The sequence below is a fragment of the Pseudomonas fungipugnans genome (assembly GCF_029955235.1).
In the GTDB taxonomy this organism is placed as follows: domain Bacteria; phylum Pseudomonadota; class Gammaproteobacteria; order Pseudomonadales; family Pseudomonadaceae; genus Aquipseudomonas; species Aquipseudomonas fungipugnans.
This window is the reverse complement of sequence record NZ_JARBWL010000001.1, coordinates 1,495,192-1,552,862: the sequence shown is the minus strand read 5'-3', so window position 1 is coordinate 1,552,862 and position 57,671 is coordinate 1,495,192. Positions and strand designations below refer to the sequence as shown.

Genomic DNA, 57,671 nt, shown 5'->3' with positions numbered 1-57,671 from the left:
CTGCTCGACTGGTGGCGTGCGCAACCGCTGGACGTCAGCTTCCTGGCCACGCCGGTGGCCGAGTACGCGTTCAGCCAGAACCTCGAACATCCGACGCTGCGCACCCTGCTGATCGGTGGCGACCGTTTGCGCCAGTTCAGCCGAAACCAGAGCTTTGATGTCATCAACAACTACGGCCCGACCGAAGCCACCGTGGTCGCGACGTCGGCGCGCATGGATGCCGAGCAGCCATTGCACATCGGTCAACCCATCGCCAATGCCAGGGTCTACCTGCTCGATGAACAACAACGGCCGGTGCCGATCGGTGTGGCCGGCGAGTTGTACGTCGGTGGCGCCGGGGTGGCCCGGGGTTACTTGAATCGGCCGCAATTGACTGCCGAACGCTTCCTCGACGACCCGTTCGGCAGCGCCCCGCAGGCGCGCATGTACCGCACCGGCGACCTGGCGCGCTGGATGGCGAACGGCACGATCGAGTACCTGGGACGCAACGACGACCAGGTGAAAATCCGTGGCATGCGCATCGAACTGGGGGAAATCGAAACCCGTCTCAGCCAGCTCCCGGGCATCCAGGAAGCGGTAGTGCTGGCCCGTGAAGACCAACCGGGGCAGACGCGGCTGGTGGCGTATTTCACCGAACAGGATGAAGTCCAGGCGCTGGAAGTGGGTGACTTGCGTGCCCGGTTGCTGACGCAATTACCCGAATACATGGTGCCGGCGGCGTTCGTCAAACTGCCGGCGTTGCCGCTGACGGCCAACGGCAAGCTGGATCGCAAGGCACTGCCTGAACCGGACTTGGATGCCGTGTTCACGCGTGAGTATGAAGCGCCGCAGGGTGAGATCGAAACCGCGCTGGCGCAGGTCTGGACCGAGGTGTTGCACGTCGAGCGGGTTGGGCGCCGGGATCACTTCTTTGAACTCGGCGGGCATTCGCTGCTGGCCATGCGCATGGTGTCGCGGGTGCGCATGCAGCTTGGGGTCGAGCTGGTCTTGAGCGATCTGTTCGCCAACCCGGAGCTGGCCGCCGTGGCCCAAGTGCTGGCCAGGTCTGGCCGCAGCACGGTGCCGCCGATCGTGGCGGCAGCGCGTGATGGCGGGCTGCCGCTGTCGTTTTCCCAGCAGCGCTTGTGGTTCCTGGCGCAGATGGGCGCCGCCAACAGCGCCTATAACATTCCGGCCGGCCTGACGTTGCGCGGGGCTTTGAACGTCGAGGCCTTGCAACGGGCGCTGGCGCGGATCGTCGAGCGTCACGAGACGTTGCGCAGCCGTTTTGTCCAGCTCAATGCCGAGCCTCAGGTGCTGGTGGCTGCCGATTCGACATTCAGCCTGCTGGTTGAGGATTTGCGCGATGAGTCCCAGGCGCAGGCCGTATTGCAGTCGCGCATTGACCACGCAGCCGCGCAGCCGTTTGATCTGGAGCACGGCCCGTTGATTCGCGGGCGGCTGCTGGTCATGGCCAACGATGAGCACGTACTGCTGCTGACGATGCACCACATCGTCTCCGACGGCTGGTCGATGGGCGTGCTGACCCAGGAACTGATGGCGCTGTATCAGGCCTTCAGCCGCGGCCAGCCTGACCCGCTGCCGGCGCTGAGCGTGCAGTACGGCGACTTTGCGTTGTGGCAGCGCCGCTGGCTGAGCGGCGACGTGCTGCAACGCCAGACCGAGTACTGGCAGCAAGCCCTGGCCGGCGCCCCGGCCTTGTTGACGTTGCCCACCGACCGGCCACGACCGGGGGAACAGGATTATGCAGGCAGCAGCGTCGAAGTGCGCCTGGACGAACACCTGAGCGCGGCGCTCAAGGCGCTCGGCCAGCGCCACGGCACCACGCTCTACATGACGCTGATGGCGGCCTGGGCCATGGTCTTGAGTCGCCTGGCCGGGCAGGACGAGGTGGTCATCGGCTCGCCGGCGGCCAACCGGCAGCGCAGCGAAGTCGAAGGCTTGATCGGCCTGTTCGTCAACACCCTCGCGGTGCGCCTTGATGTCTCAGGCGCGCTGAGTGTCGAGGCGCTGCTGGCGCGGGCGAAGGGCCAGATACTGGCCGCGCAGGCTCATCAGGATCTGCCGTTCGAGCAGGTGGTGGAAATCACCCGTCCGGTGCGCAGCCTGTCCTACAGCCCGTTATTCCAGACCTCGCTGGCGTGGCAGAACCTCGAAGGTCCGGCACTGGAGCTGGCAGACATTCAGGTGCAAGGGCTGGCGCAGGCGAGTCATTTTGCCAAGTTCGACCTGACCTTGAACCTGGGAGAAATGCAGGGCCGTATCGGCGGCTCGCTGGGGTATGCAACCGCGTTGTTCGATGAAGCGACCGTGCGGCGTATGGTCGGCTATTTCACGCGCGTGCTGCAGGCCATGGTCGCCAACGATCAGGCCGTGCCGGCGCAGGTGGATTTGCTCGACGATGCCGAGCGCGAACATCTGCTGTACGACTTCAACGACACGGACGCCGATTACCCGCGCGAGCAAACGGTTCACGGCGTGTTCGAGGCCCGGGCGCTGCTGCGTCCGGATGCCGTGGCGGTGGTGCAGGGCGAGGAGTCGCTCAGCTACCAACAGCTCAATAGCCGCGCCAACCGGCTGGCGCATCACCTGATCGGCCTGGGGGTCAAACCCGGCGACAGCGTGGCGATCCTGCTGGAGCGTTCGGTGGCGCTGGTGGTCAGCCAACTGGCGATCAGCAAGTGCGCGGCCGTCTACGTGCCGCTGGATATTCATGCGCCTGCCGAGCGGCAACGCTTCATGGTCGAGGACAGTCAGGCCGTGGTGCTGCTGACCCACGACAGCGCGGCCATCGACTACCCGGCACGCCGGGTTGACCCGGATAACCTGCCGCTTGACGAGCTCGCGCTGCACAACCCGGACCTGGCGCAGTCCTCCGAGACGGTGGCGTACATCATGTACACCTCGGGCTCCACCGGCACCCCCAAAGGCGTGCGGGTGCCGCACCGGGCGATCACGCGGTTGGTGATCAACAACGGTTACGCCGACTTCAACTCGCAGGACCGCGTGGCGTTTGCCTCGAACCCGGCGTTCGACGCCAGCACCATGGACGTCTGGGGCGCGTTGCTCAACGGCGCCCAGGTGCTGGTGATCGACCACGACACCTTGCTCGAACCGGCCCATTTCGGTCAGGCCCTGAGCGATTCGGGGGCGACGATCCTGTTCGTCACCACGGCGTTGTTCAACCAGTACGTGCAGCTGATTCCCGAGGCCCTCAAAGGCTTGCGGATTCTGCTGTGTGGCGGCGAGCGGGCCGACCCGGCCGCGTTCCGCCGGCTGCTGGCGCTGGCGCCGGATTTGCGCCTGGTGCATTGCTACGGCCCGACCGAAACCACCACCTACGCCACCACCCATGAGGTCAAGTCATTGCCGGCGGACGCGGACAGCGTGCCGATTGGCGGCCCGATCTCCAACACCCGTATCTACGTGCTGGACGAGCGCCAGCAACCCGTGCCCAGCGGGGTGACGGGGGAAATCTGCATCGGCGGCGAAGGCGTTGCCAAGGGTTATCTGAACCGGCCGGAGCTGACCGCAGAAAAGTTTGTGGCCGACCCGTTCAGCGAGCGTCCCGAGGCCCTGATGTACCGCACCGGCGACCTCGGCCGCTGGTCGGCGCAGGGGCTGCTGGAGTGCATCGGGCGCAATGACGATCAGGTGAAGATCCGTGGTTTCCGCATCGAACTGGGGGAAATCGAGATGCGCCTGGCGACTTGTCCGGGTGTCAACGAAGTGGTGGTGCTGGCCCGCGAAGACGTGCCGGGGGACAAGCGCCTGGTGGCTTATTACACCGCGCACGATCAGGCGCTGGACATCGCCCAACTGCGGGCTCACCTGCAAGGGCAACTGCCCGACTACATGGTGCCGTCGGCCTACGTGCAGTTGGCCTCCCTGCCGCTGACCGGCAACGGCAAGCTTGATCGTAAAGCGCTACCCGCGCCCGATCACACGGCGCTGCTGAGCCGGGCTTACGAAGCTCCGAGCACTGAGCTTGAGCAGACATTGGCCCGGTTGTGGGCCGAGGTGCTGACGCTTGAGCGAGTGGGTCGTCACGACAACTTCTTCGAGCTGGGCGGCCACTCGCTGTTGGCGGTCCGTCTGGTCAACCTGATACAGCAGGCCGGCCTGTCGGTTTCGCTGGCCGAGTTGTTCCAGCATGCCAGTATCGAATCGCTCGCTACCTTGCTCAGTCAACGTACATCGGCTGCGCCGGCCGAGCAGGAGGTGATGACGGTGCGCGTCGGTGATCGCCAGCCTGCGTTGTTCCTGGTGCATGAGTTCAGCGGTCAGGACGTCTATTTTCCCGCGTTGGGTCGGCACATCTCGGGTGATTTCCCGATTTACGGTTTGCCGGGGCGCGCACTGGGGCCCAACCCGTTGCAGACCATGGAATGCCTGGCCGCACGTCTGGTGACGATCATCCGTGGCGTACAGCCCCATGGCCCTTATCGGCTGGCGGGCTGGTCGTTTGGCGGTGTGCTGGCCTACGAGATCGCGTTGCAACTGCTGGGAGCTGACGAGGAGGTCGACTTCCTCGGGCTGATCGACACCTATGTGCCACGCCTGGCGGATCAGGGCAAGGCGCGCTGGTCCGACGGCCACGTGTGCAAACGCCAGATGCTCCTGGTCTGTACCGAGTACTGGAAGGCCCAGGGCACTGCCGGTACCGAGGCGCTGGCGCAGTTGCAGGCATTGGAGCATGACCTTGAACAGCTGGATTTCCAGCCCTTGTTGCGCGTCTGTCGTGATCGACAGTTGTTGTCCCCGGCCATGGCGGCGGCGACTGATACCGACCTGCAATATTACCTTGAGCGTGAGGTGGGCCACGGTCATGCGATGGCCCATTACAGCCTGGCGCCGATGCCGTTGCCGCTGCATCTGTTCGTGGCTCAGGACCGTCCGGCCGCGTTTTCACACCTGAGCAAGTCATTGGGCTGGAGTGACGTCATCCCGGCGGCCCGACTCCATCAGATCCCGGTGCCGGGCGGTCACCAGAGCATGATGAAGGCGCCGCATATCGAGGCACTGGGACTGGCGCTGGGGCTGGCCATCGAGTCCTCGGCAGAACGACTGGCCAAGCCGCCGAAGGTCCACCAGCCGTTGCTGGCCTTGCAGAACGGCCATTCGGGGCATGCGCCGATCTTTTGTCTGCCGGGGGCCGGAGACAGTGTGACCGGCTTTATCGGACTGACCGAAGCCCTGGCACCGGAGTGGCCGATCCTGGGGCTGCAACCCCGTGGGCTGGACGGTGAAACGGTGCCGCATGTGCAGGTCGAAAGCGCGGCCCGGCACTATCTTCAGGCGCTTGAACAGGCGTATCCGCAGGGGCCGGTGCACCTGATCGGGCATTCCTTTGGTGGCTGGGTGGCGTTCGAAATGGCGGTGTGCCTGCAGGCTCGCGGGCGCCAGGTGTTGTCCCTGACCCTGATCGACAGCGAGTCTCCCGGTGGCAATACCGTGGTCGGCAAGCCATACACCACGACGGCGGCGTTGCAGCGCCTGATCGAGGCCATGCAACTGGCCAGCGGCAAGTCCCTGGGGATCGATGCCGCGCAGTTTGCCGCCGAGGACGACGCCACGCAGTTGTTGCAATTGCACGCCGGGATGGTGCGGGTCGGCTTGCTGCCGCCGCGCTCGGCGGTGCAGTCGATTGCCGGTCTGACACGGACTTTCGCCACGGCCCTGCGCACGCTCTATCAGCCGCGCCAGCCCTACAGCGGCCTGGCGCGGCTGGTGCTGGCCGAAGACCCGACGCTTGACAGCGCCGGCAACCAGCGCGAGCAGGCGGCGATGGTCGAAGGCTGGCGCCGGCATGTCAGCACGCTGGATGTCTGGCAGGGACCGGGCAACCATTTCACCTTGCTTAAACCGCCCCACGTGCTGAGTCTGGCCGCGTGGTGGCATGACGGGTTGTCGCTGTCGGTCGGGGAGGTCGTGTCATGAATCGCGCTTGATGCCGATCGCATGAAAACCAGATCCGGCCAGTGCTGGTCGGGTCTGCCCTCAACGCCTTTTGTGGTCATTTATGGAAAAGTCGAAGTTTCGCAAAATCGGTATGGGCCTGGGACTGGCGGCGGTGGCCGGGTTGATTTTCTACACCGTACAGGCACCGGCCGAGGCGCCGCAGTACCTGAGCGCCCGCGTCGAGCGGGCGGACATTGAAAACGCGGTGCTGGCCACCGGTTTACTCGAAGGCATCAAGCAGGTCGATGTCGGTGCCCAGGTGTCGGGGCAAATGAAGTCGCTCAAGGTCAAGCTTGGCGACAAGGTGAAAAAGGGCCAGTGGCTGGCTGAAATCGACCCTCTGGTGTTGCAGAACACCTTGCGTCAGGCTCAGGTTGACGAGGAAAACCTGCAAGCACAACGCCGCGCCACCCTGGCGCAGCTCAAACAGACGCAATCGGTCTTCGAGCGTTATCGCGACCTGCAATCGGACGCGTCGATCTCCCAGCAGGATTTCGAAACCGCCGAGTCCAACTACGACGTGCAGCGCGCCAACCTGCTGTCCCTTGATGCGCAGATCAAGAGTGCGCACATCCAGATCGATACCGCCAAGGTCAACCTGGCCTATACCCGTATCGTTGCGCCCATCGACGGCGACGTGGTGGGCATCGTCACCCAGGAAGGCCAGACCGTGATCGCCCAGCAACTGGCGCCGGTGCTGCTGAAACTGGCGGACCTGGACACCATGACCGTCAAGGCCCAGGTGTCGGAGGCCGACGTGATTCACATCACACCGGGGCAGGACGTGTATTTCACCATCCTGGGGGAAGACAAACGCTATTACGGCAAGCTGCGTGGAACCGAGCCGGCACCGCAGAACTTCCTTGAAACCCAGACCGCCGGCACGCCGAAGCAGAACACGGCGGTGTTCTATAACGCCTTGTTCGATGTGCCGAACCCCGACCATCGCCTGCGTATTTCCATGACCGCGCAGGTGCGCATCGTGCTCGACACAGCAAAGAATGTGTTGGTCGTGCCGGTGGCGGCGTTGGGGCCGCGCAACAGTGACGGCAGTTTTCCCGTGCGGGTGCTCAATGCCAAGGGCCAGGCGCAAGTGCGCAACGTGAAGACCGGGATCAACAACAACGTCAAGGTGCAGATCGACGACGGCCTGGCCGAAGGCGACAAGGTGGTGATCGGCGATCCGGTTTCCGCCGTGGCGGGGTCTTGACCATGACTGAGCCGTTACTGGAACTCCAGGGCATCACCCGCAGTTTCATGGCCGGGGAGCGCGAGTTTCTTGCACTCAAGGACATCAACCTGACGATCAACGCCGGGGAAATGGTGGCGATCATCGGCGCCTCCGGCTCCGGCAAGTCGACCCTGATGAACATCCTCGGCTGCCTCGACTACGCCAGCGCCGGCAGCTACAAGATCAATGGTCGGCAGACCCGCGACCTGGACGATCAGGCCCTGGCCGAACTGCGCCGCGACTACTTCGGCTTCATCTTCCAGCGTTATCACTTGCTGGCGCACCTGAGCGCCATGCACAACGTCGAGATGCCGGCGATCTACGCCGGCACCCCCGAGGTCAAGCGTCACAGTCGCGCCACGGAACTGCTGGCGCGGTTGGGTTTGTCCGGGCACCTGAGCCATCGGCCGAACCAGCTTTCCGGTGGCCAGCAGCAGCGCGTGAGTATCGCCCGGGCCTTGATGAATGGCGGCGAAGTGATCCTCGCCGACGAACCCACCGGCGCCCTCGACACCGCCAGCGGCAAGGAAGTGATGCGCATCCTGCTGGAGCTGCACGCCGCCGGGCACACGGTGATCCTGGTGACCCACGACCCGAAAGTCGCGGCCAACGCCGAGCGGATCATCGAGGTCAGCGATGGTCAGATCATCAGCGACCGGCACAATGAACGCGCCGGCCCCGATCTGCCGACCGAGGCACCCGTGGCGCTCAAGCCTGCCGGCGCACGGCGTCTGGTGGCCAGCCTGGGGTTGTTCAAGGAAGCGTTCAACATGGCCTGGGTGGCGCTGATTTCCCATCGCATGCGCACGTTGCTGACCATGCTCGGCATCGTGATCGGCATCACCTCGGTGGTGTCGATTTCGGCGATCGGCGAGGGCGCCAAACGCTATGTGCTCAAGGACATTTCGGCGATTGCCAGCAACACCATCGATGTGTTTTCCGGCGCCAGTTTCGGCGACAGCCGCGCCGGGGCCATCGAAACCCTGGTGCCGGCGGATGTGCAGGCCCTGAGCCAGTTGTACTACGTCGACAGCGCCACCCCGATGGTCGGGCGCAGCCTGCTGCTGCGTTATCGCAACATCGACCTCAATGCCCAGGTCAATGGCGTCAGCGATCAGTACTTTCAGGTCAAGGGCGTGAAGATGGCGGCGGGCATTACCTTCAGCGAGAGCGATGCCCGGCGCCAGGCCCAGGTGGTGGTGATCGATCACAACACGCGCAATCGCCTGTTCGGGCCGGGAGAAGAGCCGCTGGGGCAGGTGATCCTGATCGGCAATCTGCCGTGCACGGTGATCGGCGTGGCGGCGGAGAACAAAAACCTGTTTGCCTCCGGCAAGACCCTGAACGTCTGGGTGCCCTACGAAACCGCCGCCGGGCGTGTGTTGGGGCAACGGTTCCTGGACAGCATCACGGTGCGGATCAAGGACGGCCAGCCGAGCAAAGTGGTGGAGGAACACGTCATCCAACTGTTGCTGCAGCGTCACGGCACCAAGGATTTTTTCACCAGCAACCTCGACAGCGTGATGCAGACGGTGCAGAAAACCAGCCGTTCACTGGCGCTGCTGCTGTCGCTGATCGCGGTGATTTCGTTGCTGGTGGGCGGTATCGGGGTGATGAACATCATGCTGGTGTCGGTCACCGAGCGCACCCGCGAGATCGGGATTCGTATGGCCGTCGGTGCGCGCCAGTCGGACATTCGTCAGCAGTTTCTGGTGGAAGCGGTGATGGTCTGCCTGATTGGCGGGATGATCGGGATTTCGCTGTCCTTTGCCATCGGTTATCTGTTTTCGCTGTTCGTCAAAGAATGGGAAATGGTCTTTTCCATGGCTTCGATCGTCACCGCATTCGCCTGCTCGACCCTGATCGGCATCGTCTTCGGGTTTGTGCCGGCGCGCAATGCGGCACGGCTGGATCCGATCGAGGCGTTGGCGCGGGATTGAGCCCAATGCCAGTCAATTAAACGCAATCCCTTTGGGAGCGAGCTTGCTCGCGATAGCAATAGTACATTCAGCATCTGTGTTGACTGAGTGACCGCTATCGCGAGCAAGCTCGCTCCCACATGGGCTCGTGGTGCTCAGGGCCTAGCTGTCATCGGCACAATACATCCAACGCTTCAACGAGTGCCGTCCGCTGATGCCCATCTTGATTGCGGCGCGCTTGAGGTAGCTCTCGATGGTGCTGGGCTTGAGCTGTAACTGCTCCGCCAGCTCCGGTGCCGTGCGACCGGCCAGCAGGCCGACACACACTTCCAGTTCGCGATTCGACAGGCTCAACTTCGATTGCGACAGTCGCTCGCCAAAGCGCTGCCTCAGCACGTCCAGGCCTTCCATCGCGCTCGCGTCGTCGTCCCTTGCAGCACTGCGCGGCTGGATGGCGTTGATGTGCTTTTCCACCATCGGCAGCAGCAGCGGCGAAAAATCTTCGAGGATCAGCCGTTCCTGAGCGGAAAAACTGCAGGATTCGTCGGAGCGTGACACCGAGAGCACGTAGCGGTAGTCGTCCTTGTGGCGGGTCAGGTGCAACTGTGTGCCGACCTCGACACAGCGTGTGTCGTCTGCGGAGCTGTAGGTCCGGGGGGCGGGGTGGTCCGCGCAATCCACCCGTAGCTGGGTGATGTGCGTGGCGTCCACTGCCAGGCGGGTGAGGATCAGATCGTGCAACATCCGCGGGAAATGGCGACTGCCTGTGCTGGCGATCACCTTGCCGATGTGCGGGAACAGTATCTGTGTGTTCATCATTTCATCCATGAGTGCCAAGTGTTGAACAGGTGTCCTATAGTGACGAATCTGATGTGACATTCTGCAACGCCGACGAATCTTTATTGCCGCCGACGCCGCCTCGTATCCTAGTACAGGGCCGCGCCGGGTGGAGAATTCTTGTCGATTTTTCTGCCGCAATGAAAAAATTGAATCTGTAAAATCAACGGGTTATACAGATTGTCGGGCGGCAGAAGTTGCCGACAATTCCAGGGACTTGAGACCGTAATAATTAACGGGGCAGCGCAGCACAATCGCAACGGATTTACTTGTATGGATGTCGCATCGATACGATATATCGCCGCCACTGTGTGCGTGACGTTAAAGATAGCTTGAAGTGTTTTACTGCATAGAAAATAACTATGGCCTAAACGGTGAATTTCAATTTTGAGCGGCGGGCGGGCCTATCTAGACTGTGCGCCGGGGGCATCGGCCAGTCATAACTTTCAAGTAAAAGGCCATTGAAGTAATGCGCGGCTATGAACGTTTCATGTTTCCGGTGTTTCTATCTTTGCGCCGGTCTGCAAGTCCAGTCAGCACTGATTGACAGCGGCTGTGCAGATTTGCCCAAATACGCGGCACGTTTAAAAAGTTGAATCGAAAGTCGGGCCCTTGGGGGGCAAACGGCGGAGTAAATGTTGGGCCGTAGTAGGTGTAAAGACTCTAAAAATAAAATCATGGTGTGACAGGCATACGCTCAGTTTCGGATGCCCGTTGTTCTTCCGAAACTCACGGGTCACGGAAGTGCGGCGTCCGGTATTCCTCAAACCCAATGGAAGTGATACTCATCGTGAGGGAACAAGATGACCGGGGGTTTTTCGAACAATCACACTTCACAACTGGAACATGAAGTTCTGGATATTGTGGGGACCTTGCAAGCGTTTATCAGAAAGGCCGCGCCACTCAATGTCGACATGGTACTGGAAGGGGAGACCGGTACTGGCAAAGACACACTGGCGCGGCGCATTCACCAGTTGTCCTGCCGCGAGGGCCCCCTGGTTGCGCTCAACTGCGCAGCCGTTCCGGAGCAGTTGGCCGAAAGTGAATTGTTCGGCGTCATGGCCGGCGCCTACACCGGTGCTTCCAAATCCCGGGCCGGTTACATCGAGGCGTCCAATCACGGCACGCTGTACCTGGACGAAATCGACAGCATGCCCTTGCTGCTCCAGGCCAAACTGCTGCGGGTGCTGGAGATGCGCGGTATCGAGCGGCTGGGCTCGACACGTTTCGTGCCCCTGGATCTGCGCGTCATCGTGGCCACCCAGACCCCGCTGGAAAAACTGGTGGAAGAGGGCAAGTTTCGCCGCGACCTGTTCTTTCGCCTGAACGTGATCAAGATCCAGTTGCCCACCCTGCGTTCAGGCCTGCAACATATCCAGCCGCTGTTCCAGCGCTTCGTCCAGGAAGCCGCCGAACGTCATCGCCAGCCGATTCCCGAGCCCGACCCCCACCTGCTCAAACAGCTGCTCAGCCATCGCTGGTCGGGTAATATCCGCGAGCTCAAGTGCGCCGCCGAACGTTTCGTGCTCGGCATGCCGGCTTTGCAATCCGGTAGCGACGAGCCGGACTGCGAACGTACCGCCTCGCTTAAAACCTACCTGCGCCTGTTCGAAAAAGCCCTGATCCAGGATTGCCTGTCGCGCCATTCCAAGTGCATTGACGCGGTGATCAGTGAACTCGGCATCCCGCGCCGCACCCTGTATCACCGCATGAAAAGCCTGAGCATCGACTCCCCCGAGCTTTGACGGCGCACGCGCCAGCGCATCCCCGCAGGACAGGCTGTACCGATTTGTCATGAACCATGGAACCGCTTCCGGGAATCGACCACTCATTGTTCGAACATCAATCGGGTGTTCAAACAACTTTCGATTATCAGGAGTAATAACTATGGCCGGTACCGCATCCCTTGGCGCTTCGATGGCTGCCATGACGCAGATGGATTCCACTGCTGCAGCAACCACCACCATGAACGCCCAGGCCCAGTCCAACAAGATGATGACCGACACCGTCAACGGTATCGCCAGCGCCTATCAGGACTCTGCCACCAAAGCGCAGAACGCCGCCCAGCAAACCGGCAAGGCGATCAACTACTAAGTGGTCCCCGGCCCTCTCGGTCTTGATCGGGAGGGCCAGGACTTGTGCAGTCAATCAGGAGTGCATGTATGTTTTCTTCTTCGATAAGCCTGCCCCCGGGCGGTTCGTTCCAGGGCAATTTCAACGCGTCCAACATGCCGGATTTCAAGGGCGGTTCCGACAACACCAGCGGGCAGATCGCCTCCTTGCTGGGGGAGGCCCTGTTCGAAAAAAACGGCAGCGGCGCCAACATCCGCGATGCGAAAAATCCGTTGCTCGGGATGATCGCCGACTACATGGACAAGAATCCGGACAAGTTCGGCAAGCCCGATGATGCCACTGGCAAAGTCCGTAGCTGGCGCGATGAATTGAGTGAGGACAACTACCTCAACAGCGATGAAAAACAGTCCTTCACCAAAGGCCTGGAAGGGCTGATCAAGGACATCCTTGGCGGCGGTGCCCAGGGCGGTAACGGCGTTGGCGGCAACAACGGCGGCGGTTGGAACAAGCCAACCGGCGGCACTGGCGGCACCGGCGGTTCGGGCGGCGTGCAAGACCTGCTGTCGTCGTTGCTGGGCAATCTGGGCGAAGAAAAACTCGACAACCTGCTCAAGCCGACCGGCAACCCGGTGCGTGATGCGCGTGGCGAAATGGAGTTTTCCAACGACGACAAGGACGTGCTCAAGGAAGTCGCGCGCTTCATGGACATGCACCCTGAAGAGTTCGGCAAGCCGGACGGCAAATCCAAGGACTGGATGGGCGAATTGTCCGAGGGCGACCAGTTCATGTCCCGTGGCGAGAGCAAGCAGTTCCAGAAAGCCATCGACATGATCAAGGGTGAAGTCAAAGGCAGTGCCCAGGGCAATTCACTGGGTGGCCTGTTTCCCGACGCCGAGCAGAATTTCCGGAACGGCGGCGCCGGCAACACCCTCAAGACCGATGCCAGCATTGCTGCCGGCAACGTGCTGTCGGTGCTGACGCAACAAAGCACCACCAGCTATCGCGGCTGAATGTAAACCTTCGTCCTGGCAGGAGAGCTTGAATGGCGATTACAGGGATAACAGCTAACCACTCGGGTCTGGCCGGTTCCGAAGCGGCGCCGGGCAGGCCGCCTGCCGAGGCGGACATCGCCTGGTTCAATGTGCAGATGCAGCAAGTGGCCGCACGCGCACCACACAGCGAGCCACAGAACTCGCCGATGACCCAGGCCACGAGCGCCTTGCAAAAGGATGCCGACAAGGCCACTCGGGATCTGCAACGGGCGGCCCGGTCCACCGATCCGCAGCAGGCATTGCAGGCCAACCGTTCGTTGTCTTCGTTTTATCTGGAAAGCCTGCTTGGCGCCAAACTGGTGAGCAAGGCGGCCCAGAGCGTGGAAAAACTCACCAGTCTTCAATAAGGCACAACCATGCATCCCAAGGTACTCGGGCCGATTTTGATGGCCTTGATGATCCTGCTGTTGGCGGGCTGTGGCGAGCGCATGGAACTGCATCGCAACTTGTCCGAGCAGGACGCCAACGAGGTGCTGGCGGAACTGGCCAGCAAACACATCGATGCGCAAAAGCGCCTGGACAAGAATGGCGTGGCGGTGCTGGTGGCCAGCGACGATATTTCCCGTGCGGTGCGTGCGCTGGAAGCGGTGGGGCTGCCCCGTCGCTCGCGTTCGAGCCTGGGCGAGGTGTTTCGCAAGGAAGGGGTTATTTCCTCGCCGCTGGAAGAGCGCGCGCGTTACCTGTATGCCTTGTCCCAGGAGCTGGAGCAGACGTTGTCGCAAATTGACGGCGTGGTCGTCGCCCGGGTGCATGTGGTACTGCCCGAACGCATTGCCCCCGGTGAACCGGTGCTGCCGGCCTCGGCAGCGGTGTTCATCAAGCACCGCGCCGAGCTGGATCCCGACAGCGTGTTGCCGCGCATCCGGCGCATGGTCGCCAGCAGCATTCCGGGGATCAGCGGCGCTGACGACAAGAAACTCGCGGTGATTTTCGTGCCCGCCCAGGGTTATCAGGAGACCGTGGAAAACATCAGCATCGGGCCCTTCAGCCTGACCCCCGAACGCTTGCAGTTCTGGCAGTGGTTCGCGGCGTTGTGTGCGCTGGCGTTGCTGATGTTGCTCGGCGGTCTGGTGGCGATCAATCCGGCCTGGCGTCGGCGGTTGACCGGTGCGGCCTCGGGCGCCCGGCGCACGCCCTCTGATCCGGCATGAGCCTGATCAATGTCAGCCAGGCGCAAGCATTGGCGTGGGTGCGCTGGTGGGTCGAGGGCGCCCGCGGTGCCGACCGCGACTGGCGCCTGGGTGAAGAGGGCGTGACACCTGAATTGCTGGCGTGGCTGCGGCGCCATCCCGGTGCCTGGCTCGACCGGCATCTGCACATGACCTCGACGTTGCCACCCGCGCCCAACGCGCATTTGCTGCCGTTGCTCGGTGCTGATTCCGGGCAATGGTCGCGGGTGCTGAGCCTGGTGGTGACGGTGTGTGCCGGCAGCGAAGCGCTTCACCCCGGCGCACTCGACCGCGCCGATCTGATCTGGTGCCGGCGCCTTGGCCGCGCCTTGCAACCGGGCCATTGGTTGCCGGTGCAATGGCCGCAGGGCACCCCCCACATCCAGGGCTTGCGCCTCCTGCGCGCCTGGGTCGGTGAGCCAGTATGGCAGCGTTTGCGCCTGCGCTTTGCCAGGCCCGCCATCGAAGAGGCTGAACGCCTGGCGTTCGACGACCTGCCGGCGGCGCGCCTCGCGGCCTTGTGGCAGGCGGTGGTCTGGTACGCCTCAACTCTTTCTTCGCACAAGGATGACGACCATGTTGACCCGCCGCAGCCTGACGCTTGATCGTTCGCTGGTGCTGACTGACGGGCCGCTGCTGCGTCGCGAGATCTTCGCCGACAGCCTGCTCGCCGGGCAGTTGCTGACGGCTGCGCGGGCTGAGGCCGACGCGCTGCTGGCCGATGCCCGTGAGCACGCCGCGTTACTGCGTGAAAATGCCCGCCAGCAAGCTCGGGCCGAGGTCTGGCGCCAGGCCGACGAACTGCTTGCACAGTGGCAGCGCCAGCGTGAACAGATGTGGGCGAGCATTGTCGTCACCGCTGAGGCGTTGGTGGGCGATGTTCTGCAGCGGTTGCTGGGCGAGCAGACCGAGGCGGCGCGAATCAGCGCCGTGGTACGGCAACTGGCGGCTGCCCAGCCTGAAGATGAAGAAGCGGTGCTGTATTGCCATCCCGACTGGCTCGAAACCGCCACTCAGGTGCTGCAGCAAACTGAAGCGCGGTGGAGCGTGCGGATCGATCCACGACTGGCCGGCGAAACACTGTGCCTGCGCACGGAACAGGGAGATTTCAGCCTGGGCTGGGCGGCACTCGGCGAGGCGTTCAAATAAGCACCTGAACAACCCAAATCCCCCAGGGGATCCAGGTAAATTCAAAGATGTGCAATCCATGGAACCAACTCCTGCCAACTACCACTCAGTGGGCAGTTCTCGGACCTGGAGTTTTACCATGCTGTCTTCTGATGCACTGCGCCGCCGTCTGGACAACAACTTCGAACACGCCCAGAAAGATCTGGATTCCGCCGCCCTGAACATGGATGCGTTCTCGCCGGACGATTGGCACGCCTTCAACTCGGCGATCCGTCAGTCCTCGACCGCCAGTTGGGCGGCGAACCAGGAAATCGTGGTCAAGCACAACCTGGCAAAGGCCATCCTCAATGAAATCCGCTGAGTTGGCGCTGACCGCGCAGCGCTGGCTAGACAGCGGCGACGGCGAGCTGAAATTGTTGATCGATCGCGCCCCGGTGCGTTTGCAGCGACGTCCCGCCGGGGTGCTGTGTATCGCCATGCTGAGCGTGGCCTGGAAAGGCGATGACGCGGGGCTCGAGGCCGCCTTGCGCCTGTCCGCCCCCAGCCTTGGGCGATTCAGCGGCGCGCTGGCCCTCGATCCGGTAGAGCGGCGGTTGTGCCTGATGCGCTACCTCAAGTTCGAGGACGTGGCCTCGATCATCAGCGCCCTCGAAGCCCTGGCCAATCAACGTGATGTGTGGGAAGCGATGCTTGAACGCAGCACCGCGCCGTCGCGGCCCGCCTACCGTCCTGCCGCACTGGGAAGACCTTATGTTTAAGCGACTTTGCGCGTTGTCGTTACTCGCGCTGCTGTGCTCGCCCGCGCAGGCGGCGGTGCCCGAAGAGTGGCGCCAGTCGGCGTACGCCTATGAGGCGACGCAAACCCCGCTGGACACCGTGCTCAAGGATTTCGCCAATGCCTATGGCGTCGGCCTGAGCATCAGCGGCGTCAGCGGCGTGGTCGACGCCAAGCTGCGTGCGGCCAATGCCCAGGAATTTCTCGATCGCCTGGCGCTGGAACATCAGTTCCAGTGGTTCGTCTACAACGGCAAGTTGTACGTCAGCCCGCAATCGGCGCAGATCTCGCAGCGCCTTGAAGTGTCGGCCGACGCGGCCCCGGACCTGAAGCAGGCGCTCACCGATATCGGCCTGCTGGACAAGCGTTTCGGCTGGGGTGAATTGCCTGATGAAGGCGTGGTGCTGGTCAGCGGGCCGGCGCGCTATATCGAGTTGATTCGCGGCTTCAGCAAGGAAAAGATCAAGCCCGACGAGAAGCAGCAGGTGATGACATTCGCGTTGCGTTACGCCGCCGTGGCCGACCGGCAGATCCACTACCGTGACCAGACCATGAACGTCCCCGGCGTGGCCGGCATTCTCGAAAGCCTGCTCGACAGCCAGCGCCCGTCGTTGCCATCGGCGCAAGACCCGAAGGCCAATATCCAGGCCCTGCAAGGCATGGGCGACGCCGCCCGGAACAAGATCCTGACCCTGGCCACCGAGCGGGTCAGCGGTCGCCCCGAGATCAAGGCCAAGGGCGCCGGGCAACGCCGGGTGGCCGCCGATGTGCGCAACAACGCGGTGCTGATCTACGACAACCCGGACAAGCGCGCGCAGTACCAGCAACTGATCGAACAGCTGGATTTGCCGAGCAATCTGGTGGAAATCGACGCGATCATTCTGGACATCGACCGCAACCAGCTGTCGAGCCTGGAGTCGCGCTGGTCGGCGAAGGCTGGCAGTGTCGGCTTCGGCAGCTCGTTGCTGAGCGGTGGCTCCTCGACCTTGTTCATCCGCGACTTCGACCGGTTTTTCGCCGACATCCAGGCGCTCGAAGGGCAGGGCGTGGCCTCGGTCATCGCCCGGCCATCGGTCCTGACCCTGGAAAACCAGCCGGCGGTGATCGACTTCAGCCGCACCCAATACATCACCGCCACCGGCGAGCGCGTCGCCAACATCATGCCGGTGACCGCCGGCACCAGCCTGCAAGTGATTCCCCGGACCATCCCCGGCGCGCAACACAATCGCTTCCAGTTGATCGTCGACATCGAAGACGGGCAACTGGAGCAGGCCCGCGATCAGCAGACCCCGACCGTCAAGCGCGGCACGGTCAGCACCCAGGCAGTGATCAGCGAAAACCGTTCGCTGGTGATCGGCGGGTTCCATGTCGACGAGCGTGGTGACCGCGACGACAAGGTCCCGGTGTTGGGGCATTTGCCACTGATTGGCCCGATGTTTTCATCGACCCGGCGCGAGGTGTCGCGGCGCGAACGGCTGTTTATCCTGACCCCGCGATTGATCGGCGATCAGGTCGATCCGGCGCGCTACGTCGCCAGCGAAAACCGCAGCCAGCTGGACCAGGCCCTGGCCTCGGGAAAACAGCCCGGCCAGGCGGCCGACTTGCGTGCACAGATCGCCTCGACCTTCGCTGACCTCGTGCGCGGCCGCATTCCCGGTGATATCAAACGGGCATCATCTGGTGTGGCCTTGCGCGACCTGTGTAAAGTGACCAGCTCGTTCACGCTGGATCGTGAGCGGGTGCAGTGGTTTAGCGGGACACAGTTCTCGGTGGCCGTCGGCGTGGTCAAAAACGTCAGCGACAAGCCGCAGCGCTTCGATCCCGCGATGTGTGCCGGGCAACAGACATTGGCGGTAGCCGTTGCCCCCGAGTTTCAATTGCAACCTGGTGAATCAACTGAGATTTTCGTGGCACTGCGGCCGGCGGCGATGGCGTCACTGCCTACCGTGCCTGCGCGAGTTTCGATGTTGCCCCCGCGTTAGCGGGGTCTATAAGAAAAGACTCAATAATGTGGCCTGCATTGAAGGGCTGCCCCGCCTATTACTGTCAACACGGTGACAGGGCAAGCGTGTTTAGAGTCCTACAAAGGAAGGTGAAAAGATGAAGTTGTGCCATGCCGTTATTGTGATGATCAGTCTGTTTTTTTTAAGTGCGTGTACGACAGGATCGGCAACTTCCTGCGCCGCGCAAGATTGTCAGCAACTTGACGCCAACAATGCCCGTTTGAAGGTGTGGTGGTCTGCCGCACTGCGTGACGGCGGCGGCGAATACAGTACGGTATCCCTCAATGACTGAACCGATTTTGCAAAGTGCGGATCAGCAGGATTTCATTACGCGGATCGTTGAGAAGCGTCCGAGCAGTTGGCAATGGGCGCCTGGCATCGAGTTCGTTTGCCGCCAGGAAAGCCTGGGCTGGGCGCTGGCACTGAGCATCGAACGTCAGGCGCAACGGCCCGAGCTGTTTTCCGAAACCCTTAAACGGCGTTTCGAAAATGTCGAGTTGTACGAGGGCTACTATATCTGTCTCGACAGTCAACAAACTTTCGTGGTCTGGCATGAGCTGACTAACGATTATCACAATGCGCAACTTCAGTCGTTAGTTGGCCAGCTCTTGTCGTTGGCAGGATTGAAGCATTGACCGCCGGAATATTTATTCCATAAGGAACTCTTCGCCATTATTTTTCCACTCAAGTTGCGAGCCGGCAGTGGCCGGAGGATTTCAATTCGAGGACAAGTAAATGGCGAACTCCAAACCGAACATTCAGGGTTTCATTGCTCATTTGGGTCACCAACTGGGCACTTCCCTGACCCTCCAGGGTGGTGTGTGCGCGTTGTACGACAACGCGAATCTGCAAGCCGCCGTCATCGAATTACCGGAACACGGCGACAACGTGATTTTGCACTGTCGCCTGGGTGCCTTGCAGCCCGGCCCGGATAACGTGCAGCAGCTGCTGAACATGAATTTCGACGTGGCGGCCCTGCGCGGTTGTTGGCTGGCGCTGGACCAGGGTGATGTGCGTTTGTGCACCCAGCACACCCTGGCGCGGCTTGATGAAGACAGTTTCTGCGGGCTGGTCAATGGGTTCATCGCCCAGGCGCGGGAGACGCGTGCCGGGCTTGTCCGGATGATCAGTTGAACATCAATAGCCCGACACACCTCCCCCTGTGGGAGCGAGCTTGCTCGCTCCCACAGGGGTTTTGTGGTGGTTTTATGGTGTGGTTTTGGGCTATTGCGCAGTCAACCGCGCCTGCTCGAATTCCAGATAAAGAATCGTCCTTGGCTCATCACTGGCATTCACCACGAAGTGATCTAGCGATCCATCGAATATCACCGCCGCGCCGCTCTGGTGTTGATGAAATTGCCCCGCGACATTCAGGTACGCATAGTTGCGTTCGCTCGCCGCGCTCAGGGTCAGGTGCATTTGCAGCAGGCCTTCATCGCGCACTTCCGGGTGGCGGTGGGTACTCAGCCAGGCGTGAGGCGCCAGGCGTGCCAGGGCCGCCACCTTGAGCCCGGACACCGCGCCGAGCAGCGCCAGCGTTGCGGGCAAAGCCGCCAGTGCCGGCGCGATGGGTCGGTCCTGAAATACCAGCGGGTATTGCACCCAGTCACGGTTGCCACCGGCATTGCCCCAACCCTTGAGCCAGCCATAGTCACCGCCTTGTTGCAGGTGTTCGGTGACTTCGCTGTGCACCTGTTGATGCGGTTTGTCGGTACGGTCGATGTCCAGCAGCGGGGCGTTGAGGTCGAGCAGTTCCTGTTGCATCAGCGAGCAATGCGCGACAAGACCGGCCAGGGCCGGGAAGTCGTCGAGCGGGTAAAAGGCAGGGCGCATACACATCTCCTTGAAGTCACGCAGATCCCCTGTGGGAGCGCGCTTGCTCGCGATGGCGTCGTGTCAGCCAGCATCAATGTCGACTGACAATTCGCTATCGCAAGCAAGCTCGCTCCCACAGGGGGTTGTGTTTCAACTGAACGGAATCAGCGTTTAAGTTCCAGACCATCCTTCTTCAGCGCATCCACCGCCGTCTTCAGCGCCGCGCCCGGTCTTGAGAGTTCGCCGTCGAGGAAGTAGCTCTTGGGCGTGTCCTGATCCTGGCCGTAGCTGAAGTTGATCTTGCCCAGGGTCTTGTTGACGCTCAGCGAGGCGCTGCTGCTGTAGCTGATCATCGGCAACGGCGAAGTGAAGCTCTCCGGTTTGCTGGCGCTCTGGTACACGGTGATGGCCTTGATCCGCATGTTGTTGCGGTCCGACAGCAGCCCCGCCAGTTCTTTCTGCGACAGCGTGCCGGTGCGGCTGCCCTCGTCGATGCGGTCCTGAACCTCGTCCTTGAGTTCCAGGCGCACCCTGGCCAGCGTGCCGTCGCTGGCCTGCATCTGCTTGACCAGCGACTTGAGGGTCGGGTCCTGATCGAGCAACGAAGACACTCGCTCGGCGTTGCTCGGCGAGTGCATCGTGCTGACCAGACTCATGACTTTGGACAGGGCGCCTTGCTGATCCAGTCGCGAGAGATTGGTGTACGAACTTTCAAAACGTCCGCCGTCGAGCAGGCTGTGTTTCGCCTCGGCGGCGTCCTGCTGCACAAGGCTGCGTTTGAGCGTGCGCAAGGCGGCGTACTGCTCGTCGTTCTCCACCGGTTTATCGCGGAAATGGCTGTCCAGTCCGGCCAGGTGCGTGCTCAGCACTTCCCTGGGCGTGGCGCCGGCGTACTCCGGCGCAGTGCGGTCGGCCAACTGCGTGATCTTCTGTTGCGATTGCGGGTCCTTGAACGCGGCACCGAGGCTGCTGGCGAGTTTTTCCAGGCCGGCGTCGGTCAGCGGTTCGGCCTCCTTGAAGGTGAACTTGATGCGCTTGCTGGTCTTGTTGTCCACCGCGACCCCGGCACTGCCGCCCAAAGGTACGGCGGCGCCCTGCGAGGCCTTGTCGGCCGCGCTCGACGGCGTGGTGTGGCTGCCGTTCAACTGCGCTCGGGCGAACACCGAGGCGCCTGCGCTGTTCATCAGGCGTGGGCGGTTCTGGCTGTGCTCCTGCATTTCGCCCTTGTTGCTGTGCTGCTCGACCGAATAATTCGTGTAGTTCAGCAGGTTGACGTTCACGGTGCCGCCCGCGCCGAAACGCGCAGCGGCCGACAGCGGTGAGCTGTCCTTGTCGGTCAGCCCGAAGCCGACCCGAAACTCCGCCGTGGCGCTGGCATTGAGATCGACGTTGAAGCGCAGGCCTTTCTGGGTTTCGTGATCGACGCCTTTTTTCATCACTTCCAGCGGGTTCAATTGGCCGCTGAACAGGTTGTCGACGAACTGATCGATGTCTTCGTCCGGCACGCTGAACACCACGCCATCGCGCCGGGTGGTGGTGGCGGTGCCGGTGGCGTCGACCCCAAGGCGTAGCGCCGGGGTCAGCAGGCGGTTATTGCCGATGTCGATCTTGGTGTGCCTGGCGACCTCGTCGCCCTCGAAAAAACCGGGCCAATAATCCTTGCCGCCGCCGACGCCGCCACTGGCCGAGCCCAGGCCTTCGCGTTGCAGGTAGACCGTCACGCCCTTGTCGCCGCGTTCGGCGCTGAGGTTGTAATTGCGCCCACCGGTGACCGCGCCGCTGGGCCACGGCCCCAGGCCTTTGTTGGCCAATGCCACGAACGGGGTGCTGAGGTTGAGCCCGTAACTGCGCTGCATGGCGATCTCGTCGTCGGGATGTTCCAGCTGTTTGAGGGTGGCCTTGAGGGTGTCCGCCAGTTCCGCTTGGGTCTTGCTGCCGGTGGCTGCGCGCAGGTTGACGCTGGTGGCGTGGTCTTGCTTCTTGAAGCCGTTGAGAAAGGCCTTGATCCCGTCGTAAGAGGCTTCGAGGTTGGCGTGATCGGTGAAGCCCATGTCGGTGGCCTGCTTCACCGGGTGCTCGCCGTAATGCTTGTCGCGCAGTTGGTTGAGGTCTTTTTGCAGCCGCTCCAGCGGCCCGCTGTTGTCGGCATTGGGGGTGATCATTTCGGCCCTGCCGACCAGGACGTCGAGGTCCTTGAGTGTTACCACGTCCAGCGCCAGTCGCGCCTTGGTCAGGCCCTGATGATCGCTGGCATCGCGCCGCTGATCCAGGGGGATGTCGGCTTTCTGGTGGGACATTTTCATGCCGTTGTCCTGCAGCTTTTGCAGCAGTTCAGCGGTGCGGTTTTCCGGGGAGGGCGCCAGGTGAGCGAGCGCGCCTTGCAGCTCTTTGAGCAGGTCGTGCCCGGAGCTGTTGATGTTGAGTGTGTCCTTGAGGTGGCTGAGCTTCATGCTCAGTTGCGTGCGCTTCGAGGGCGCTGACAGCTCGCCGTGGATGTTCAGCAGGCCTTCTTTCTGTTGCAGCAGCTTGAACTTGCCATGCTCCTGGCCCAGATGCCGCGTGGCACGCTGGCTGTTGTCGTCCAGTTCACTGCGAAAGGCTTCCAGTTCCGCATGCAGATCGGCACCTTGCGCGCCGAGGTCGAGCGTGCCGATCCGGGTTTTCAGGTCCTGCCCGGGGGCGGCCGGTTGCTCGTTGTGGCTGATCACTTCCAGGCGTTTGAACAGCGTGGCTTCACTGTTGTAGAGCGGCCTCAGACCTTCGCGACCGTGGTGGCGATGCTGAATGTGGTTGCCGATGTTCTTCAGTACCCGAGGCGTTTCCAGCGTCGGCTTGAAGATGTTGGCGCGGATGAATTCGCCGGTGCTGGCGCGGTTGCTGTTCTCCACCGAGCCGCGGCCCATCAGGTTGGCGCTGACCCGTGCGGTCAGGCCGGTGCCGGGAATGCGCACCGCTTTCTCGCCTCCGCGCACGCGACCGAACAGCTCGTTCAGGGCGTTGTGGTCGGCGGGTTTGGTCGTCACGGGTTGCCAGGTCTGGCCCTTGAGCTGCAGTTGCGAATGATCGTCGCTGTTCCTGAGCGTCACGCTCAGGCGGTTGTCGTCGCCGGTACGCAGGCTCGCCAGTGGACGATTGGCCGGGGTCGGGACTTTCTTCCAGGCCGCTTCCGGGCGTGGGTTGTCCTTGCTCGCCTGCCAGTCGTCCCTGGTCATGGCGAACAGTTCGCCTTCGGTGGTCATGGCGTGCAGGTTGTGGTTTTCATCCAGTGCGAGGTGCGCGACCGTGCCTTGCAGATCGACGCGGCTGAGGTCCGTGGGCTCGCCTTTTTTATGGTGGGCGGTGAGGCGATTCTGGTCATCAAGGGCCACGAACTGCTTGTCGTTGAGCATGGCGAAGGCCTGGATCACTCGCCCGTCGAGGCCGCCCACGGCTTCACCCAACTTGACGTCGGTGGAGCGCGGCGGCTGGTTCAGCACATGGCTGGCACCGACCGCGACCGGGTTGTATTTGGGGCTGACGTCGAGTTTTTTCAGCACGCCGTCCTGCAACAGGTAGGCCTTGCTGTCGAGGCCCCGTTGCAGGTGTGCGACGTCCTTGATGCCGGTGTCTTTCCAGTCCTGGCTGGTGCTGTCCCAGCGCTGCACCCGTTGCTCGTTGAGGCTGACCCGACCAAGTCGATCGAGGTCGAAGGTGTTGGCCGGGGTCGGTTCGGTGCTGCCGGGCAAGCCGCGGCGGTTGTCCAGCACCAGCGCGTCGCTGAGGTTCCAGCCGCCTTTGAGACGCTGGGTCTGGTCATCCAGTGGATGGGCGTGGGTTTGCCCGGCGCGATCAGTGATCAAGGCATGCACCTCGCCATGGTCGCCACTGAGAAAACCGCTGACCTGTTTGCTGCCGCCCAGGCGTTCGCCGTCGGGATGTTGCACGGGCACCAACCGCAGCTCCTGCGAATCGTTATGCAGGTCTTCGCGTGTGGCGCTGTACAAACGGCCCTCGGTGTCGCTGACGAACAGCCGCTCATGGCTCAGGCCGATGCTCTTGGCCTCGGCGTGGCCGTCATTGAGCACCAGGGTTTTCGCTGCGCCGCTGCGGGGCGGATCCTGATTGAGGTCGATCAGTTGCAGGGTCTGGCTGTTGTCGCCGCTCAAGGTGGCGGCGAAGTGATCGGCGTTCACTGAAAACGCCTTGAGCCCCGGCACCGTGACGTGAGGCGCGTCGCTGGCGCTGAGGTCCACCAATTTATCGCCGGTCTGGCCGTAGAGCTTGCCATTGCCCTGAGTGGCCAACTGGCTGAACTTCAGCGGCTCACCCTCGGGGGCTTTCCAGGCGCCTCTGGCAGAGTCGAACTCGTAGAGTTGCTGTTCGTGCAGGCGCAGCGGCTCGCCGTCGCGGTCCTGATGGATGCCGGTGAGGTGGCCCATGTGGGCCCGGCCAATGGTCTGCAGCGGGGTGTCTTTATGCGGACCCGCTTCGACATGCACGACATTGCCTTCCATCGCCATGCGCTGGGTGGCGGGCGTGCCGCCGGGGTGGCCTTCAGCCTGGCTGCTGCGCAACGCGACCACGGCAGTGGGGGTTTGCTTGAGGTGCAACACATGGCCTTGCTGGTCGAGCAGCAGATGATCTTCGCTGCGGGCGGCGCTGTGTCCGGCTTGATACGTCTGACCTGGCTGGCCGAGGGCGTTTTTCAGCAGGTCGCTGAGGGCGGCCGGCGCGAACCCGTCGAACGTCGGCACACCCTTGGCGTCCAGTTGCACGCCGGACGGCCGTTCGGTGGTGGCCAACTGGCGCTGGATAAGGGCTCCACGGCCCTCAAAGCGCCCGGCGTTGCTGCGTTGCAACGGGCTGCTGCCGGGCGCCGTCGAGCTGGACGGCTGAGCGTCGTTGTCGGGCGCTTGCTGGTTGTCAGCGGTGTGGCTGGCCGCCGATCGCGCCGACGGGCGTTGCGGGGCGTCGGTGCGTTGGAACAGTTGGCCGATGTTGTGCCTCACGCGCCGACCGAAGCTGGCCAGCGAGTGGCCGCTGCGCTGGGTCGGCGCTTGTTGTTGTTGCTCCAGGCCGGACGGGTTGTTGCCCGCCGGGGCCATGGTGGGCGTGGGGGGCAGGGCGGCCGTTTGAAGGTGGGTCTGCATGCTGTGGCTCCGTGTCATGACCTGACAGGACGAGGTCGTTACGCTCGTCAAAGGCGTTCAGGAAAATTTCCTTTGCCCTGAGTGGCGGCTGACTCGAGCCGGTTCCTTTAAAGACATCCACACCCTGTGGCGAGGGGGCAAGGTTCAACCGGTTTTCGGTTCAATAGGGTGCTCCGGGCATGTCAATCAGCTCCTTGTTGGCATGCTCATCCAGTTCACGCAGCAGCCGATACACCTGCGCCACCGCTTGCAGCGTCTCGCGCGGGATGAAGCGGCCGACGTCCGTGCGATACAAGGTTCGCGCCAGCCAGACGAAGCGGATCACCGGCACTCCGGCCCGACGCGCACGGTCGATCAGCTCCCGGGCTTCGGCGTCGTGGCCCTTGCACAGGATGCGTGGCAACGGTGTGAGTTGTGGCCGGTAATACAGCGCGACGGCGTAGTGCGTCGGGTTGACCAGCACCAGGTCCGCGTCTTCCACCGGGGCCTTGGCGGGCGTGGCGCCGGCGGGTTGCTGGGTCAGTTCACGGGCCAGGGATTTGCGGTGCGACTTCATGTGCGGGTCGCCCTCCATCTGCTTGAACTCCTTGCGCACGTCTTCGTGGCTCATGCGCTGGCCCTTGATGAAGAAGTACTTTTGCAGCGCGAAGTCGATCACCGCCAGCACCAGCAAAATCCCCAGGCAGGTGCGCGAGAGCCGGGTGAACAGCGCGATCATCGCGTGCCAGTAGCGGTCGAGATCGGTGTTGGCCAGGCCGATCAGATCGCCCAGTGCCGGCGGCAATACCAGGTACAGCACGACGCTGATCAGCACCGCTTTGCACAGGCTGTTGAGCAGGTTGAACAGGGCCTTGGAGGAGAACATCTGCTTGAACTGGTTCAGCGGGTTGAGCCGTTCGAAATCCAGCTTCAACGCCTCGGAGGCGAACAACGGGCCGAACTGGATCCAGCCACCGATCAGGCGCATCGCCACGGCGATGCCCAGTACCGGCAACATGAACAGCAGCAAGTCCCAGCCGGCCTTGGTCAGCACTTCACCGAGCCCGGCGCCGAAAGGCCGGTTCAACTGGGCGAAGGGCAGCGAGACCAGGGCCTTGAGCCGATCGATACCGCCGTCCGCCAGGCCCAGGATCAGCTCCAGCAAGGCGGCGAAAATGAACAGTTTGGGCACGTCCTGACTTTGCCCGACCTGGCCTTTCTTGCGCGCGTCCTCAAGCTTCTTCTGGGTGGGTTCTTCGGTTTTTTCGCTCATGGACCATCACCTGGCAGATACAGTCGCTCCCACATTCATTTGTGGTCATTCACGGATTTTGGGTTCGCTGAAGATCTGCTGTGGGAGCGAGCTATTCAGTGGGGAGCCGGTTGCAGAATCAATGGCAGCAGGTGTTTCAAGTCGCTGAACTGCGCCAGCTGGCTGTTGCCCAGCCAGCACAGCATCGGCAGGTACAGCACCAGAAAGCCCAGGCCCAGCAGGCTCTTGGCGGGCATGGCCAGGGTCGAGACCTGCAACTGCGGGCTGTAGAGGCTGAGGATTGCCATGCCGAATTCGATCAGCAGCAACAACCCCACCAACGGCGCGGCGTACAGCACCATGAAGCGAAACGTGCTGGCCAGCAGCTTCAGATACACGTCCCAGCCATCGGTGGCCGGCATCGGCAGCCACTGGTTGACGGGCCACAGCGCATAGCTGTCCCAGATCACCTGAGTCAGGCTGGAGTAACCGCCGCCGAGGATCAGCAGCAGGATCAGCACCTGCTTGAACATGTGACCCAACTCCGAGGTGTTGTCGCCCAGGGCCGGGTTGATCTGGCCGCCGATCAGTGCGCCGCGCTGGTTGTCGAACAGGCAGCCGATGGACTCGAACATCCAGAACGGCATGGCCAGCAGCAGACCCAGCAGCAGGCCGATGACGCTCTCCTTGAGCACCAGCGCGCCCAGATCCAGCCAGCCCGGTTCCTGCCCGGCCAGACTGGCGCGAATGCCCGGCATTGGCATCAACGCCAGTGCCAGCACAATCGAATTGCGCAGCATGCCCTTGATCTCGCGAAAGGCGAACGCCGGCACCAGCAGCAGGCAGGGGTACAACCGCGCCATGCCCAGGGTCAGGGCGATGATCGATTCAGACAGCTCGGTAAAGGCCCCGGCGAACATGTCAGGCCCTCGTCTGCGCGATCATGCTGAAGGCCAGTTGGGTCAACTGGATCAGTTCGACACCGATCCAGCGCCCGGTCAGCGCCAGGGTAATGCCCACCGCCACCAGTTTTATCGCGAACGGCAGGGTCTGGTCCTGCAACTGCATGACCGCCTGCAACAGCGAGGTCAGTACACCCACCACCACGGCGACGATCAGCGGCGGCGCCGACAGCACCACCACCAGCACCATCGCCTGCTTGAACAAGGTCAACGTATCCATAAAGCCCTCACAGATAGCTGTAGAACAGCCCGTCGAGCAGCCGGGTCCAGCCGTCCACCAGCACGAACAGGAGGATTTTCAGCGGCAGGGAAATGGTCATCGGCGCGACCATCTGCATGCCCAGCGCCAGCAGGATGTTGGACACGATCAGGTCGATGACGATGAAGGGCACGTAGATCAGAAAGCCGATCTGGAACCCCGCTTGCAGCTCCGACAACACGAAGGCCGGCACGATCAGCAGCAAGTCGTCGCGGCTGGCGCTGGCCGACATTGCCGGGGGCCACATGCGCTGGGTGTTTTCCAGCAGGTGGGTCTGGATGTCCGGGTCGACATTGCGCGCCATGAACACCCGCAGCGGCTCCAGCACCTGGGTGGCGCTGCTTTGCATGGCCTCGACGTTGTCCATGCGCTGGGGCATCTGCTTGAAGCGATGGCCCATGTCGCTGAACACCGGCGCCATGATGAACAGCGTCGCCGCCAGCGCGATGCCGTACAACGCCATGTTCGGCGGCGCCTGCTGCACGCCGATGGCGTTGCGGGTAATCAGCAGCACCATGGAGATTTTCAGGAACGCGGTGCAGATCATCATCAACAGCGGCACCAGTGACAGGGCGCCTAGAAACAGCGCGAGTGTCAGTGGATCGACGTCCTGCAGGTTCAACGCGGTGCCTCCAGCGCGGTGATTTGCAGGCCGAGGCGACCGTCGATGTCCACCAGTTCACCCCGCGCCAATGGGCGTTCGCCTTGGCACAGCAGCGCCTGGCCGGGGGCGCAACCGGCGAAGTCCAGCACCGAGCCCACGGTCAGTTGACGCAGTTGCCCCAGGCTCAGGGTCAGGTGGCCGGCTCGCAACGTCAGGTTCAGCGGCAAATCATCGAAGCGTGCGGGCGCCTCGTCATCCGTCGGCAGTGGTTCGGCAAAGGCATCCAGCGTTGACGGAGTTTCGTGGTCGCTCAGGGCAAAGTGATCGAGAGAGGCGTTCATGGGCAGGTCTTCCAGTTCGATGAGGGTGAAGCGCAGCGACGCGCCCGGCAGCAGGCGCAGGTGCAGGCAGCAGTGGCCGACCTGGAAACGGCCGAGGCCTTCGGGATTGAACAGCGGCTGCTCGGCGAGCACGACATCGCCGGGGCGCAGCGACGCGATTTGCGCGGTATTGAGCGGGCAGCGTCCGAGCAGCAACGGCAGGCGCAACGGCCAGTCGCTGTTGCCGGTTCGGGGCACCGGTTGCCATGGCCCCTGATCCAGCAACCGCAACAGCACTTGGGGGGCGATGCGGGCCTGGCTGATGTGCCGCGACCCATTGGCGGCGTGCAGCTCCAGCAGGCAGTCCAGACCTGCGCCCGCAGGTGCCGGCACGAGTTGCACAGGGCTGAGTAACGACTGTAATTCCGGCGCCAGACAGTGGTTGTACAGCGGCCAGTACCAGTCGTTGGCCTGCGGTTCGGCAACGAGCGCCGGGCAACTTGAGAGCTGGCTGAGCAGCGCTTGCGCGTCGTCCAGCCACAGCCGGCCACAGGCACAGTCCAGCGCGCTGGCCGGTGGTTGACTGAATGGCGCCGGAGCCAGGCGCAGGTGCAGCGTGGCCGGTTGTGGCCGCGACAGGCTCAGGCTTCTGCCAGCCCCCAGGCGCTCACGGGCCAGGGCTTCAGTCGCGGGCATCGAGCGCAGGCGCAGGGCGTTGACGGCCATCTCAATGCACCTCGCGATGCAGGCTGAGGCAGACCTGACGGCCCAGTTGCTGACTGAGCCAGGCCGCGCTGTGCGGCTGGTTGGCCTGGCAATGCTCCCACGCATTGTCATTGGCAAACCGCAGGGCAATCTCCAGCCGCTCGCCGCGTTGTGTCACACGCACGGCAATGGCGCCCAGATTCGGCAGTTGCAGATGCGCCTCGAGGGGGCCGTCATCCAGCGCCGCGAGCTGTTCTTCGAGGCGCGTCAGCAAGGCTTCGTACAAGGCGGTGGTGTCGGCCAGTGGTGGCGGGGCGGCGCCCGGTGAAGCCTGGTCCTGCTGTTGCTGACCGGCAAAGCCCGCGTCACTGAATGCCGTCGGGGTCGGCTGGCCCACGCTGTCCAGCGCCGTCAGCAACTGTTCAAAGCATTCGCTTTCGTCGCGGGTTTCACTGCGCCAGTCACGTGCGCGTTCATGGCGCGCAGGCGAGGTGGTGGATTCGTTGCGCGGACGCGGCGGCTCGGGCGGGCGCACCGTGGGTTTGAGCAAAGCAGGGCGCGGGTTCATGACGCCTCCTGCGACAGGTCGCGCAGGTAGTCGAGCTTTTCCATGTCGCGCTGGCGACGGCGCAGTTGCTGTTGGCTGTCGTCGGTCCATTGCTGCTGTTGCTGATACGCCTCTTGCAGCGCCTTGAACTGCTGCTCGAAGCGTTCGATCTGGCGCAGCGCCTGTTGCTCGCCGGCCAGCCACTGGTTCATTTCGTTGAGCGGCAGGCGCCGGTTGGCGTGGCGCTCGTCCTGTTCCTGGCGGTGCTGGCGCTGGTTGTCGCGCAGCTGTTGCAGGTCGTGGGTCATCTGCGCCAGGCGCGTATGCAGCGCATTGAGCACATGGCGCTGACGCTGCCAGGCCTGCTCGGCCATGGTCAGCCGGTGGCGGCGAATCGGCGCCAGCAGGTCAAGGGTGGGCGCCAGCCCGGTCAGCTGTGAGTCATTGGCCGGGGCCTGCAAATCGGTGTCAGCGTGGGGCATCGGCGGTTACCTGTAAGAGGTGGTCCAGGGTCTCGTCGAGCGACACCGGGTCGCGCAACGACTGCTGCAAGAAGCCTTCGATCCGTGCCCGTGAATCCACGGCGCAATCGGTCAGCGGGTCATTGCCCGGCTGGTACTCGCCGAGCTTGAGCAGCATCTCGACCTGTTGGTAGGCGGCCATCAGCCGGCGTAACTGTGTGGCGCCTTGTAGCTGTTCGGTTCCCACCACATTGCTCATGGTGCGGCTGAGGCTGGCGAGAATGTCCACGGCCGGGTAATGACCGCGCTCGGCGAGGCGCCGCGAGAGCACGATGTGGCCGTCCAGCAGCGAGCGCACTTCATCGGCCACCGGGTCGTTCATCGAATCCTGTTCGATCAGCACCGAGTACAGCGCGGTGATCACCCCGTCATGGGTCCGTCCGGCGCGTTCCACCAGCCGTGGCAGCAGGCTGTACACCGACGGCGGCAGCCCGCCACGGCCGGCCGGTTCGCCGCTGGCCAGGCCGATTTCGCGCTGGGCGCGGGCAAAACGGGTCAGCGAATCGATGATCAGCAAGGTCGATTTGCCTTGCTGGCGAAAGCCCTCGGCAATCGCCGTGGCGGTGAACGCGGCGCGGGCGCGTTCCATGCTGCTGCGGTCGGAGGTGGCGCAGACCAGCACGGTGCGGCTGCGCAGTTCATCGTCCAGTTCATGGTCGAGAAACTCGCGCAGCTCGCGGCCCCGTTCGCCGATCAGGCCGAAGACAATCGCCTGGCACGGGGTGTTGCGCGCCAGCTCGGCGAGCAGCGTGGTCTTGCCACAACCGGCCCCGGCGAAGATGCCCACGCGCTGGCCTTCACCCAGGGTCAGCAAGCCGTCAATCGCTCGCAGCCCGGTGGTCAGCGGCGCCTCGATGCGCGGGCGATCGGTGGCCGCCGGCGCATCGCGAATCACCGGCAAGGCGCCCACTGTCCCGGCCGGGGCAAACGCTTCAGGGCCTTCGCCGCTCAGGGCGCGACCAAAACCGTCGAGCACGGTGCCGAGCAATTGCTCGGTGACCAGCAGGCCATGGGGCTGGAACAGCGGCGTGACCCGCGCCCCGATCGCGATGCCGTCCAGCGGGCCGAGCGCTGCAAGCAGGGTGTGCTGACGGTCGAAACCGACGATCTCGGCCATTACCTGGCTGTCGTCGGTGCGCTGGACCTGGCACAGGTCGCCGATGCGCGCCAGGGGCATGCGGCTGTGCAAAAGGATGCCGTTGACCCCGGCGATGCGCCCATGAATCTGCACCGGGCGGCAGCGCTCCAGACGTGCCTGTTGTTGCGCCTGCCAGCGCGTCAGCTCATCGATGGCCGCGCGCATCACCAGCTCAACTCGACACGCTGGTCACCTTCGAACACCACCTGGTGATCGCTGATATCGACCAGGCGCACGCCGTTGACTTCGTCCCCGAGAAACAAGCGGCGACCGTCGCTGGTCATTACGTTGGGCAGACGTGCGTTGCTGATCTGCACGATGCTGAACGGCAGCAACGGGGTGGCCTGGGGCAGGGCGCTGAGCACCTGGATCGGGCTTTTGTATTGCTTCTCGAAACGCAGCAGCATGCGTTCGGTGGACTGCAACAGGTCGTCTTCCTCGAAGCGCCCGTGGAGGAAAATCTTGCCCTGTTCATCGACGATGCTGATGCGGCTTTGCAGCTCGCGCTCCTTGAGCATGCGCTCCAGCACCTGATGCACCGCGGCCGCATCCTTGAGCTGGGTGCGAGCGGGTGGCGCCGGTTTGACCGGAAGCGGCTCCTGGCGGTTGAAGCCCCAGAACAGCGCGCCGACAAACAGCAGCAGGGCGCCGAGCAACAGCAGCGGGCCGAGCAACGAGCGTGGCTGTTTGACCGCTTGCACCTGCGGTTCATCGCGTTCGGCACTCAGTGGCGAAGCGGTTTCGGCCGGTTCTTCATCATCCTCCGCCGGCCATTCGGTGTTGGCGCTGACCACCGACAACCACACCCCATTCAGCGCGAACGGCGTACCCGGTTGCAGGGTGGCGATGGCATCGACCTTGTGCCCCTCGCTGTCGGTCACCGCGCCGTCCTTGCGGGCCAGCGACCAGGTGTCATCCACCAGCCGCAGCAGGCAATGACGGTCCTTGATGCCGGGGTCGTACAGCGCCAGATCGGCGCCGTTGGAGGAACCGATGCTCCATTCGCCGCCGGTCAGCGGCAGTGCCGCGCCACGGTGCAGACCGGTGAGCACGCGCAGTTCATACATCATCTCGGGTTTCATCGTGCTGCTCCGTCAGGCACACAGGGCCTGTGCCTCTTCCAGATCGATTCGCCCCAATACCTGCACTTGCACCGTGGACAGCAACTCGGCGAAGGACAGCACCGGAACATGATTGAATTCTTCGTTGAGCAAGCCGTGCAGCGGGCTGCGCAGGTCCTGGGCAACCAGCAGCACCGGATTGGGTTTGCTGCGCAGGCCAAAGGCATCGCGCAATTGCTCCAGCAACGCGCTGCCCACCTGCGGTTCGAGGGCGAAGTACGCCTCGTTCTGGCTCTGGCGCAGGGCATCGCGCAGCAGCACTTCGGTTTCCGGGGTCACCAGCCAGGCGTGCAGCGCGCCGTGTTCGGCGTGCTGATGGCAGATTTGCGCCTTGAGGGCGATGCGCACGTAATCGGTGAGGGCGTTCAGGTCGCGTTCGTGCTGGCCCTGCTCGATCAGGGTTTCGGCAATCGGGCGCACTGAACGCAGCGACACCAGCTCCGCCGACAGCCGCTGCAACACCGCCGCGAAGCGCGCCAGCGGCAGGGTGCGTTGCAGCTCCTGGGCGAGTTCCGGTTGTTCGGTTTCGAGCCAGCCGAGGATCGCCTTGCTCTCCTGCAAGCCGATGAATTGCGGCCCGGTGGCCTGAAAGGCGCGGCTCATGCGTTCCAGAATCAGCTCGTCGGCGCTGAGTGCATCGACGGTGCCCATGCGCAGCATCGAATGCCCGGCGTCGAACCACACCCACTGGCTTTCGTCGCGCTCGACCCGCCCCGGTTCGCCGTCATGCACCTCGCCGGCCTGGCGCTGGTGCACGGCCATCCGCGTGGCGCTGAACGTCGCGCGAATCAGTGGCACTTCGTAGACGCAGAAACAGAACTCGTCCGTCGCCAGTTGCTCGCTGAAATCCAGGTCGAAGGAGGGCAGGGTGAGGCCGAACTGGTGCACCAGCGTGTTACGCCGCTGCCGGATGCCCTGAATCAATTGCTCCAGCGGCGCGCTGCCCTTGTGCTCGGGATGAAACTGCAACAGGTAGGCGCGTGACGGGTTGAAGCGACGGATATCCTCGCGGCCATTGAGCTCCGGCGCACCGTTGCGCGCCGCGCCGGCATTGTCTTGCTGGATCTGTTTCTGGCGGATGCGCCACAGCTGAATCAGGCCGCTGAACAGGCAGATCATGCTGATGCTGATGAACACCAGGCTCGGCATGCCGGGGATCGCCGCGAAGCCGAGCATGCCAATCGATGAGAACACCCAGGCCTTCGGTTGACTCGTCAATTGCTCGGCAATCTCGTGGCCGATGTTGGCATCGGCGGCCTGGCTGTCGGGCGCCACGCGGGTGATGATCATGCCGGCGGTGAGGGAAATCAGCAGCGCCGGGATCTGCGCGATCAGGCCGTCACCGATGGTCAGCACCGAATACAGGTGCATGGCGTCCGCCGCTTCCATGCCGTTCTGCAGCACGCCGATGGCGAAGCCGCCGATCAGGTTGATGAACACGATCACCAGCCCGGCCACGGCATCGCCCTTGACGAACTTCATGGCGCCGTCCATGGCGCCGAACAGCTGGCTTTCCTTGGACAGTTGTTCACGGCGCTGGCGGGCTTCGCGCACGTTGATCAGGTTGGCGCGCAGGTCGCTGTCGATCGACATCTGCTTGCCGGGCATGGCGTCGAGGGTGAACCTTGCCGCCACCTCGGCCACCCGTTCCGAGCCCTTGGTGATCACCAGGAAGTTGACGATGGTCAGGATCAGGAAAATCACCAGGCCCACCGCCAGGTTGCCGCCGACCACGAAACTGCCGAACGCTTCGACGATGTGCCCGGCGTCCTGCTGCAACAGAATCAGGCGTGTGGTGGCAATCGACAGCGACAGGCGAAACATCGTCGTCAGCAGCAACACCGCCGGAAATGTCGAGAACGCCAGCGGCCGTGGCAGGTACATGGCGAGCACGATCAGCAACGAGGAAATGCAGATGTTCAGGGCGATCAGCACGTCCACCAACGCGGTGGGCAGCGGCAGGATCATCATGAACACGATGGCCATGACCATCACCGCGCCGACAATCTCGGTGCGGCGCATTACCGCCAGCGCGAGGCTGTTGAGCAGATGAATCAAGCGGTTCATTGCGTACCCCGGTGCGGCTCGGACAGCCCCATCAGTTGCCGTTCCTGACGGGCCAGTTCATCCATCATGTTGTGCAGCAGGCGCAGGCCGTTCTGCCGGGTCTTCAGGTCTTTCCACAGCACCAGTGGCAGGTTTTGCAGCAGCGGGTAGAAGCCGTTGAGGAACAGCGGGTGCAGGCGCGATTCGGCGCCCACGGTGTCTTCGGTGAGCAGTGTCAGGTCGCGGGCGAAGAAGCCGTTGGCGCAAAAACGCAGCACCCGTTTGCCCATGGTCAGCGGCGTCATGTTGCTGCGCGGGGCGCGCTGCTGCATGCGTTCGAGCAATGCGAGGCAGGTTTTCAGCAGGTTGTTCAACTGCCCGCAGGAGCCCAGCCCGCGCAGCATCGTCGCCAGCACGCCGCTGGGCAGCGACGGCGAGAGCGCGGCGATGTCGTCCGCCAGCGCCCGTTGCAAGGTGCGCAGGCCACGGGCGAACTGTTCTTCACTGAAGCGCTCCAGCAGCGCTTCGAGCAACGTCGCCAGCGGCTGCTGGCCGACGATGGCCTTGTAGTAGAGCTGACGCATGGCGGCGCGTTGTTGCGGGTCCTGGCTGAACAATGCGATGGCGCTGGCGGTGTTGAAACCGGCGCGGATCTTGTCGCCGTGCAATTGCCGCAGCTCGTCGATCAGGTTGCGCGTGGTGTCGACCTCGGCCTCAAGGCCCTCGGCCGTGGACAGGCGCAAGGCCTGTTGCAGCAGGATGTCGGTGCGCGCCGGGTCGTGTTCGCCGAGGGCCAGCGCCGCCTCCATCGACGGCTGCTGTTGCAGCTGTGCCTGCATGCGCCGCGCCTGTTGTTCCAGGCTGGGTTGGTCGGCGTGGTCAAGCAGGCGATAGAGCTCGACCAGTTTCTCGATGCGCTCCACCCGTTGCCCGCGACCGGGTTCGCTGATGTGGCGCTCGTCCAGGCTCTTGCTGTGACGTTCGACGCTTTCGCTGAACTTCAGCGCCACCTCTTCCATGGAGTCGATCAGCGGGTTTTTCGCCACGGCCGATTCCGCTGGCGCGCCGAACATTGGGCGCGCAATCAGGTCCAGGGGCATGACGTCGTTGTAGGTGTTGATTTTCATGGAAGCGCGCTATCCACCGCAGTACAGGTGCGTTGTGAGTGGCGTTTGGCGGCGGCTGGTTCCCTCCCTTGTACAAAGCCGCAAATGTTGTGCAAGAACTGGCACGGGCTTTTGCCGCACAGTGCAAGATCTGGCACAAATCGAACTTTCCGTAAAAAATAAATCAATAAAAACAACAGCTTGAAAATGTATCGAGGTTGGTACGCTCGATGCTCTCTATCCCCCTCGCCACTGTCGGCATAGCTGAGTGATGAGGGATCAAGCGTGGAAGCAAGTACAGTTCAGACGGAAGCGAACGTCATTGGCACCATCAAGCTGGACCTGGGCGGTCTGGCCCTGCGCAGTGAAAAGAAGCTGCGTTGTTTCATCAATAAACGGGTGTTCAATCGGGCCGATGTCGACGATCTGATGCAAATGACCTACCTCGAGGCCTGGCGTAACCAGCACAAGTTTCTCGGCGCCTCGAAACCTGAAACCTGGCTGTTCGGGATTGCCACCAACCTGGTCAGCAATCACTTCAAGACCCTCTACAGCCAGCCGCCTTGCGCGGTGCTGGAGGAGTCGGGGATCGAGAGCCTGGAGCACGGGCATGACCCCAGTCAGGTCAGTGATCATCAACGGCTGCTGGGCCGGACCCTGGAAGCCATCGACCGGTTGTCCGTGGACATGCGCGCGGTGATTGATCTGGTGGTCGACTCGGACATCAGCTATCAGGACGCCGCGCTGCAATTGGGTGTGCCGATCGGCACCGTGCGCTCGCGGCTGGCCCGGGCCCGTGGCCAGTTGAAAATGAGTGTGTACGCCGGGAGTGCCCATCAATGAACGGTTTTGTCAGCCGCACGGCACCCGCAGTCCTGCCACGGGGTGTTCGAGAGTCCTGCGACGCCGACCTGCCGGCGATGATGCACATCTTCAACGAAACCGCCGGCACTGGTGCCAACTCCCCGGTGACCCGGCCCATGACCCTGGAAGAAGTGACCTTCTACATCAACCTGTACAAGCGCGACGGGCTGCCGGTGTACGTACTTGAACGTGGTGGGGAAGTGGTCGGCTGGTTGTCGATCAACCGCTTCAGTTGGGGCACCCAGGCGTGTCGCAACACCGGGGAAACGGCGATCTATGTCCGTGCCGATCGACATGGCAGCGGGATTGGCGTGAGGTTGGGGCATGCCACAGTGATCCTCGGTCGCCAGTTCGGCCTGGAAACCCTGGTGGCCTGGATCATGGCCGCCAACGTCCCCAGCCAGCATATCGTGCAGTCGATTGGCGCAACGTTGTGGGCGCGTTTGCCGAATATCGCGCGTTTTGGTGAAGAACGGGCGGATGTGTTGTTGTTCGGCTTGCCCCTCAGTTAAACGCAGGACAATGTGGGAGTAAGCCTGCTCGCGAAGGCGGTGGATCAGTCGGCATTGATGTTGAAGGTGCTGGCCCCATCGCGGGCAAGCCCGCTCCCACAGTGGATCGCGGTCGAGCGCCAATTTTGTGTTCACTGAAGATCTCTGTGGGAGCCGGGCTTGCCCGCGATGGTGGTGGGTCAGTCGGCATTGATGTTGAAGCTGATGGCCCCATCGCGGGCAAGCCCGCTCCCACACTGGATCTGTGTGGATCGCCAGTGTTGTGTTCACTGAAGATCACCTGTGGGAGCCGGGCTTGCCCGCGATAGCGGTGGGTCATTCAGCAAGGATGGTGACTGACACTGCCCCATCGCGAGCAAGCTCGCTCCCACACTGGATCGCTATCGAACGCCGATTTTGTGTTTACTGAAGACCAACTGTGGGAGCCGGGCTTGCCCGCGATAGCGGTGGGTCATTCAGCAAGGATGGTGACTGACACGGCCCCATCGCGAGCAAGCCCGGCTCCCACACTGGACCGCTATCGAGCGCCAATTTTGTGTTCACTGAAAATCCCCTGTGGGAGCCGGGCTTGCCCGCGATAGCGGTGGGTCATTGGGCAATGATTGTGACTGACACTGCCCCATCGCGGGCAAGCCCGCTCCCACAGTGGATCGCTATCGAACGCCGATTTTGTGTTCACTGAAGATCAACTGTGGGAGCCGGGCTTGCCCGCGATAGCGGTGGGTCATCAGCAAGGATGGTGCCTGGCACGGCCCCATCGCGAGCAAGCTCGCTCCCACACTGGATCTGTGTGGAACGCCGATTTTGTGTTTACTGAAGACCAACTGTGGGAGCCGGGCTTGCCCGCGATAGCGGTGGGTCATTCAGCAAGGATGGTGACTGACACGGCCCCATCGCGAGCAAGCTCGCTCCCACACTGGATCTCTGCCGAGCGCCAGTGCTGTGTTCACTGAAGATCAACTGTGGGAGCCGGGCTTGCCCGCGATAGCGGTGGGTCATTCAGCAAGGATGGTGACTGACACGGCCCCATCGCGAGCAAGCTCGCTCCCACAGTGGATCGCTATCGAACGCCGATTTTGTGTCCACTGAAGATCAACTGTGGGAGCCGGGCTTGCCCGCGATAGCGGTGGGTCATCAGCAAGGATGGTGACTGACACTGCCCCATCGCGGGCAAGCCCGCTCCCACAGTGGATCGCGGTAGAACACCGATTTTGTGCTCGCTGAGGATCAACTGTGGGAGCCGGGCTTGCCCGCGATAGCGGTGGATCATCAGCAAGGATGGTGACTGACACGGCCCCATCGCGAGCAAGCTCGCTCCCACAGTGGATCTGTGTGGATCGCCAATGTTGTGCTCGCTGAAAATCAACTGTGGGAGCCGGGCTTGCCCGCGATGGCGGTGGGTCATTTGGCAATGATGGTGACTGACACTACGCCATCGCGGGCAAGCCCGCTCCCACACGGGATCGCTGTCGAGCGCCAGTGTTGTGTTCACTGAAAATCCCCTGTGGGAGCCGGGCTTGCCCGCGATGGCGGTGGGTCATTGGCAGTGATGGTGACTGACACTGCCCCATCGCGGGCAAGCCCGCTCCCACAGTGGATCGCGGTAGAACACCGATTTTGTGCTCGCTGAGGATCAACTGTGGGAGCCGGGCTTGCCCGCGATGGCGGTGGGTCATTTGGCATTGATGGTGACTGACACTGCCCCATCGCGGGCAAGCCCGCTCCCACAGGGTTGGTCGTGATCCTGTACAAATGATGGCAAGTGGCTACAAAAGCGTCTTGTTGCGACGCGGGGGCAGGCGTAGGATGCGCCCCCTGATCAGCCCGGCTGAATCGTCTATAGCAACTCGACACGGATAGTTATGACTGCTCCCTCCCGTTTTTTGGCTCCGCTGCTGATCCCGCTCCTGACACTCCCTCCATTGGCTGCGGCCAGTCCTGATCGCGCCGACTTGCTCGGGGTGTATCGGCAAGCGGTTGAACACGATGCCCAACTGTCTGCCGCCCGCCATGATTATCTGGCCCGGCGCGAAAGTGTGCCGCAAGCCAGGGCCGGATTACTGCCCACCCTCAATGCCGGGAGCACCGTTGAATCGGTGCGCCTGCAACGCGATGAGCCGGGCCTGACCCGTACCCGCAGCACCTCGGTGTTTCAGGCCAATCTCAACCAGCCGCTGTTTCGGGCCGACCGCTGGTTTCAACTCGAAGCGGCGCAAGCCAGTACCTCGCAGGCCGAACTTGAACTGGGAGCCAAGGAGCAGGGCCTGGTCCTGACCACGGCCCAGGCCTATTTCGAAACCTTGCGCGCACTGGATTTGCTGGCCGCCTCCAAAGCCGAGGAGGCTGCGCTCAAGCGCCAGCAGCAACAGGCTCAGGCACGCCTTGAAAACGGTGCGTCGAGCATCACCGATGTCCTCGACGCCCAGGCCGCTTACGACAACGCCAATGCCAATCGCAAACTCGCCGAGCGCAAGGTCGATGACGCGTACGAAGGCCTGTCGCGTTTGACCCGCCAGGACTATTCGGCAATCGAGGGCATTGAGCATCAATTGCCCGTGCAACTGCCGGCTCCCAACGACGCCAACGCCTGGGTCAGTCGTGCGGTGCAGCAGAACCTGGCGTTGCAGGCCAGCAGTTTCGCGGTGATTGCCGCCGAGCAGACCAACCGCCAGCGCAAGGCCGGTTATGCACCGACTGTCGACGCGGTGGCGTCCTGGCGCAAGGGTGACAACGACAGTTTCGGCTACAGCAACCCGACCGATTTCGGCCGCGATGGCTACCGGGGCAGCGTCGCGCAAGGCAGCATCGGCGTGGAGTTGAACATCCCGTTGTACAGCGGTGGCATGACCCGCTCGCAGGTGCGCGAAGCCACTGAACGTCTGGCGCAAAGTGAAGACGAGCGCGAAGACCGCCGCCGCGAAGTGGTGCAGAACACGCGAAATTTCTATCGCGCAGTCAATTCCGATATCGAACAGGTGACTGCTCGCCGGCAGACGATTCGTTCGGGCCAGGCCTCGGTGAAGGCCAATCAGGTGGGCCGTGATCTGGGCTCGCGTAACACAGCGGATGTACTCAACGCCGAGCGCCAGTTGTATGGCGCCGTGCGTGAGTACAACAACGCCCGTTACGACTACATCATCGACACGCTCAAACTCAAGCAGGCGGCCGGGACATTGAGTCCCGCCGACCTGACCGATCTGGCCATGTACCTGAACAAGGACTACGACCCGGACCGTGATTTCCTGCCACCTCAGGAGCGTCAGGCGTTGTGAAGGTCAATTCATACGATTGAGTGAAATAAATCTCAGCGGATGATGTCATATTGATTCTAATTGTTTCAAAATTGATATAACCTTTTGAAAGGTTTACGAATTTACTGTCGCTACGCGGCACGCATGGAAGCTTATGAGTGATCAAGGAAGGGGCGCCGAGTCGCCCGCCCCAGATACCGGTCTCGTGTGTCTGGTGATGTTGGCCCGGTTTCATTCGGTGGCGGCATCCGCCGAGCAACTGGCGCATGAATTCGCGCCTTCGAATCAGCCCTTCACGCAACGTGAACTGCTGCTCGCCGCACGCAAGCTGGGACTCAAGGCCAAGTCGGTCAACACCACCATCGCCCGTCTGGACCGCACGCCGTTACCGGCGATTGCCGCGAATGGCGATGGCACGTTTTTCATCATCGCCAAGCTCGATCAAGGCCAGGCGCTGATTCAGGACCCGCGTGCCGAGCGCCCGGAGGTGATTACTTTTGAAGCACTGGCCGCGCGCTGGAGCGGTGAATTGCTGCTGGTGCGTTCCGAGTCCGGATTGCCGGGTGAAACCTCGCGTTTCGATTTCACCTGGTTCATTCCCGCCATCGTCAAATACCGCAAGCTGCTCGGCGAAGTACTGCTGGTGTCTTTTGCCTTGCAGCTGTTTGCGCTGGTCACGCCATTGTTTTTCCAGGTGGTGATGGACAAGGTGCTGGTGCATCACGGCTTGACCACCCTCGACGTGGTCGCCGCCGGACTGTTGGGCATCATGATCTTCGAGTCGGCCTTGAGCGGCCTGCGCAGCTACGTGTTCGCCCACACCGCGAGCCGCATCGACGTGGAACTGGGCTCGCGCTTGTTCCGGCATCTGATCAACCTGCCACTGGCGTATTTCCAGGCACGGCGGGTCGGTGATTCGGTCGCCCGGGTGCGTGAGCTGGAGAACATTCGCAGCTTCCTCACCGGCAACGCCATCACCCTGTTGCTGGACGTGCTGTTCTCGGTGGTGTTCGTCCTGGTGATGTTCTATTACAGCGGCTGGCTGACCCTGATCGTGCTGCTGTCGTTGCCGCTGTACGTGCTGGTTTCGCTGTTCGTCACGCCGTTGCTGCGGGCGCGGTTGCAAGACAGCTTCACCCGCGGCGCCGAGAATCAGGCGTTTCTGGTGGAGACGGTAAACGGCATCGACACGGTGAAATCCATGGCCGTCGAACCTCAGGCGATTCGCAAGTGGGACAACCAGATGGCGGCGTACGTCGCCGCCGGTTTCAAGACCCAGACGCTGTCCACCATCGCCAATGAAAGCGTGTCCCTGATCGGTAAACTGGTCACCGTCGCGACCTTGTGGCTGGGCGCGCGGCTGGTGATTGACGGGCAATTGTCGGTGGGCGAACTGATCGCCTTCAACATGCTGGCCGGTCGCGTCAGTGGCCCGATCATGCGCCTGGCGCAACTGTGGACCAGCTTCCAGCAGACCGGTGTGTCGGTGCAGCGACTGGGCGATATTCTCAACACCCGCACTGAGCTGTCCCAAGCCACCCGCAGTGCATTGCCGCCGCTCAAGGGCCAGATCGAATTCGATCAGGTGCATTTCCGTTATCGCGCCGACGGCTCGGAAGTGCTGCGCGGCGTCAGTCTGCAAATTGCCGCCGGTGAAGTGATTGGTGTAGTGGGGCGCTCCGGCTCCGGCAAAAGTACCCTGACCCGACTGTTGCAACGCCTGTACGTGCCCGAGCGCGGTCGGGTGCTGGTCGATGGCATGGACCTGGCACTGGCAGACGTTTCGTCCCTGCGCCGGCAGATAGGTGTGGTGCTGCAGGACAACATGCTGTTCAACCGCAGCATCCGCGAGAACATCGCCCTGAGCGACCCGGGCGCGCCGCTTGAAGCGGTGATGCACGCGGCGAGCATGGCCGGCGCTCACGAGTTCATCCTGGAGTTGCCCGAGGGCTACGACACCATGGTCGGCGAGCACGGCACTTCGCTTTCCGGCGGTCAGCGGCAACGGGTGGCCATTGCCCGCGCCTTGATCGGCAACCCGCGAATCCTGATTTTCGACGAGGCCACCAGCGCCCTGGATTACGAGTCCGAACGGATCATCCAGCAGAACATGCAGAGCATTTGCGCGGGCCGCACGGTGATCATCATCGCTCACCGGTTGTCGGCGGTGCGCGATGCCAATCGCATCCTGGTGGTCGATCGCGGGCAAATCGTCGAGCAGGGCAGCCATGCCGAATTGCTCACGCACCAGGCCGGTCATTACTCGCGCCTGCACCGCATGCAACAGGGTTGAGCAGCCCCGTCATCACGTGTCATTGAGCGACCCGGCGCGCCCGATTTCAGGTGCGGCGGCATTCACTGTATTCCGGATTCAAAGGACCGATTTCCCATGAGCGCAACGCCTTCGTTAATGCAGCGTTATCGCCACGCCTGGCGCGAGTCCTGGCGCCAGCGCAAACAGATGGACAGCGTCCAGCGTCTGCCGCATGAAGCACAGTTTCTGCCCGCTGCGCTGGAGTTGCAGGACACCCCCGTGCACCCGGCGCCAAGAGTTTTTGTCTGGAGCATCATGGGCTTTGCGGTGCTGGCGTTGCTGTGGGCGTGTGTGGGCAAGATCGAAGTGGTGGCGGTGGCGTCCGGCAAGATCGTGCCGAGTGGCAAGACCAAGCTGATTCAATCCAGTGAAACGGCAGTGGTCAGGGCTATTCATGTCAGTGACGGTCAGGCGGTGAAGGTCGGCGAGTTGCTGGTCGAACTCGACCCGACGGCCGCCGACGCCGACGTCAGGCGGATTCAGAGCGACCTGCTCGCCGCCCGCATCGACGGCGCCCGCAGTGCGGCGATGCTCGACGCGATCAACCAGCAAAAGCCGCCGGCATCGCTGATCGGCGCCATCACCGACGCCGACCCGCAGCAGGTGCTCAGCGCCCAGCGCTGGCTGCAAGGGCAGTATCAGGAATACCGCAACAGCCTGGAATTGGTCGACGCGGAAATCCAGCAGCGTAACGCCGAAATCCAGTCTGCACAGGCCCAGGTGGCCAGTCTTCGACAGACCGTGCCGATTGCCACGCAACTGGCCGAGGACTATCAACGCCTGCTCGCGCAGCAGTACGTCGCCCGCCACGAATACCTGGAAAAGGAGCAGGCGCGCCTGGACCTGCAACGCCAGTTGAGCGTGCAGCAGGCCAGCGTCTTGCAGTCCACCGCCGCCCAGGGCGAGGCGCGGCGGCGGCGCGAAGGCGTGGTCGCGCAAAATCGCCGCGCCATGCTCGACCTGCAACAGCAAGCCAACCAGAAAGCCGCCAGCCTGGTCGAGGAGCTGGCCAAGGCCCGCTACCAGGAAACCCTGACCAGCCTCAGCGCCCCGGTCGACGGCACCGTCCAGCAACTGGCAATCCACACTGTCGGCGGCGTAGTCACCCCGGCTCAGCCGCTGATGGTCATCGTGCCCGCTGATCAACCGGTGGAAGTGGAAGCCATGCTGGAAAACAAGGACGTCGGTTTCGTTCGCGCCGGCCAGCCGGTCACGGTCAAGGTGGAAACGTTCACCTTCACCAAGTACGGCACCGTCGCCGGTGAAGTCATCAGCGTCTCCAACGACGCCATCGAAGACGAAAAACGCGGGCTGATCTACAGCAGCCGCATCCGCCTGAAAACCGACCACCTGATGGTCAACGGCCAGCGCGTGGCGCTGTCACCGGGGATGTCGGTGACGGCGGAAGTGAAGACCGATCAGCGACGCGTGATCGAGTACTTCCTGAGCCCGTTGCAACAGCACATGGATGAGAGTTTGCGTGAGCGTTGAGGGTTGTACGGATTCAGGTGGGAAAGAGTCAGGATTGAAACGATAAATCCATCAACGTCTATGAAGTGGAAGTGTCATGAAATTCAAGGTGGGTCATTTGAGCATTGTTCGTGGGTTGAAATTGATACTGGTGGTGGTGGGTGCTCTGACGATTCTGAAATATGGCGCCATTGCCCTGTTATCGCTTGGTCCTGATGCCGATGATGATGTGACGAAGATGGCTTATCTGTCCCCAAACGGAAAGTACACCGCTGTTCACGTCACGCGTGCAGGGGGGGGCGCGATAGCGCCGTTTTGCTCGGACACGGTTTTTATTTTTAACAGCCTGCAGACCATTGATGAAGTTATTACTCACCCTGAGTACCAGGTTTATTCAGCTGAGTGTGATGTTTTTTTTGATCACCAAGCCTCACCGGCGGTGAAGTGGGATTCAGACAGTGATCTTCAAATCGATTTTGCAATTGGCGCAACCCGGACCGTGAGCCGAGACGTCAAGCTGCGTGCATCGGACGCCTCTGGAAAGATACGGGTCAGGTTTTCCGCCTATCGCTAGAAAAGGAATTTTCAAGTTTCCTCTTGAACGTACAAGAGGATTTTTAAAGTAAGGAAAGCAAGTGGCTAAACTGACGTTGATGCAGGGGCAATTTGGCAAGGACAGTTTTTTTGTACAAACCAATGACAAGACACTCGTTGCAGCGAAATGGCTGAATGACGGGCTTGGCAATTATGTTATGGATCCCCAGACCGATCAGCCGTTCATGGTGCCGGCGGATTATGATATGAAAGCCTCGATCGAACACTTCAAGCAAGTCAGGGCGGATTATGATGCGTCCTCTCTCAGCTTTCGGAACAGCCTCTACAGCGATATTTATGAGGCCTTCAGGCAAAGTGGCGTGGGGGATCTTCAACGCTCTTATAACGGTGCTTCGCACACGACAGGTGACGGCTTCGTTCCCAGCTTCACCAATGCCGCCTCTTTCAACTTCGGATTGATTGCAACCGTGTTGGGGCTGACCGAAACGGAAATTATTGGTGGCGGCGGTCTTTATAACTTATACAAGTCCTTGCGCCCCGGTGGTCAAAATATCAAGACTGAAGGCGAGTGGTGGAACAACGAGCCCAATGTCATTTCAATAAAAACCGGGATGTCGATTATTCATCCGGATCGTGACGGGCAACCGCTCATTGATCAGGGCGGACCGACGTGGACCCCGCCAGCAAGCCTGCTGAATATCGAAATCAACCCCGATCCTCAGGCGAGCCGCCAGGTACAGCTTGAGAATCAGCGAACACGAGATGCCGCCAACGGTTATATCGACAACGCCGCGACGCACAACATCTTCGCCCTCGGCGGGATTCTCAACAAAACCGATTTCACCTCCACGCAAATGGCCAGCCTGGCCTCGGGCGGTGTTCGTCCCGGTGAAATGCAGCTCGATCCTAACGCTCGCCCCAACACCTATCTGTCGCAGTTCTACCCGACCCCGGATGCGGCCAAACCGGATTTCAGCCTGCGCAGCGCCGTGACGCTGAACGGTCTGTCGGCGATGTCGACGTTCAACACGTATGTCGACCCGTTGTTGCTGGATCTGACCGGCAATGGCGTGCACATGACCGACATTCGCGACGGTGTGTTGTTCGATACCGACCACAGCGGCACGGTCAAGCGCAGTGGTTGGGCGGATCGCACCACGGGCATGCTGGTGATTGACGATGGCAGTGGCCAGGTCAAAGACGTCAGCCAGATGTTCTCCGAGTATTACGGCGGCAAGGTCGGCGTCAACGGCGCGGCTGGCGAGACGAAGTTCAAGGACGGTTTCGCGGCGCTGGCCAGCGAGGACGCGAACAAGGACGGCGTGATCGATCAGAAGGACCCGATCTGGAGCAAGTTGCGGGTCTGGGTTGACGGCACGCATGACGCAAAAGTCGATGCCGGTGAATTGAAGACCCTGGCTGAACTGGGCATCACCCAGATCAATGTGCGTGCGGCGGCGTCGCCTCAAGCTGAGATGCGTGACGGCAACAAGGTGCTCGCCACCGGTTCGTTCACGATCAATGGCAAGAACCAGGAGGCGCTGGCGGTAGATTTCCTCGGCGACCCGGTCAGCAACACCCTGACCAGTCAGGGCAGCGGCACGCGGGTGACCTCGACCACCAGCGGCGTCAACAGCCGCACCACCAGCGCTTACGCCAGCCAGAGCACCACCGGTGAAACCCTGGACGCGGCAAAACTGGGGGTGAACAATCTGTACGGCGGCAGCGGCAATGACACATTGATCGCCGCGCCCGACGGTAGCTGGCTGGTCGGCGGCGCTGGCAGCAACGCCTACATCGGCGGCCAGGGCGATGATGTTTTTGTCATCAGCGCGTCGGACGACACAAGAAACATTCGTGGCAATGGGGGGCGTGACACAGCCATCATCGTCGGCACCAAAGACGTATTCCTGAACATGGCCAGCGCCGGCCTGACCATCGCCGAAGGTGGCGGCGGCAACGACGTCATCATGAGTGGTAGCACCGGCAGCGCTTTCATCAAGGGCGGTTCCGGTAATTCGACGCTCGTGGGCGGTGGCGGCAACGACGTTCTGGTCGGCGGCACTGGCCACAACACCATCATCGGCGGCAGCGGCAAAGCGGTGATTTATGCCGGGCCGCAGGGCGACACCATTTACGCCTCCGCAGCCGGCAGCATCATTCATGCCGGTGGCGGCGCCGATAAAATCTACGGCGGCGCCGGCAACGACATCATCGAGGTCGGCCACGGTAATGCGACCATCGACGGTGATGGCGGGATCAACCTGGTCACGCTGCACGGCAACCATGGCGACTACCGCATCACCCGCACCGCGACCGGTTATGAAGTGGCCGACAAGGTCGCCGGGCGTGACGGCACGGTGACGTTGAGCAATATCCAGAAGCTCAACTTCTCGGACATTTCCGCGGTTGACCTGCTGACCCCCAACGCGATGCCGGTGGCGGATGTACTCACGCTCGACAAGGCTGGCAAGGCCTTCGATCGCACCCAGGCGCATCTGATCAGTGCCGACGCGATATTGGCCAACGATCAACGTCTCAACAGCCAGGGCGCACTGCGTATTGCCAATGTCGGCGATGCCGTCGGCGGCACGGTCAGCCTCACCGCCCAAGGCGATGTGCTGTTCACTCCGGATGCGCATTACACCGGTCTGATCAGCTTCAAGTACGGCGTGGCCGACGCGGCGGGCAATTTGTCGGCATCGGTGGTGGACCTGGGCAGCGGCCAGACGGCACCAATGCGTGCCGGTGTGACCCTGATGACGCCAGAAGTGCCGCTTGATCCGCTGGCGGCGCAGGAATGGTATTTGAGCGACACCAATGTGTTGCCGGTCTGGAAGGACTACACCGGCAAGGGCGTGCGCATCGGTCAGTTCGAGCCGGGTGGCCAGTTCGCCACCGCGCCGGAAATCTTTGATGTCGCACACCCTGACCTGGCGCCGAATATCGACCAGGCCTGGCTGCAGACGCAAAAGACCAACGGCACCTTGCCGGGGCTGGTGTCCAACCACGCGACGATGGTCGCGGGCGTGATGGTCGGCGCGAAGAACGGCATCGGCGGCGTGGGCGTGGCCTATGACGCGAAGCTCGGTGGCTACTATCTGGCCGGCAAGGGCGATGACCTGGCAGGCCTGGGGCACATGGTCAGTTTCGACATTGCCAACAACAGCTGGGGTTTCACCAATGACTTCGCCCTCAGCAGCTATCAGGACGGCCACTTCACCACGGCCACCGCACTGAGCATGAATGCGCAGTACGCGGCGAGTAACGGTCGCGGCGGCCTGGGTACGATCCTGGTGGCGGCGGGCGGCAACAGCCGTGCTACCGGTGGCAGTGCCCAGGGTTCGCTGACCAACAACAATCGTTTCTCGGTGGAAGTCGGCGCGATCAATGCGCAGGGCGATCTGTCGACCTTGCAGATCGGTTCGTCGCCATTCTCCAATCCGGGCGCCAGCCTGCTGGTGTCGGCACCGGGCAGCAACGTGGTGTCCACCAGCCACATGCTGGAGACCGAACGCGGTTCGACCTTCGGCAACGATTACACGAGCATGCAGGGCACCAGCTTTGCCGCGCCGATCGTTTCCGGCATCGTCGCGTTGATGCTCGAAGCCAACCCGAACCTGGGTTATCGCGATGTGCAGCAGATCCTCGCGTTGTCGGCGCACAAGATCAACGACCCGTCCACCCAATGGAGCGATAACGCTGCCCATGGCTGGAACGGTGGCGGCATGCACACCAGCAACGACTACGGTTTTGGTGAAGTCGATGCACGGGCTGCCGTGCGCTTGTCCGAGGCCTGGATGACCCAGAGCACCGGCGCCAACGAGTACGTCTACAGCGCCTCCAGCGGTGCGCTCGGCAAGCCATTGGCGTCGGGCGCGACGCTGACATCGTCTATCGCAATGAATGCCGGTTTGAACGTCGAGCACGTCGAAATCGACTTTGACGCCCAGGTCGGCCGCCTTGGCGATCTGACACTCAAGCTGATTTCCCCGGATGGCACCCAAAGCGTGTTGCTCAATCGTCAGGGCAAAGTCCCGGACGGCATGCCGGGGGCCAGTGCCACCGACGTCGGCAGTACGCAATCCGGGTCGTTCAAATACACCTTCATGTCGACCCATGACTTCGGTGAGCGCTCGGCGGGCAACTGGGTGTTGCAGGTGACGGACTCGGCGTCCGGTCTGCCGGTCACACTCAACTCGTGGGCGCTGCGTTTGTACGGCAGCAAAGCCACGGCGGACGACACTTATTTCTACACCGATGAATACCTGAAATCGGTGGTCGGCCATGCCAACCGCGCGGTACTGGATGACGCGGTCAACGGTGTGGCTGGCGGGCGCAACACCCTCAACGCGGCGGCTGTTTCGGGGGACACTTCGGTCAACCTGCTGACCGGTGTCGCCAGCATCGGCGGCGCGGCGTTGACGGTGAAAAATCCGTCGGGCATTCAGAACATCGTCACCGGCGACGGCAACGACACACTGGTCGCCGGCAATGCCGATGCCATGCTCGACGGCGGGCGTGGCATCAACACGTTGACGGGCGGTGCGGGCAAGGACTTCTTTGTGGTCCATCGCCGTGACGCGGGCAGCGATACGATCAACAACTTCGACGCCGCCCGTGGTGAAATCGTCGACCTGGTGGGCTTTGCCGGGAAGAAGTTCACCGATCTGCAGCTGACGCAACAGGGCGCGGACGTCAAGGTTGATCTGGGCAAGGGCCAGAGCATTGTCCTGAAAAACCAGGCGCTCGCCAGCATCACCGCCGCGAACTTCAAGTTCCAGGACAGCTTTGTGGCGCCGACCGCTTACGTCAACAGCGATGCCTCGGCGGTCAAGCCGCAGGAAGGCCTGGGCACCGTGGTGTTGAACGGTGGTGCCAAAGGCGTGATGTACAGCAGCGATGCCCAAGGCAAAATGGTGGCGTCGCTCAGCGGTACGATCTACAGCCATGACAGCGCAACGTCGGACGTGTTCGTGGTAGCGGCTCAACCCGCCGCCAAGGATTACAGCAACGTCTTGCGCGGGTTCCGCCATGGCGTCGACAAGATCGACCTGCGCCAGACCGGCATCACCGATTTCAGCCAGTTGACCGTTGAACACCAGAACCGCGCCACCTTCAATGGCTTGACGCAGATTCATGGTGTGTACGTGACGCGCAGCGATTCGAATACCAAGCTGCTGTATCTGGATGCGCTGGATGTGGCCCAGGTCAGCTCCTCGGACTTCCTCTTCGCCGACCATGCGCCGGCAGTGGTCACGCCGGTCGGACCGGTGCCGCCAGTGGACGTACCGCCAACGGTCAGCGTGCCGGGCACATTGACGCCGATTGTCGATCGCCCTGGCATCGACAAACCTGTGGTGGTCGGGCCGTTGCCGCCGATCGATCTGCATCCGACCATCGTCGTCCCCGACCCGGTGCTGCGACCTTCGGTCACGATTCCAGACTTCAAGTTGCCGGAAACCAAGACGATCGAGCAAATCCTGGCAGAGCGCGGTGTCAACCTGAACCCGACAGTGCCGGAGCACAAGACCGTCGAGCAGATCCTGGCCGAGCGTGATGCGAATCGTGGCCCGACAACGGTTCCTGATCGCAAAACCATCGAGCAGATTCTCGCCGAGCGCGGTGTCGGTTCGCTGGAACCGTCGAAGCTGCCGGACATCGGTCCGGTCGGTCGGGATGCGGGCGGGCGTACGCCAATCGATATTCCGAGCCCACGGCCGATTGTCATCCCGGACATTGCGCCGATCGATTTCTCTCACCCCGACCTGACTGTCCCGACGCGTCGACCGATTACCGTGCCAGACGTCGTGGGGGTGCAGGATCCACGGCTGATGTTCGATGACTCTCGCAAGAAAACCGACGACGCGAACGCTGCGCTGGCGGCGACGCTGGACAGAATCCGCGGAGCAACCGCTTCCAGGGATGACGCTCCAGCGGTTGCTACTGACCCGAATGTGATGACGGTCCAGGGCTTCTTCGCCGATGTCACGCTGGGCGACGAGAGCAAGACCATCAACGTCGAGGCCTCGAATGCCAAAGTGCATGCCGGCAACGGCGACAACAAGGTCAATGTGACGGGCCGTCGGGGCAATATCACCCTGGGCGATGGCAATAATGTGGTGACCGGCAACATCGACAAACTCACGGTCGGTCACGGCAATAACACCATTACCGACTCCGGGTCGTTCACCTCGGTGAAACTGGGCGATGGCAACAACAAGGTGGTGGTCAGTGGCAACATGCCGACCGTTGAAGTCGGGCACGGGGTCAATGACATCGAGTTCAGCGACGGCGGGGGTGATCTGGTGTTCGGCAAGGACATCAACCCCGATCACCTGTGGTTCCAGCACAAGGGGCAGGACTTGCAGATATCGGTCATCGGCAGCAAGCAGGAAGTCACGCTGCACAACTGGTATGCCGACAAGCCGGAGCGCCCACGGGACATCATGGCCGGTGACGGTCATCGCTTGATGGACCGAGACGTGGAGCACCTGGTCCAGGCCATGGCGGCGTTCGCGCCAGCGGCGCCTGCGACCATGACCTTCGGTGCAGCCGAGCAACAGACCTTGCAGCCAGTACTGGCGGCAAACTGGATGTAAAAAACCGTACGTTGATGCGAAAAAGGCCCGCGATATTTGTCGCGGGCCGGCGAGGGCGGTGCAACGCCGCCCCCGTCTTGCGCTCGGTTGAAGAGCCTATTGCGCAGGTTGCGCACGAGCCACCTCTTCCAGCCATTGCTTCCAGTTAATAAGAAGCATTACTATTCACGCCCCCTTTTCCACAGCACACCGCAATGACCCTCAAGTTGCCCCGCGGGCCCGGCTTTTTCGAGCATTACGAAGAGTTGATCGGCACCTGGACCCGTCGCCTGCGAAATCGCCAGGCCGCCGAGGACCTGGCGCATGACGCCTTTGTGCGGGTGCTTGAGTCGGATTCGGCGGCGGTGCAGCAACCTCGGGCATATTTGCATCAGACCGCGCGCAATATCGCAGTGGATGGTTATCGGCGTGAGGACCGGCGGGGCGCCATGGAGTCGGAGGCGATCGATCACAGTGTGTCGTCATCCGGCGACCCGGAGCATTTCATGCACGCGATCCAGCTGGCGGACTCCATCGAACGGGCGCTCACGGAGCTGCCGCTCAACTGCCGCAAGGTGTTTGTCTGGCAGAAGATCGAAGGCCTGACCCAGGCGGAAATCGCCGAACGTTTGGGCCTGTCCAGAAACATGGTGGAAAAGTATATGATCCGCACCCTGCGCCATTTGCGTGATCGTCTGGACGGGTTTGCGCCATGACCGGTTGCGCCTTCTCATCCCCGGCCAAACAGGAACTTCCATGATGGATACTCGTGATTGTGCGTGCGGGCAAACAACGGTTCGCGACGAAGCGGCGCAATGGTTTGTGCGTTTGCAGGAACCGGCCGTCAGCGTCGAAATGCAGCAACAGTTCGAGGCGTGGCTGAATCAACACCCTCAGCATCGCGACGAATTTCAACTGCTTCAGGGTTTGTGGACCGCCACCGATCTGCTGCCCAGGGCGCGCTTGCAGGCGCTGTGCGAAGGGCCGCCGGCGCGCAGCAAACGTCGCCCGCTGGTGCGTTACGCAGTGGCCGCCAGTGTGTTGGCGGTAGCGCTAGGCCTTGGGCTGTTCAGTGGCTTGCATCACCCGTCCAGCTACACCGCCGAGTACGCCACCGCGCAGGGTGAGCGTCGGCATGTGGCGTTGCCGGACGGTTCGGTGATCGACCTGAACAGCCGCAGCCGGGTGCAGGTGCGTTATGAAAAGGATCGTCGCGGCATCGAGTTGACCGAGGGCGAGGCGATGTTCAGCGTCGAGCACGACACCAGCCGACCGTTCGTGGTCGAGACCGGCAACGGCACGGTCACGGTCACCGGCACGCGCTTCGACGTGCGCCGCGACACCACGCAAACCCGGGTCGCGGTGGAGCAGGGCACGGTCAAGGTGCAAGGTCAGGGCAGCGATTTCATCAGCCTGACGGCCGGGCTGGGCACGCACATCGATGCCGGCGGTCATGTCGCGGCCGCCTACGCGGTCAACCCGCAGGAATTGACGGCCTGGCGCTCGGGCAAACTGGTGTTCAATAACGCCAGCCTGGCCGAAGTCGCGGCTGAAGTGTCGCGCTACCGGGACAAACCGCTGACCGTCGGCAACGACAAAGTGGCCAGCCTGCGCCTGACCAGCGTGTTCAAATCCAACAACACCGACGCCTTGCTCAAGGCCTTGCCGAACATCCTGCCGGTGGCCGTGCGCACGTTGTCTGATGGCAGCCAGGAAATAATTTCACGGTAGATTCAGGTTTTTTTCGAGTTCTTCGTCTTCTAGTCCAACTGCAACTGGTTTTCATTAACAGACGCACACTCTTGCGATCCACAGGGCTACGTTCGACGTGAAAAACACCTCAGCTAAAAACAACAAATCATCCTGGCTGCCATTGGCGCTTGCGCTGGCGGTCAGTGCGGCGATGCCCCAGGCCTTTGCCGCCGACGGCATTCATATCAAGGCACAGCCGTTGGGCCAGGCCTTGAGCCAGCTCGGTCAGCAAACCTCGCTGCAAGTATTTTTCAGTCCGGACCTGGTGGCTGGCAAGCAGGCACCAGCGGTGGACGGCAATCTCTCGCCAGAGCAGGCCTTGCGCCAATTGTTGCAAGGCAGCGGCCTGGACTATCAGATCGACGAAGGCTCGGTCACTCTGACGCCGGCACCGACGTCCGCCAACGCAGGCCCGATTGAACTGGGTGTCACCGACATCAAGGTGGTCGGTGACTGGCTCGGCGACGCCAACGCCGCCGTGGTGCAAAACCACCCCGGCGCGCGGACGGTGATCCGCCGTGAAGCGATGGTCGAGCAGGGCGCGATGAACGTCAGCGACGTGTTGCGCCGTGTGCCCGGCGTGCAAGTGCAGGACTCCAATGGCACTGGCGGCAGCGATATTTCCTTGAACGTCGGCGTGCGCGGTCTGACCTCGCGCCTGTCGCCACGCTCCACCGTGCTGATCGACGGCGTACCGGCGGCGTTTGCGCCTTATGGCCAGCCACAGCTGTCGATGGCACCGATTTCCTCGGGCAATCTCGACAGCATCGACGTGGTGCGCGGTGCCGGGTCCGTGCGCTACGGGCCGCAAAACGTCGGCGGAGTGATCAACTTTGTCACCCGCGCCATCCCGGAAAAAGCCACCGGCGAAATCGGCACGACCCTGGAAACCACCCGGTACGGCGGCTGGAAGCACATCGACACCGCGTTCGTCGGCGGCACTGCGGACAACGGCATGGGCGTGGCGCTGTTGTATTCCGGGGTCAATGGCAACGGTTACCGCGACAGCAACAACGGCAACGACATCGACGACGTGATCCTCAAGACCCACTGGGCGCCGACCGATCAGGACGATTTCAGCCTCAATTTCCACTACTACGACTCCAGCGCCGACATGCCCGGCGGCCTGACCCAGAAGCAGTACGACGCCAATCCGTACCAGTCGGTGCGCGACTACGACAATTTCACCGGGCGGCGCAAAGACGTGTCGTTCAAGTGGGCGCGGCAGATCGACGACCGCACCCAGGCCGAAGTGCTGACGTATTACACCGACAGCTTCCGTGGCAGCACCATCGCCGCCCGCGACCAGAACACCCTGAGTTCCTATCCGCGTTCCTACTACACCCTGGGCGTCGAGCCGCGGGTGTCGCATGTGTTCGATGTCGGACCGTCCACTCAGGAAGTCAGCGTCGGTTATCGCTACCTCAAGGAAGCCATGCACGAGCAGTCGAGCCGTGTGGCGCTGATCAATAATCAGCCGGTGCTGACGCCGACCTCTGACGGTCATGTGTTCCAGGACCGCACCGGTGGCACTGAAGCCAATTCGGTGTACGTCGATAACAAAATCGACATTGGCAACTGGACCGTGACACCGGGTATTCGCTTCGAACACATCAGCACCGACTGGCACGACCGCGCTGTTCTCGACACCAATGGCAAGCGCGTGCCGGAGAAAAACCGCAGCATCGAGAGCAACGAGCCGTTGCCGGCCTTGAGCGTCATGTATCACCTGTCCGATGCGTGGAAGCTGTTTGCCAACTACGAAACCTCGTTTGGCAGCCTGCAATATTTCCAGCTGGGGCAGGGCGGTACGGGTGACAGCACCGCCAACGGCCTGAACCCGGAAAAGGCCAAGACCTACGAAATCGGCACGCGCTACAACGATGACGTGTGGGGCGGGGAAGTGACGCTGTTCTACATCGACTTCGACGACGAGCTGCAATACATCAGCAACGACGTGGGCTGGACCAACCTGGGTGCCACCAAACACCAGGGCCTTGAAGCGTCGGTGCACTACGATATGTCGGCGCTGGATCCGCGCCTGGAAGGCCTGAGCGCCAATGCCGGTTTCACCTTTACCCGTGCCACGTACGAGGGCGAGATCCCGGGCTTCAAAGGGCGTGACCTGCCGTTCTACTCACGTCAGGTGGCCACGGTCGGCCTGCGTTATGACGTCAATCGCTGGACTTACAACCTCGACGGCTTCGCCCAGTCCAAACAGCGCTCACCGGGCACCGGCGTCAATGCCGACGGCAGCTTCAGCCACAACTACATCACCGAAGGCACGGCGGACGGTCAGTACGGCGACATTCCGGGCTACGTCACCTGGAACGTGCGTGGCGGCTATGATTTCGGCTCGCAGCTGTCGAACCTGAAGCTTGGCGCCGGGGTGAAAAACGTCTTCGACAAGCAGTACTTCACCCGCTCCAGCGACAACAACTCGGGGATGTACGTGGGCGCACCGCGCACGTTCTTTGTGCAGGCCAGCGTCGGGTTCTGATAGACCGCAGAGCATTGTTGAACACAAATACTGTGCTCACCGACGATCCCCTGTGGGAGCGGGCTTGCCCGCGAAAGCGGTGGATCAGTCAGCATTGATGTTGAAGCAGTTGGCCCCTTCGCGGGCAAGCCCGCTCCCACATTGGATTTGTGTTGAACACAAATACTGGGTTCACCGACGATCCCCTGTGGGAGCGGGCTTGCCCGCGAAAGCGGTGGATCAGTCAGCATTGATGTTGAAGCAGATGGCCCCTTCGCGGGCAAGCCCACTCCCACATTAGATTTGTGTTGAACACAAATACTGGGTTCACCGGTGATCCCCTGTGGGAGCGAGCTTGCCCGCGAAAGCGGTGGATCAGTCAGCATTGATGTTGAAGCAGTTGGCCCCTTCGCGGGCAAGCCCACTCCCACATTGGATTTGTGTTGAACACAAGGTCTGTGTCCACTGAAGATCAACTGTGGGAGCGGGCTCGCCCGCGAAAGCGGTGGATCAGTCAGCATTGATGTTGAAGCAGATGGCCCCTTCGCGGGCAAGCCCACTCCCACATTGGATTTGTGTTGAACACAAATACTGGGTTCACCGGTGATCCCCTGTGGGAGCGGGCTTGCCCGCGAAGCTTTTCAGACTTTCAACACCTTGCCACTGATCGCCACTGCCACCAGTAACACTGCCATTAATCCAAAGGCAAAACTCAAGCTGCTGCCATGGGCGATGAAGCCGATCAGCGCCGGCCCTGCGAGAATGCCTGCGTAGCCCAATGTAGTGATGGCCGGTACGGCGATGTTTTCCGGCATGACGGTCTGTTTGCCAACAGCGGTATACAGGACCGGGACGATGTTCGAACAGCCTGCACCCACCAGCGCATACCCCGCCAGCGCCGCTTCCCAGCTCGGTGCGAAGGTGGCCAGCGACAGGCCCACTGCCGCCGTCAGGCCGCCGAAGATAATCACTTTGGTGGCGCCCAGGCGTCGCACAATCCGGTCACCGGTCAAGCGCCCGGCAGTCATGGTCAAGGCAAATGCCGCATAACCCAGCCCGGCATACGCCGTATCGATCCCGCGTTCGGACGCCAGGAACACCGCGCTCCAGTCCAGCACTGCGCCTTCGGTGAGGAACACGATGAAGCACAGACCACCGATAAACAGCACGATCCCATGAGGCACTGCAAACGCCGGTCCGCTGCTTTCACTGGCATAAGGCAGCAGGTGCGGCGCGGCCTTGAGCAATGCCAGCAGCAACAGCACAACCACCACCAACATTGCCCCCAGCGGTGAAATGCCGAGGGCGAGCAGGGCGCTGACCCCCGCTGCACCGACGATCCCGCCAAGGCTGAACAAGCCGTGGAAGCCCGACATCATGTTGCGGCCACTGGCGCGCTCGACGATCACGGCTTGCAGGTTGACCGTCGAATCCACCGTGCCGAGCCCCGCGCCAAACAGGAACAGCGTCGCGATCAGCGCAGGAATCGATGACACCGTCGCCAACAGCGGCAGGGCAACGCAGATCAGCAAGGTGCCGCCACTGGCCACTCGGCGCACGCCAAAACGCGAGGCCAGAATCCCGGCCATCGGCATCGCCAGAATCGAACCCACCCCCAGGCACAACAGCAACAGGCCCAACGTTCCTTCATCCAGCCCGGCGCGAGCCTTGGCGTAGGGCACCAGCGGCGCCCACGCGGCGATGCCGAAGCCGGCAATGAAAAAGGCGATGCGGGTGGACATCTGTTCCAGACGCCCCGGGACGAACGGGGCTTGCGTGTTGAGGTTGGTCATATCGATCCTTGGCAAAAAACGTCGCGTCCCCAAGGGACAATGATTCACCGGTGCGGTTCGATCAGAGTCCGGGCGGGTTTGCGGTGGGGCAGGGTGACATCCTTGCACAGCCCGGCCCTCTATCGCGAGTGCGGGTCTCAGGTGTGCTCGCACAAAGTCCGCAGCGCGAGGTCGCGTACTTGCAGGATCTCGAACAAGCCCAGTGCGCGAAGGGCGGGCAAGGCGGCGATAATGTCCTGCTCGGCCCTGCGCCGTTGTTCAACGTTGCTGAGGGGATCGCTCAACATTCGGGCATTGATCAGAAACGCCCCGACCGTCCCCTTGCGTACGGTGGTGCCGTTGAATTGGCCTTGGTTGATGTCATCGGGAAGCAAGTCTTCGGCGCGCATAAAGGAGTCTCCAGTGAATGAGTGTTTATCCTGACGCGTAATTTCTGGCTAAACTGCGC

The 57,671-nt window shown here is 62.3% G+C and carries 42 protein-coding genes (1 of these 42 running past the window's edge); 26 read left to right on the top strand and 16 right to left on the bottom strand.

From position 1 onward, the window contains the following. The 3 genes from POF45_RS06235 to POF45_RS06225 all read left to right on the top strand — a co-directional run. A protein-coding gene (locus POF45_RS06235) for a non-ribosomal peptide synthetase (RefSeq protein ID WP_282315343.1) crosses the window boundary here: on the top strand, positions 1-5,940 show its 3' portion. Its footprint begins 2,361 nt before the window's first position; only the last 5,940 of its 8,301 coding nucleotides appear in the window; its start codon lies off the left edge, out of view; its stop codon occupies positions 5,938-5,940. A gap of 82 nt (positions 5,941-6,022) precedes the next feature. After that, positions 6,023-7,171 carry a macrolide transporter subunit MacA gene (gene macA / locus POF45_RS06230; RefSeq protein ID WP_282315342.1) on the top strand — a complete coding sequence of 383 codons (1,149 nt, stop codon included), beginning with the start codon at positions 6,023-6,025 and terminating at the stop codon, positions 7,169-7,171. Positions 7,172-7,173: 2 nt separating this feature from the next. Next, entirely contained in the window at positions 7,174-9,132 is a 1,959-nt protein-coding gene (locus POF45_RS06225) for a MacB family efflux pump subunit (protein WP_259495190.1), read from the top strand. A gap of 141 nt (positions 9,133-9,273) precedes the next feature. Here POF45_RS06225 and POF45_RS06215 read toward each other — a convergent pair whose 3' ends face one another. Beyond that, positions 9,274-9,927, bottom strand: a complete 654-nt coding sequence (locus tag POF45_RS06215; RefSeq protein ID WP_259495189.1) for a helix-turn-helix transcriptional regulator — start codon at positions 9,925-9,927, stop codon at positions 9,274-9,276. Between the two features lie 824 nt (positions 9,928-10,751). On the opposite strand from POF45_RS06215, the gene POF45_RS06210 reads away from it, so the two are divergent. The 13 genes from POF45_RS06210 (at position 10,752) to POF45_RS06150 (ending at position 19,282) form a co-directional block, all read left to right on the top strand. Next, positions 10,752-11,693 (top strand): sigma 54-interacting transcriptional regulator, encoded by a 942-nt coding sequence (locus tag POF45_RS06210; protein WP_282315341.1) that lies wholly within the window; start codon positions 10,752-10,754, stop codon positions 11,691-11,693. A gap of 142 nt (positions 11,694-11,835) precedes the next feature. Next, positions 11,836-12,042 carry a type III secretion system major pilin HrpA gene (locus tag POF45_RS06205; protein WP_259495188.1) on the top strand — a complete coding sequence of 69 codons (207 nt, stop codon included), beginning with the start codon at positions 11,836-11,838 and terminating at the stop codon, positions 12,040-12,042. Between the two features lie 68 nt (positions 12,043-12,110). Beyond that, the gene (locus POF45_RS06200; RefSeq protein WP_259495185.1) at positions 12,111-13,031 is read left to right on the top strand and encodes a harpin HrpZ family protein; all 921 of its coding nucleotides are present in this window, start codon (positions 12,111-12,113) and stop codon (positions 13,029-13,031) included. 32 nt (positions 13,032-13,063) lie between these two features. Beyond that, positions 13,064-13,420: a type III secretion system inner rod subunit SctI gene (sctI, locus tag POF45_RS06195; RefSeq protein ID WP_282315340.1), complete on the top strand. Its 357-nt coding sequence runs from the start codon at positions 13,064-13,066 to the stop codon at positions 13,418-13,420. A gap of 9 nt (positions 13,421-13,429) precedes the next feature. Next, positions 13,430-14,224, top strand: coding sequence for a type III secretion system inner membrane ring lipoprotein SctJ (gene sctJ, locus POF45_RS06190; protein ID WP_282315339.1), 795 nt, complete (start codon positions 13,430-13,432; stop codon positions 14,222-14,224). Next, complete coding sequence (locus tag POF45_RS06185) at positions 14,221-14,847, top strand: hypothetical protein (protein WP_259495179.1); 627 nt, start codon at positions 14,221-14,223, stop codon at positions 14,845-14,847. The genes sctJ and POF45_RS06185 overlap by 4 nt, the downstream gene beginning before the upstream one ends. Next, positions 14,819-15,391, top strand: a complete 573-nt coding sequence (gene sctL / locus POF45_RS06180; protein ID WP_282315338.1) for a type III secretion system stator protein SctL — start codon at positions 14,819-14,821, stop codon at positions 15,389-15,391. Before POF45_RS06185 ends, sctL begins: the two co-directional genes overlap by 29 nt. A gap of 118 nt (positions 15,392-15,509) precedes the next feature. Further along, on the top strand, positions 15,510-15,731 hold the full coding sequence (locus POF45_RS06175; RefSeq protein WP_259495177.1) for a type III secretion protein HrpF: 222 nt from the start codon (positions 15,510-15,512) through the stop codon (positions 15,729-15,731). Beyond that, on the top strand, positions 15,718-16,128 hold the full coding sequence (locus tag POF45_RS06170) for a type III secretion system chaperone (protein ID WP_259495176.1): 411 nt from the start codon (positions 15,718-15,720) through the stop codon (positions 16,126-16,128). The genes POF45_RS06175 and POF45_RS06170 overlap by 14 nt, the downstream gene beginning before the upstream one ends. Further along, positions 16,121-18,127 (top strand): type III secretion system outer membrane ring subunit SctC, encoded by a 2,007-nt coding sequence (gene sctC, locus POF45_RS06165; RefSeq protein WP_282315337.1) that lies wholly within the window; start codon positions 16,121-16,123, stop codon positions 18,125-18,127. The genes POF45_RS06170 and sctC overlap by 8 nt, the downstream gene beginning before the upstream one ends. A gap of 118 nt (positions 18,128-18,245) precedes the next feature. Then, positions 18,246-18,440 carry a hypothetical protein gene (locus tag POF45_RS06160; protein WP_259495174.1) on the top strand — a complete coding sequence of 65 codons (195 nt, stop codon included), beginning with the start codon at positions 18,246-18,248 and terminating at the stop codon, positions 18,438-18,440. Further along, a complete protein-coding gene (locus tag POF45_RS06155) occupies positions 18,433-18,783 on the top strand; it encodes a negative regulator of hrp expression HrpV (protein WP_259495173.1) in 351 nt (116 codons plus the stop codon). The genes POF45_RS06160 and POF45_RS06155 overlap by 8 nt, the downstream gene beginning before the upstream one ends. A gap of 100 nt (positions 18,784-18,883) precedes the next feature. Next, positions 18,884-19,282, top strand: a complete 399-nt coding sequence (locus POF45_RS06150; RefSeq protein ID WP_282315336.1) for a type III secretion system chaperone — start codon at positions 18,884-18,886, stop codon at positions 19,280-19,282. Between the two features lie 90 nt (positions 19,283-19,372). Here the strand turns inward: POF45_RS06150 and POF45_RS06145 are convergent, their stop codons facing one another. The 13 genes from POF45_RS06145 to sctW all read right to left on the bottom strand — a co-directional run bounded on the left by POF45_RS06145 (position 19,373) and on the right by sctW (position 35,673). Continuing rightward, positions 19,373-19,981 (bottom strand): aspartyl/asparaginyl beta-hydroxylase domain-containing protein, encoded by a 609-nt coding sequence (locus POF45_RS06145; protein WP_282315335.1) that lies wholly within the window; start codon positions 19,979-19,981, stop codon positions 19,373-19,375. 146 nt (positions 19,982-20,127) lie between these two features. After that, complete coding sequence (locus POF45_RS06140) at positions 20,128-25,092, bottom strand: AvrE-family type 3 secretion system effector (RefSeq protein WP_282315334.1); 4,965 nt, start codon at positions 25,090-25,092, stop codon at positions 20,128-20,130. Positions 25,093-25,252: 160 nt separating this feature from the next. Beyond that, the gene (gene sctU, locus POF45_RS06135; protein ID WP_259495167.1) at positions 25,253-26,344 is read right to left on the bottom strand and encodes a type III secretion system export apparatus subunit SctU; all 1,092 of its coding nucleotides are present in this window, start codon (positions 26,342-26,344) and stop codon (positions 25,253-25,255) included. A gap of 95 nt (positions 26,345-26,439) precedes the next feature. Continuing rightward, positions 26,440-27,243, bottom strand: a complete 804-nt coding sequence (gene sctT / locus POF45_RS06130; protein WP_259495166.1) for a type III secretion system export apparatus subunit SctT — start codon at positions 27,241-27,243, stop codon at positions 26,440-26,442. Position 27,244: 1 nt separating this feature from the next. Next, positions 27,245-27,505 carry a type III secretion system export apparatus subunit SctS gene (gene sctS / locus POF45_RS06125; protein ID WP_259495164.1) on the bottom strand — a complete coding sequence of 87 codons (261 nt, stop codon included), beginning with the start codon at positions 27,503-27,505 and terminating at the stop codon, positions 27,245-27,247. Positions 27,506-27,512: 7 nt separating this feature from the next. Beyond that, the gene (gene sctR / locus POF45_RS06120; RefSeq protein ID WP_259495163.1) at positions 27,513-28,166 is read right to left on the bottom strand and encodes a type III secretion system export apparatus subunit SctR; all 654 of its coding nucleotides are present in this window, start codon (positions 28,164-28,166) and stop codon (positions 27,513-27,515) included. After that, positions 28,163-29,194 (bottom strand): type III secretion system cytoplasmic ring protein SctQ, encoded by a 1,032-nt coding sequence (gene sctQ / locus POF45_RS06115; protein ID WP_282315333.1) that lies wholly within the window; start codon positions 29,192-29,194, stop codon positions 28,163-28,165. Before sctQ ends, sctR begins: the two co-directional genes overlap by 4 nt. Position 29,195: 1 nt before the next feature. Then, on the bottom strand, positions 29,196-29,741 hold the full coding sequence (locus POF45_RS06110) for a type III secretion system HrpP C-terminal domain-containing protein (protein WP_282315332.1): 546 nt from the start codon (positions 29,739-29,741) through the stop codon (positions 29,196-29,198). Then, complete coding sequence (locus POF45_RS06105) at positions 29,738-30,202, bottom strand: type III secretion protein (protein WP_282315331.1); 465 nt, start codon at positions 30,200-30,202, stop codon at positions 29,738-29,740. Before POF45_RS06105 ends, POF45_RS06110 begins: the two co-directional genes overlap by 4 nt. Continuing rightward, positions 30,189-31,544, bottom strand: a complete 1,356-nt coding sequence (locus POF45_RS06100) for a FliI/YscN family ATPase (protein WP_282315330.1) — start codon at positions 31,542-31,544, stop codon at positions 30,189-30,191. The genes POF45_RS06105 and POF45_RS06100 overlap by 14 nt, the downstream gene beginning before the upstream one ends. Beyond that, the gene (locus tag POF45_RS06095) at positions 31,544-32,461 is read right to left on the bottom strand and encodes an FHA domain-containing protein (protein ID WP_282315329.1); all 918 of its coding nucleotides are present in this window, start codon (positions 32,459-32,461) and stop codon (positions 31,544-31,546) included. The genes POF45_RS06100 and POF45_RS06095 overlap by 1 nt, the downstream gene beginning before the upstream one ends. A 12-nt stretch (positions 32,462-32,473) precedes the next feature. Next, positions 32,474-34,567, bottom strand: a complete 2,094-nt coding sequence (gene sctV / locus POF45_RS06090) for a type III secretion system export apparatus subunit SctV (protein ID WP_259495156.1) — start codon at positions 34,565-34,567, stop codon at positions 32,474-32,476. Further along, complete coding sequence (gene sctW / locus POF45_RS06085; RefSeq protein ID WP_259495155.1) at positions 34,564-35,673, bottom strand: type III secretion system gatekeeper subunit SctW; 1,110 nt, start codon at positions 35,671-35,673, stop codon at positions 34,564-34,566. The genes sctV and sctW overlap by 4 nt, the downstream gene beginning before the upstream one ends. A 264-nt stretch (positions 35,674-35,937) precedes the next feature. Here sctW and POF45_RS06080 point away from each other — a divergent pair, with 264 nt between their 5' ends. The 10 genes from POF45_RS06080 to POF45_RS06035 all read left to right on the top strand — a co-directional run bounded on the left by POF45_RS06080 (position 35,938) and on the right by POF45_RS06035 (position 55,451). Continuing rightward, positions 35,938-36,495: an RNA polymerase sigma factor gene (locus tag POF45_RS06080; RefSeq protein WP_259495154.1), complete on the top strand. Its 558-nt coding sequence runs from the start codon at positions 35,938-35,940 to the stop codon at positions 36,493-36,495. Continuing rightward, the gene (locus POF45_RS06075) at positions 36,492-37,028 is read left to right on the top strand and encodes a GNAT family N-acetyltransferase (RefSeq protein WP_259495153.1); all 537 of its coding nucleotides are present in this window, start codon (positions 36,492-36,494) and stop codon (positions 37,026-37,028) included. Before POF45_RS06080 ends, POF45_RS06075 begins: the two co-directional genes overlap by 4 nt. Before the next feature lie 1,862 nt (positions 37,029-38,890). Beyond that, a complete protein-coding gene (locus POF45_RS06070; RefSeq protein WP_282315328.1) occupies positions 38,891-40,300 on the top strand; it encodes a TolC family outer membrane protein in 1,410 nt (469 codons plus the stop codon). 133 nt (positions 40,301-40,433) lie between these two features. After that, positions 40,434-42,572 (top strand): type I secretion system permease/ATPase, encoded by a 2,139-nt coding sequence (locus tag POF45_RS06065; RefSeq protein ID WP_259495149.1) that lies wholly within the window; start codon positions 40,434-40,436, stop codon positions 42,570-42,572. Between the two features lie 96 nt (positions 42,573-42,668). Beyond that, positions 42,669-44,084 carry an HlyD family type I secretion periplasmic adaptor subunit gene (locus tag POF45_RS06060; protein WP_282315327.1) on the top strand — a complete coding sequence of 472 codons (1,416 nt, stop codon included), beginning with the start codon at positions 42,669-42,671 and terminating at the stop codon, positions 44,082-44,084. Between the two features lie 76 nt (positions 44,085-44,160). Further along, positions 44,161-44,637 carry a hypothetical protein gene (locus tag POF45_RS06055; RefSeq protein WP_259495146.1) on the top strand — a complete coding sequence of 159 codons (477 nt, stop codon included), beginning with the start codon at positions 44,161-44,163 and terminating at the stop codon, positions 44,635-44,637. Positions 44,638-44,863: 226 nt separating this feature from the next. Then, positions 44,864-51,220 carry an SPM autocatalytic domain-containing protein gene (locus POF45_RS06050; protein WP_282315326.1) on the top strand — a complete coding sequence of 2,119 codons (6,357 nt, stop codon included), beginning with the start codon at positions 44,864-44,866 and terminating at the stop codon, positions 51,218-51,220. Between the two features lie 194 nt (positions 51,221-51,414). After that, a complete protein-coding gene (locus POF45_RS06045) occupies positions 51,415-51,915 on the top strand; it encodes a sigma-70 family RNA polymerase sigma factor (RefSeq protein ID WP_259495144.1) in 501 nt (166 codons plus the stop codon). Positions 51,916-51,955: 40 nt separating this feature from the next. Continuing rightward, a complete protein-coding gene (locus POF45_RS06040) occupies positions 51,956-52,930 on the top strand; it encodes a FecR family protein (protein ID WP_259495143.1) in 975 nt (324 codons plus the stop codon). 97 nt (positions 52,931-53,027) lie between these two features. Next, on the top strand, positions 53,028-55,451 hold the full coding sequence (locus POF45_RS06035; RefSeq protein ID WP_282315325.1) for a TonB-dependent siderophore receptor: 2,424 nt from the start codon (positions 53,028-53,030) through the stop codon (positions 55,449-55,451). Between the two features lie 620 nt (positions 55,452-56,071). Here POF45_RS06035 and POF45_RS06030 read toward each other — a convergent pair. Together POF45_RS06030 and POF45_RS06025 are read right to left on the bottom strand one after the other, a co-directional pair. Then, positions 56,072-57,223: an MFS transporter gene (locus POF45_RS06030; protein WP_259495140.1), complete on the bottom strand. Its 1,152-nt coding sequence runs from the start codon at positions 57,221-57,223 to the stop codon at positions 56,072-56,074. 137 nt (positions 57,224-57,360) lie between these two features. Beyond that, positions 57,361-57,612 (bottom strand): hypothetical protein, encoded by a 252-nt coding sequence (locus POF45_RS06025; RefSeq protein WP_259495139.1) that lies wholly within the window; start codon positions 57,610-57,612, stop codon positions 57,361-57,363. Positions 57,613-57,671: the final 59 nt, after the last annotated feature.

Bases quoted from the DNA above. Each gene is read 5' to 3' on its own strand.
- macA (WP_282315342.1), top strand. From the start codon at position 6,023: ATGGAAAAGTCGAAGTTTCGCAAAATCGGTATGGGCCTGGGACTGGCG.
- POF45_RS06225 (WP_259495190.1), top strand. From the start codon at position 7,174: ATGACTGAGCCGTTACTGGAACTCCAGGGCATCACCCGCAGTTTCATG.
- POF45_RS06215 (WP_259495189.1), bottom strand. From the start codon at position 9,927: ATGAACACACAGATACTGTTCCCGCACATCGGCAAGGTGATCGCCAGC.
- POF45_RS06210 (WP_282315341.1), top strand. From the start codon at position 10,752: ATGACCGGGGGTTTTTCGAACAATCACACTTCACAACTGGAACATGAA.
- POF45_RS06205 (WP_259495188.1), top strand. From the start codon at position 11,836: ATGGCCGGTACCGCATCCCTTGGCGCTTCGATGGCTGCCATGACGCAG.
- POF45_RS06200 (WP_259495185.1), top strand. From the start codon at position 12,111: ATGTTTTCTTCTTCGATAAGCCTGCCCCCGGGCGGTTCGTTCCAGGGC.
- sctI (WP_282315340.1), top strand. From the start codon at position 13,064: ATGGCGATTACAGGGATAACAGCTAACCACTCGGGTCTGGCCGGTTCC.
- sctJ (WP_282315339.1), top strand. From the start codon at position 13,430: ATGCATCCCAAGGTACTCGGGCCGATTTTGATGGCCTTGATGATCCTG.
- POF45_RS06185 (WP_259495179.1), top strand. From the start codon at position 14,221: ATGAGCCTGATCAATGTCAGCCAGGCGCAAGCATTGGCGTGGGTGCGC.
- sctL (WP_282315338.1), top strand. From the start codon at position 14,819: ATGTTGACCCGCCGCAGCCTGACGCTTGATCGTTCGCTGGTGCTGACT.
- POF45_RS06175 (WP_259495177.1), top strand. From the start codon at position 15,510: ATGCTGTCTTCTGATGCACTGCGCCGCCGTCTGGACAACAACTTCGAA.
- POF45_RS06170 (WP_259495176.1), top strand. From the start codon at position 15,718: ATGAAATCCGCTGAGTTGGCGCTGACCGCGCAGCGCTGGCTAGACAGC.
- sctC (WP_282315337.1), top strand. From the start codon at position 16,121: ATGTTTAAGCGACTTTGCGCGTTGTCGTTACTCGCGCTGCTGTGCTCG.
- POF45_RS06160 (WP_259495174.1), top strand. From the start codon at position 18,246: ATGAAGTTGTGCCATGCCGTTATTGTGATGATCAGTCTGTTTTTTTTA.
- POF45_RS06155 (WP_259495173.1), top strand. From the start codon at position 18,433: ATGACTGAACCGATTTTGCAAAGTGCGGATCAGCAGGATTTCATTACG.
- POF45_RS06150 (WP_282315336.1), top strand. From the start codon at position 18,884: ATGGCGAACTCCAAACCGAACATTCAGGGTTTCATTGCTCATTTGGGT.
- POF45_RS06145 (WP_282315335.1), bottom strand. From the start codon at position 19,981: ATGCGCCCTGCCTTTTACCCGCTCGACGACTTCCCGGCCCTGGCCGGT.
- POF45_RS06140 (WP_282315334.1), bottom strand. From the start codon at position 25,092: ATGCAGACCCACCTTCAAACGGCCGCCCTGCCCCCCACGCCCACCATG.
- sctU (WP_259495167.1), bottom strand. From the start codon at position 26,344: ATGAGCGAAAAAACCGAAGAACCCACCCAGAAGAAGCTTGAGGACGCG.
- sctT (WP_259495166.1), bottom strand. From the start codon at position 27,243: ATGTTCGCCGGGGCCTTTACCGAGCTGTCTGAATCGATCATCGCCCTG.
- sctS (WP_259495164.1), bottom strand. From the start codon at position 27,505: ATGGATACGTTGACCTTGTTCAAGCAGGCGATGGTGCTGGTGGTGGTG.
- sctQ (WP_282315333.1), bottom strand. From the start codon at position 29,194: ATGGCCGTCAACGCCCTGCGCCTGCGCTCGATGCCCGCGACTGAAGCC.
- POF45_RS06110 (WP_282315332.1), bottom strand. From the start codon at position 29,741: ATGAACCCGCGCCCTGCTTTGCTCAAACCCACGGTGCGCCCGCCCGAG.
- POF45_RS06105 (WP_282315331.1), bottom strand. From the start codon at position 30,202: ATGCCCCACGCTGACACCGATTTGCAGGCCCCGGCCAATGACTCACAG.
- POF45_RS06100 (WP_282315330.1), bottom strand. From the start codon at position 31,544: ATGCGCGCGGCCATCGATGAGCTGACGCGCTGGCAGGCGCAACAACAG.
- POF45_RS06095 (WP_282315329.1), bottom strand. From the start codon at position 32,461: ATGAAACCCGAGATGATGTATGAACTGCGCGTGCTCACCGGTCTGCAC.
- sctV (WP_259495156.1), bottom strand. From the start codon at position 34,567: ATGAACCGCTTGATTCATCTGCTCAACAGCCTCGCGCTGGCGGTAATG.
- sctW (WP_259495155.1), bottom strand. From the start codon at position 35,673: ATGAAAATCAACACCTACAACGACGTCATGCCCCTGGACCTGATTGCG.
- POF45_RS06075 (WP_259495153.1), top strand. From the start codon at position 36,492: ATGAACGGTTTTGTCAGCCGCACGGCACCCGCAGTCCTGCCACGGGGT.
- POF45_RS06070 (WP_282315328.1), top strand. From the start codon at position 38,891: ATGACTGCTCCCTCCCGTTTTTTGGCTCCGCTGCTGATCCCGCTCCTG.
- POF45_RS06065 (WP_259495149.1), top strand. From the start codon at position 40,434: ATGAGTGATCAAGGAAGGGGCGCCGAGTCGCCCGCCCCAGATACCGGT.
- POF45_RS06060 (WP_282315327.1), top strand. From the start codon at position 42,669: ATGAGCGCAACGCCTTCGTTAATGCAGCGTTATCGCCACGCCTGGCGC.
- POF45_RS06055 (WP_259495146.1), top strand. From the start codon at position 44,161: ATGAAATTCAAGGTGGGTCATTTGAGCATTGTTCGTGGGTTGAAATTG.
- POF45_RS06050 (WP_282315326.1), top strand. From the start codon at position 44,864: ATGAAAGCCTCGATCGAACACTTCAAGCAAGTCAGGGCGGATTATGAT.
- POF45_RS06045 (WP_259495144.1), top strand. From the start codon at position 51,415: ATGACCCTCAAGTTGCCCCGCGGGCCCGGCTTTTTCGAGCATTACGAA.
- POF45_RS06040 (WP_259495143.1), top strand. From the start codon at position 51,956: ATGATGGATACTCGTGATTGTGCGTGCGGGCAAACAACGGTTCGCGAC.
- POF45_RS06030 (WP_259495140.1), bottom strand. From the start codon at position 57,223: ATGACCAACCTCAACACGCAAGCCCCGTTCGTCCCGGGGCGTCTGGAA.
- POF45_RS06025 (WP_259495139.1), bottom strand. From the start codon at position 57,612: ATGCGCGCCGAAGACTTGCTTCCCGATGACATCAACCAAGGCCAATTC.